Annotated in this window: 56 protein-coding genes and 1 pseudogene (1 of these 57 only partly in view); 31 read left to right on the forward strand and 26 right to left on the reverse strand. The window is 61.1% G+C overall.

The window, feature by feature from the left end; translation table 11 throughout:
• Positions 1-286: 286 nt before the first annotated feature.
• The 10 genes from WMW70_RS08360 to WMW70_RS08395 form a co-directional block, all read right to left on the reverse strand.
• Positions 287-823, reverse strand: coding sequence for a hypothetical protein (locus WMW70_RS08360; protein ID WP_341437054.1), 537 nt, complete (start codon positions 821-823; stop codon positions 287-289).
• A gap of 105 nt (positions 824-928) precedes the next feature.
• Entirely contained in the window at positions 929-1,177 is a 249-nt protein-coding gene (locus WMW70_RS08365; protein ID WP_341437055.1) for a hypothetical protein, read from the reverse strand.
• Positions 1,178-1,299: 122 nt separating this feature from the next.
• Positions 1,300-1,620, reverse strand: coding sequence for a hypothetical protein (locus WMW70_RS08370; RefSeq protein ID WP_341437056.1), 321 nt, complete (start codon positions 1,618-1,620; stop codon positions 1,300-1,302).
• 114 nt (positions 1,621-1,734) lie between these two features.
• Positions 1,735-2,049: a hypothetical protein gene (locus tag WMW70_RS08375; RefSeq protein WP_341437057.1), complete on the reverse strand. Its 315-nt coding sequence runs from the start codon at positions 2,047-2,049 to the stop codon at positions 1,735-1,737.
• 83 nt (positions 2,050-2,132) lie between these two features.
• Positions 2,133-2,507: a DUF6869 domain-containing protein gene (locus WMW70_RS22055; protein WP_409456973.1), complete on the reverse strand. Its 375-nt coding sequence runs from the start codon at positions 2,505-2,507 to the stop codon at positions 2,133-2,135.
• A gap of 87 nt (positions 2,508-2,594) precedes the next feature.
• Complete coding sequence (locus tag WMW70_RS08380; RefSeq protein ID WP_341437058.1) at positions 2,595-2,870, reverse strand: hypothetical protein; 276 nt, start codon at positions 2,868-2,870, stop codon at positions 2,595-2,597.
• Positions 2,871-3,467: 597 nt separating this feature from the next.
• Positions 3,468-3,854, reverse strand: coding sequence for a hypothetical protein (locus tag WMW70_RS08385; RefSeq protein ID WP_341437059.1), 387 nt, complete (start codon positions 3,852-3,854; stop codon positions 3,468-3,470).
• 144 nt (positions 3,855-3,998) lie between these two features.
• Positions 3,999-4,271 (reverse strand): prepilin-type N-terminal cleavage/methylation domain-containing protein, encoded by a 273-nt coding sequence (locus tag WMW70_RS22060; protein ID WP_445942121.1) that lies wholly within the window; start codon positions 4,269-4,271, stop codon positions 3,999-4,001.
• A gap of 444 nt (positions 4,272-4,715) precedes the next feature.
• Entirely contained in the window at positions 4,716-5,354 is a 639-nt protein-coding gene (narL, locus tag WMW70_RS08390; protein WP_341437060.1) for a two-component system response regulator NarL, read from the reverse strand.
• Positions 5,351-7,150, reverse strand: a complete 1,800-nt coding sequence (locus WMW70_RS08395; protein WP_341437061.1) for a HAMP domain-containing protein — start codon at positions 7,148-7,150, stop codon at positions 5,351-5,353. The genes narL and WMW70_RS08395 overlap by 4 nt, the downstream gene beginning before the upstream one ends.
• Positions 7,151-7,385: 235 nt before the next feature.
• Here WMW70_RS08395 and WMW70_RS08400 point away from each other — a divergent pair.
• The 9 genes and pseudogenes from WMW70_RS08400 to moaA all read left to right on the forward strand — a co-directional run.
• Positions 7,386-8,688: pseudogene (locus WMW70_RS08400) on the forward strand (MFS transporter); the annotation flags it as partial.
• Positions 8,669-10,084, forward strand: coding sequence for a NarK family nitrate/nitrite MFS transporter (locus WMW70_RS08405; protein WP_341437063.1), 1,416 nt, complete (start codon positions 8,669-8,671; stop codon positions 10,082-10,084). The pseudogene WMW70_RS08400 and the gene WMW70_RS08405, both read left to right, overlap by 20 nt.
• 165 nt (positions 10,085-10,249) lie before the next feature.
• Entirely contained in the window at positions 10,250-14,020 is a 3,771-nt protein-coding gene (locus tag WMW70_RS08410; RefSeq protein ID WP_341437064.1) for a nitrate reductase subunit alpha, read from the forward strand.
• An 11-nt stretch (positions 14,021-14,031) separates the two neighbouring features.
• Positions 14,032-15,570, forward strand: a complete 1,539-nt coding sequence (gene narH / locus WMW70_RS08415; RefSeq protein WP_341437065.1) for a nitrate reductase subunit beta — start codon at positions 14,032-14,034, stop codon at positions 15,568-15,570.
• Between the two features lie 2 nt (positions 15,571-15,572).
• Entirely contained in the window at positions 15,573-16,328 is a 756-nt protein-coding gene (narJ, locus tag WMW70_RS08420) for a nitrate reductase molybdenum cofactor assembly chaperone (protein ID WP_341437066.1), read from the forward strand.
• Positions 16,321-17,124, forward strand: coding sequence for a respiratory nitrate reductase subunit gamma (gene narI / locus WMW70_RS08425; RefSeq protein WP_341437067.1), 804 nt, complete (start codon positions 16,321-16,323; stop codon positions 17,122-17,124). The genes narJ and narI overlap by 8 nt, the downstream gene beginning before the upstream one ends.
• A gap of 78 nt (positions 17,125-17,202) precedes the next feature.
• Positions 17,203-17,379 (forward strand): hypothetical protein, encoded by a 177-nt coding sequence (locus tag WMW70_RS08430; protein WP_341437068.1) that lies wholly within the window; start codon positions 17,203-17,205, stop codon positions 17,377-17,379.
• Positions 17,380-17,517: 138 nt separating this feature from the next.
• A complete protein-coding gene (locus WMW70_RS08435; RefSeq protein WP_445942122.1) occupies positions 17,518-18,405 on the forward strand; it encodes a peptidylprolyl isomerase in 888 nt (295 codons plus the stop codon).
• A gap of 275 nt (positions 18,406-18,680) precedes the next feature.
• Entirely contained in the window at positions 18,681-19,673 is a 993-nt protein-coding gene (gene moaA, locus WMW70_RS08440; protein WP_341437070.1) for a GTP 3',8-cyclase MoaA, read from the forward strand.
• Between the two features lie 137 nt (positions 19,674-19,810).
• Here moaA and bglX read toward each other — a convergent pair whose 3' ends face one another.
• Both bglX and WMW70_RS08450 read right to left on the reverse strand, forming a co-directional pair.
• Positions 19,811-22,105 (reverse strand): beta-glucosidase BglX, encoded by a 2,295-nt coding sequence (gene bglX / locus WMW70_RS08445; protein WP_341437071.1) that lies wholly within the window; start codon positions 22,103-22,105, stop codon positions 19,811-19,813.
• 173 nt (positions 22,106-22,278) lie between these two features.
• A complete protein-coding gene (locus WMW70_RS08450; RefSeq protein WP_341437072.1) occupies positions 22,279-22,740 on the reverse strand; it encodes a methyltransferase family protein in 462 nt (153 codons plus the stop codon).
• Between the two features lie 336 nt (positions 22,741-23,076).
• Between WMW70_RS08450 and WMW70_RS08455 the strand changes: the two genes are divergently transcribed.
• The 15 genes from WMW70_RS08455 to WMW70_RS08520 all read left to right on the forward strand — a co-directional run bounded on the left by WMW70_RS08455 (position 23,077) and on the right by WMW70_RS08520 (position 40,292).
• Positions 23,077-25,101: a ribonucleoside triphosphate reductase gene (locus tag WMW70_RS08455; RefSeq protein WP_445942123.1), complete on the forward strand. Its 2,025-nt coding sequence runs from the start codon at positions 23,077-23,079 to the stop codon at positions 25,099-25,101.
• A 42-nt stretch (positions 25,102-25,143) separates the two neighbouring features.
• Positions 25,144-25,311 (forward strand): anaerobic ribonucleoside-triphosphate reductase, encoded by a 168-nt coding sequence (gene nrdD / locus WMW70_RS22065; RefSeq protein ID WP_445942124.1) that lies wholly within the window; start codon positions 25,144-25,146, stop codon positions 25,309-25,311.
• A complete protein-coding gene (locus tag WMW70_RS08460) occupies positions 25,308-26,006 on the forward strand; it encodes an anaerobic ribonucleoside-triphosphate reductase activating protein (protein ID WP_341437073.1) in 699 nt (232 codons plus the stop codon). Before nrdD ends, WMW70_RS08460 begins: the two co-directional genes overlap by 4 nt.
• Before the next feature lie 195 nt (positions 26,007-26,201).
• Complete coding sequence (hemN, locus tag WMW70_RS08465; protein WP_341437074.1) at positions 26,202-27,590, forward strand: oxygen-independent coproporphyrinogen III oxidase; 1,389 nt, start codon at positions 26,202-26,204, stop codon at positions 27,588-27,590.
• 7 nt (positions 27,591-27,597) lie between these two features.
• Complete coding sequence (locus WMW70_RS08470) at positions 27,598-28,038, forward strand: CopD family copper resistance protein (protein ID WP_341437075.1); 441 nt, start codon at positions 27,598-27,600, stop codon at positions 28,036-28,038.
• 256 nt (positions 28,039-28,294) lie between these two features.
• A complete protein-coding gene (locus WMW70_RS08475) occupies positions 28,295-29,542 on the forward strand; it encodes an acyl-CoA dehydrogenase family protein (protein WP_341437076.1) in 1,248 nt (415 codons plus the stop codon).
• Between the two features lie 404 nt (positions 29,543-29,946).
• Positions 29,947-32,076 carry a transcriptional regulator NosR gene (nosR, locus tag WMW70_RS08480; protein ID WP_445942125.1) on the forward strand — a complete coding sequence of 710 codons (2,130 nt, stop codon included), beginning with the start codon at positions 29,947-29,949 and terminating at the stop codon, positions 32,074-32,076.
• Between the two features lie 67 nt (positions 32,077-32,143).
• Entirely contained in the window at positions 32,144-34,063 is a 1,920-nt protein-coding gene (nosZ, locus tag WMW70_RS08485) for a TAT-dependent nitrous-oxide reductase (protein ID WP_341437077.1), read from the forward strand.
• A gap of 118 nt (positions 34,064-34,181) precedes the next feature.
• Positions 34,182-35,456 carry a nitrous oxide reductase family maturation protein NosD gene (locus WMW70_RS08490; protein WP_445942132.1) on the forward strand — a complete coding sequence of 425 codons (1,275 nt, stop codon included), beginning with the start codon at positions 34,182-34,184 and terminating at the stop codon, positions 35,454-35,456.
• On the forward strand, positions 35,453-36,379 hold the full coding sequence (locus tag WMW70_RS08495; protein ID WP_341437079.1) for an ABC transporter ATP-binding protein: 927 nt from the start codon (positions 35,453-35,455) through the stop codon (positions 36,377-36,379). Before WMW70_RS08490 ends, WMW70_RS08495 begins: the two co-directional genes overlap by 4 nt.
• The gene (locus WMW70_RS08500) at positions 36,376-37,206 is read left to right on the forward strand and encodes an ABC transporter permease (protein ID WP_341437080.1); all 831 of its coding nucleotides are present in this window, start codon (positions 36,376-36,378) and stop codon (positions 37,204-37,206) included. The genes WMW70_RS08495 and WMW70_RS08500 overlap by 4 nt, the downstream gene beginning before the upstream one ends.
• A gap of 95 nt (positions 37,207-37,301) precedes the next feature.
• The gene (locus WMW70_RS08505; protein ID WP_341437081.1) at positions 37,302-37,829 is read left to right on the forward strand and encodes a nitrous oxide reductase accessory protein NosL; all 528 of its coding nucleotides are present in this window, start codon (positions 37,302-37,304) and stop codon (positions 37,827-37,829) included.
• Positions 37,830-37,864: 35 nt separating this feature from the next.
• Positions 37,865-38,035 carry a twin-arginine translocase TatA/TatE family subunit gene (gene tatA, locus WMW70_RS08510; protein WP_341437082.1) on the forward strand — a complete coding sequence of 57 codons (171 nt, stop codon included), beginning with the start codon at positions 37,865-37,867 and terminating at the stop codon, positions 38,033-38,035.
• A gap of 178 nt (positions 38,036-38,213) precedes the next feature.
• The gene (locus WMW70_RS08515) at positions 38,214-39,404 is read left to right on the forward strand and encodes an NnrS family protein (RefSeq protein WP_341437083.1); all 1,191 of its coding nucleotides are present in this window, start codon (positions 38,214-38,216) and stop codon (positions 39,402-39,404) included.
• A 144-nt stretch (positions 39,405-39,548) separates the two neighbouring features.
• Positions 39,549-40,292 carry an SDR family NAD(P)-dependent oxidoreductase gene (locus tag WMW70_RS08520; protein WP_341437084.1) on the forward strand — a complete coding sequence of 248 codons (744 nt, stop codon included), beginning with the start codon at positions 39,549-39,551 and terminating at the stop codon, positions 40,290-40,292.
• Positions 40,293-40,360: 68 nt separating this feature from the next.
• Here WMW70_RS08520 and WMW70_RS08525 read toward each other — a convergent pair whose 3' ends face one another.
• Positions 40,361-40,675: a c-type cytochrome gene (locus tag WMW70_RS08525; RefSeq protein ID WP_341437085.1), complete on the reverse strand. Its 315-nt coding sequence runs from the start codon at positions 40,673-40,675 to the stop codon at positions 40,361-40,363.
• A gap of 404 nt (positions 40,676-41,079) precedes the next feature.
• On the opposite strand from WMW70_RS08525, the gene WMW70_RS08530 reads away from it, so the two are divergent.
• From WMW70_RS08530 to WMW70_RS08555, 6 genes are all read left to right on the forward strand, one after another.
• Positions 41,080-41,859: a CbbQ/NirQ/NorQ/GpvN family protein gene (locus tag WMW70_RS08530; protein ID WP_325506228.1), complete on the forward strand. Its 780-nt coding sequence runs from the start codon at positions 41,080-41,082 to the stop codon at positions 41,857-41,859.
• A complete protein-coding gene (locus tag WMW70_RS08535; protein WP_341437086.1) occupies positions 41,843-42,433 on the forward strand; it encodes a cytochrome c oxidase subunit 3 in 591 nt (196 codons plus the stop codon). Before WMW70_RS08530 ends, WMW70_RS08535 begins: the two co-directional genes overlap by 17 nt.
• A 14-nt stretch (positions 42,434-42,447) precedes the next feature.
• Entirely contained in the window at positions 42,448-42,705 is a 258-nt protein-coding gene (locus tag WMW70_RS08540; RefSeq protein WP_341437087.1) for a cytochrome C oxidase subunit IV family protein, read from the forward strand.
• A 332-nt stretch (positions 42,706-43,037) separates the two neighbouring features.
• The gene (locus WMW70_RS08545) at positions 43,038-43,478 is read left to right on the forward strand and encodes a c-type cytochrome (RefSeq protein WP_341437088.1); all 441 of its coding nucleotides are present in this window, start codon (positions 43,038-43,040) and stop codon (positions 43,476-43,478) included.
• 3 nt (positions 43,479-43,481) lie between these two features.
• Positions 43,482-44,912 carry a cbb3-type cytochrome c oxidase subunit I gene (locus tag WMW70_RS08550; RefSeq protein ID WP_341437089.1) on the forward strand — a complete coding sequence of 477 codons (1,431 nt, stop codon included), beginning with the start codon at positions 43,482-43,484 and terminating at the stop codon, positions 44,910-44,912.
• A 194-nt stretch (positions 44,913-45,106) separates the two neighbouring features.
• The gene (locus tag WMW70_RS08555) at positions 45,107-46,948 is read left to right on the forward strand and encodes a nitric oxide reductase activation protein NorD (RefSeq protein WP_341437090.1); all 1,842 of its coding nucleotides are present in this window, start codon (positions 45,107-45,109) and stop codon (positions 46,946-46,948) included.
• Positions 46,949-47,091: 143 nt separating this feature from the next.
• Here the strand turns inward: WMW70_RS08555 and WMW70_RS08560 are convergent, their stop codons facing one another.
• The 13 genes from WMW70_RS08560 to WMW70_RS08620 all read right to left on the reverse strand — a co-directional run bounded on the left by WMW70_RS08560 (position 47,092) and on the right by WMW70_RS08620 (position 56,729).
• A complete protein-coding gene (locus tag WMW70_RS08560; protein WP_341437091.1) occupies positions 47,092-47,283 on the reverse strand; it encodes a DnrP protein in 192 nt (63 codons plus the stop codon).
• Positions 47,284-47,313: 30 nt separating this feature from the next.
• Positions 47,314-47,997: a Crp/Fnr family transcriptional regulator gene (locus WMW70_RS08565; protein ID WP_341437092.1), complete on the reverse strand. Its 684-nt coding sequence runs from the start codon at positions 47,995-47,997 to the stop codon at positions 47,314-47,316.
• Positions 47,998-48,097: 100 nt separating this feature from the next.
• Positions 48,098-48,280, reverse strand: a complete 183-nt coding sequence (locus WMW70_RS08570) for a hypothetical protein (protein WP_341437093.1) — start codon at positions 48,278-48,280, stop codon at positions 48,098-48,100.
• 200 nt (positions 48,281-48,480) lie between these two features.
• A complete protein-coding gene (locus tag WMW70_RS08575) occupies positions 48,481-48,912 on the reverse strand; it encodes a putative zinc-binding protein (RefSeq protein WP_341437094.1) in 432 nt (143 codons plus the stop codon).
• Between the two features lie 91 nt (positions 48,913-49,003).
• Entirely contained in the window at positions 49,004-49,678 is a 675-nt protein-coding gene (locus WMW70_RS08580) for a Crp/Fnr family transcriptional regulator (RefSeq protein ID WP_341437095.1), read from the reverse strand.
• Positions 49,679-49,823: 145 nt separating this feature from the next.
• Positions 49,824-51,197 carry a 4Fe-4S binding protein gene (locus WMW70_RS08585; RefSeq protein ID WP_341437096.1) on the reverse strand — a complete coding sequence of 458 codons (1,374 nt, stop codon included), beginning with the start codon at positions 51,195-51,197 and terminating at the stop codon, positions 49,824-49,826.
• A gap of 105 nt (positions 51,198-51,302) precedes the next feature.
• The gene (locus WMW70_RS08590) at positions 51,303-51,836 is read right to left on the reverse strand and encodes an iron transporter (RefSeq protein WP_341437097.1); all 534 of its coding nucleotides are present in this window, start codon (positions 51,834-51,836) and stop codon (positions 51,303-51,305) included.
• 150 nt (positions 51,837-51,986) lie between these two features.
• Positions 51,987-52,553 carry a phosphoribosyltransferase family protein gene (locus WMW70_RS08595; RefSeq protein ID WP_341437098.1) on the reverse strand — a complete coding sequence of 189 codons (567 nt, stop codon included), beginning with the start codon at positions 52,551-52,553 and terminating at the stop codon, positions 51,987-51,989.
• A gap of 4 nt (positions 52,554-52,557) precedes the next feature.
• A complete protein-coding gene (gene ftsH / locus WMW70_RS08600; RefSeq protein WP_341437099.1) occupies positions 52,558-54,384 on the reverse strand; it encodes an ATP-dependent zinc metalloprotease FtsH in 1,827 nt (608 codons plus the stop codon).
• Positions 54,385-54,484: 100 nt separating this feature from the next.
• Positions 54,485-55,381, reverse strand: a complete 897-nt coding sequence (locus WMW70_RS08605; protein ID WP_341437100.1) for a vitamin K epoxide reductase family protein — start codon at positions 55,379-55,381, stop codon at positions 54,485-54,487.
• 213 nt (positions 55,382-55,594) lie between these two features.
• On the reverse strand, positions 55,595-55,801 hold the full coding sequence (locus WMW70_RS08610) for a hypothetical protein (protein WP_341437101.1): 207 nt from the start codon (positions 55,799-55,801) through the stop codon (positions 55,595-55,597).
• Positions 55,802-55,845: 44 nt separating this feature from the next.
• Positions 55,846-56,268, reverse strand: a complete 423-nt coding sequence (locus WMW70_RS08615) for an MAPEG family protein (RefSeq protein ID WP_341437102.1) — start codon at positions 56,266-56,268, stop codon at positions 55,846-55,848.
• The gene (locus WMW70_RS08620; RefSeq protein ID WP_341437103.1) at positions 56,265-56,729 is read right to left on the reverse strand and encodes a hypothetical protein; all 465 of its coding nucleotides are present in this window, start codon (positions 56,727-56,729) and stop codon (positions 56,265-56,267) included. Before WMW70_RS08620 ends, WMW70_RS08615 begins: the two co-directional genes overlap by 4 nt.
• Positions 56,730-56,822: 93 nt before the next feature.
• Between WMW70_RS08620 and WMW70_RS08625 the strand changes: the two genes are divergently transcribed.
• Positions 56,823-56,880, forward strand: partial view of a TetR/AcrR family transcriptional regulator gene (locus WMW70_RS08625; protein ID WP_341437104.1) — the start only. The gene runs 572 nt beyond the window's last position; the window shows 58 of its 630 coding nt (coding positions 1-58); the start codon lies at positions 56,823-56,825; the stop codon falls past the right edge of the window.

Here is a 56,880-nt window from a genome sequence, read left to right on the forward strand (position 1 = left end):
CAAAGCCCGCCTGACGGCGGGGGTAATCAGGAAGGCGTGATGGTTTTCTTGTGGTTGTGGTGAGCAGCAGCACTGTCGAAACAGGCGAGTCCTGCAGCGGAATAAGGCCGATAACAATGATGATCTGTGTGATCGATTGAACGCTTGGCCCCCGCTGCGCGAACTACAGAATGGCCAGGGCGGTAGCGCCCACTACAGGCCGGATATACGAATGCAACCGCGCTGACGACAGATGCAAAAGCAAGGCTTTGCTCACTACTTGTGGGGAGAGTCCATATACCACTTGTTAGGCAACAATGCCGCAGACTGTATTTATAGATGCTCTAATATTCGCGCTTTCTACAGATAGTTTTGACGCTTCGGTCATGATGTGCCCGCGGAGAAATTCTCTCACTTTGTCTGCACCGCTCAATGAAGACTCAAGCCCCAAGTAATTGTTGCACAATTTCGAGTTGATAACTGTGAGGTTGGAAATTCGTTCATGGTAAGAAATGAGTTGTTTATTCAGTTCTATGTTGCTGTTCAGTCGGGCGAGCTGAGCGTTGTACGCTTGCCATGATGCGGTGTCAAAACCTGTATCGATTAGGAAGTGCCCACTGCCCACGGCTTGAAGCAAAGTTGTTAATTTTTCAGTGTTGTGGTCGATTGACCCACCGACTGCATTAAGCGTTCTATGAAGATCAGCTTTGTCGGACTCCTGCTGCTTTTTTACTGTATGGGATAGCGCAAGCTTGTTAAGCCAAACAGCGACAGGGAAGCCAATAATAATGCCAATTACAGTTGATGCTAGGTTTGGCCAAAAACTGATCCAAAATTCTTCCATGTGCACCTCTTATATTGCTCTGTTGCCTAACGTTTGGTTAAGGGGCCGGCTTTAGCCGGTCCCAGCGAGCGAAGCGAGTGATTTGAACCAATTGTTATACTTAACTCACTCTACCAGAACGCTATTTTGCTTTTTTGCTCTTATAAGATTTACTAGGGCTCGTATTGCAGAGTCAATTACACCGATGGCGCCGATAAAAATCACTGACAGGCCGAGAAGGCCTGAACCGGATTTGAAGATAAGCAAGCCAACTAGCGAGGCTGCGACCCAAATTGCGATACCTATGAGGTTTCTTTTGAATTTCTCTGATGGTGGCAATGCTTTGTATTTTGCTTTTAGGTGTTGTTTAAGCATGAGGAACTCCTTTTCTAGGTTTGTGTGCTTGATGGTTTATTTAGGTATAACGTTTGGTTAAGGGGCGGGCTTTAGCCCGTCCCAGTGAGCGAAGCGAACGATTTGAACCATTTGTTAGAGGCCTACTCCGTAGCCGGATCAAAGAATAGGCCGAAGCCTTGCTCTAGGAATGCTGTGACCTCAGTAACGCTTGTTTTATTTGGAAGGACTACGTCTTGTAGCTCCAGTGTGGCCTCTTGGCTATTTACGTGATGAATTACATTTTCGACTTTCAACAGCGGATTAAAGCCTGAAGCTGCCGGAAACTTATGTTCATTCGGTGAGGCAAGAAACGAAACGATTTCTCCGGTTCGAGGCAGTATGCTGAGCTCGATTTTTCCTGATATCACGCCCTCGGCAGATGGAGTGGAAGTGAATATGGAAAAATCTATGTGAATACGCATGAACCAGATAAGCCTCTAACGTTTGGTTAAGGGGCGGGCTTTAGCCCGTCCCAGTGAGCGCAGCGAGCGGTTTGAACCAATTGTTATATGCATGCTCGCCATGCTTATGGTCGATTATGAATTTATATTAAATGATCTCAATGCAATAAATATTGCGCTAGTAGCGCTAAACGCACCTATGAAAAATGCGCTTAGCTGGGCAAAGTAGAAGGCACTGTCTGAATTTGATTTTTTAATTAAGACTTTGATTGTTATTTCTTCGCTGCTAAAGCTTTTTATTGCTTTGTATTCGAATGTGATAGCTATAAGCAACAAGATGGAAATTGCATAACCGTAAAGCTCTAACGACTTATGATGCATGGTGCTGAAAAAGAACAGCATGCAGCTTGTAATGATACCAATGCTATTTCCTAGGAGCAGCTGCGTCATTTTTGCCTCATGGATATAACGTTTGGTTAAGGGGCGGTCTTTAGCCCGTCCCAGTGAGCGAAGCGAACGGTTTGAACCACTAGTTAGAGGCCAACACGAGGACCCTGATTGGAGTATTGCTGAACCAAGGAATGCCACTTTTGATAGGCCGCCGCTTCTGGACTTAACCATACGTAGGATAATGCTAGCCGAGCTTTGATAGAGCAGCGAACTGGAATTTCTAGGGCATTCGCAGCTGGAACCCCAACTCGCTTTAGTAAGTCCTCCAAAGGCCCAGCCGCGACATATGCTAACTCAGCATCGCTTTCGGTAGCCTCAATGAGCTCTAAACAAATTGGAAGACCAAGCTCCAATTCATGCATAGCATCATCAACGGCCTCCCACGCCCAAGAGAGCGAGTCATCCTGGGTTCGGTAGTGCGCAAGGTAAGCAAAAGCTAGTTCAGTTTGCGAGGTCATTGCCTTGGGCTCTAACGTTTGGTTAAGGGGCGGGCTTTAGCCCGTCCCAGTGAGCGCAGCGAACGGTTTGAACCAATTGTTATGCGTTTAACCGAACAGGCCAGAGATTGCACTGGTTATGCCTTCGACTATAGCTAGGGTGCCGTCGACTAACGCTTCGAGAGTACCTATTAGTATTTCTATTGGGCCGTCATCGCTGAGAACAACAGGTGTTGCTACACCTGCGATAGAAAGCGCTACAGCAGCCATAGCAACAGAATGGAAGCCCGCCACTAGAATGTAAACCGCGGATGACAGAAGTAGCGTTACGCCAAGGGCATTAAAAACTCTGAGGCCAAGTGGTCTTTTGGTTTTCTTCTTCATTTACCCTCCATGTATAGCTGAATTCCAAATTGCCGTAGGCGCATAACGTTTGGTTAAGGGGCGGGCTTTAGCCCGTCCCAGTGAGCGCAGCGAACGGTTTGAACCAGTTGTTAGATAACTTGCTATTTTTCCGTGATTTAGACAAGCCCTAGTAACAAAGCAGTAACGCCCGCGGCCAGTACAAAAACATATAATGTTTGAAGAAAGTAATAAGCATATGGAGAGGTTTTTCTTTCAAACCGCATTCCAACAGAGAACGTCTCACCATAAATTGAGGAGAATAATACCTCAGTCATGACGGCTAATAGAAGGGCACAGATACCGATTTCTGTATCGTAGTATTCAACTAGAACACCAGCAGTAAGAACTAAAGTTACAAATAATAAATGCCTTAAATTTATAATTTTCAATACCTTCTGCTCCAAGCGATGACAATTGAAATTTTGCCAAAGCAGTACGTAGAAAACGTGCCTCTGTTCAGTGGTTCTCGGTTGCGACACAAGGGCTTCCGTTATATATCTAACGTATGGTTAAGGGGCGGGCTTTAGCCCGTCCCAGTGAGCGAAGCGAGCGATTTGAACCATTTGTTATGAGTGGTTAAAAGGCATCACTTTCATAGGTCACATTCTCGCCATCAAATGTTAAGTTCAATTGTTGCTCCTCTTCGTCTCTGATCTCAAGAAGACTACCAGGTTCAACGAATGGAGCAATTGCCTCAAAGAGATTGAATAGGTCGCCGGTAATTGTATCTATGTCTCCATCGACAATGACAATTGAGTCGTCGAGCTTATTTACATTGTAAAATTCCGATTCAAGAAAGCTGACTAAATTGTCATGGTTCTTTACTTTCTCTAAAGTGGCAGAATTTATGCTCTGACTTGTTTTGCCATTTTCATAGTTTGACTTTAAGGCCGAGTACGCACCTTGCAAATTGTTGTTTTTTATTACTACGTTTGCGTTGTAAATCCATGCGGCGATGCTCATATTTACTCCTTGCTTACGGGGGGGGTACTCATAACGTTTGGTTAAGGGGCGGGCTTTAGCCCGTCCCAGTGAGCGAAGCGAGCGATTTGAACCATTTGTTATGCTGGTAGGTATTTTCATTGCTCATCAATCATGGTTATTTGGTTAGGTGATGTTAAATTTCCATATTAGGAGGCCGGTAGTCATAAATATAAAAATAAACGCAGCATATCCGTGCTGTTTCCTTTTTATTTTGTCAATTGTAATCCACCCATATAATGCGGCGAACATGATGGCTCCAAGATAAGGCTGATTCGTATCTAGATCTATGATCCACTGCGGTTTTGTTACTCTCAGATACTGCATGTAAATCATTGCAGCTATTAAAATGATGATCAGTAGTTCTATAAGGGTGAAACCGTTTTTCTTCATATGCATAACGTTAAATAGACACCAAATGGTGTGATAACGCTTTTACGGGCGTGGTGGATAACATTCCGTGTCCTATCTGGCGTCCGCTCTAGAATGGGCTGTACAGCGGATGGGGCGTCACAATGGGGTGTTATACACCATGAACGATAAAAGCCTAACTTGCTCGGCCAGACTCACTTGAATCGTGGCTGCATTGACGCCCGTTATATCGGTTTTTACCGCTACCGTCACCAGCCAGGATGGCAAAAGGATGGCATTTTTTGAGGCTCGGCTCGCCGTGGTGGAAAACGCTTTGCGGTTTTCCACCGGTCGAGTCAGCAAGTTTGTTGGCGGGCTCCGGGATCGGCTATGTGCCGCTTACCTATTGCAGCAACTGGCTGCTGGTACGTGATTGCTCAGGAGGGGCAGACCTTCTCGTGGTAACGAGAGGGGACGGCGACGTCGCAACCCCTAGCGCAAATGCTCCATCGCCCAAACCGCCGCTTCCACCCGCGAGCGCAGGCCGAGTTTGTGCAGCAGGTTTTTTACATGGACCTTGACCGTGCCTTCGGTGATGCCGAGTTTATGGCCGATAACCTTGTTGCTGTGGCCGGCGGCGATGGTTTTCAGGACCTGGCGTTCGCGGTCGGTGAGGTCGACCTGTGAGCTGGTGTGGGGTGAGCGTAGCGCCTGGGCGAGGATGCGGGTGAGGGTAGGGCTGACCACCAGGTTGCCTTGCAGGGCGTCGCGAATCGACTGGATCAGCAGTTCCGGCTCCATGTCCTTGAGCAGGTAGCCATCGGCATCCAGGCGCATGGCGTCGCGGATGTCGTCTTCGGAGTCGGACACGGTAAAGATCAGGATCTTGCCGGCAAAATTCAGCTCGCGCAGGCGCTTCAACGTTTGCAGGCCGTTCATGGTCGGCATGTTGTTGTCCAGCAGGATCAGTTCGGGCTGGAGCTGGTCGATCAGATCCAGGGCCTCCTGGCCATGTCCGGCTTCGCCGATAACCTCCAGGTCATCTTCGAGTTCGAGCAGCTGGCGTATGCCGCGGCGCATCATCGGGTGGTCATCGACAAGCAGGATGCTGTGGCGAATCGGCGAGTTCATGCAACGCTACCTTCTTCTTGCCGCCCGAGAAATTCGGGGCGGAATTGCAAATGGATACGGGTGCCCGTGGGCATCCGGGGTTCGATATCGAGCTGGCCGTGCAGGCTGCGCGCACGCTCCTGCATGATGGTCAGGCCGTGGTGCTGACGCGGGTCGAAGCCGGGGACCAGGCCGCACCCATCGTCTTCGACCGACAGTTCTATCTGTTCGCCGACCTGGCGCAGGTGCAGCCAGGCGTGTTTGGCCTGGGCATGGCGGGCGCAATTGGACAGCGCCTCGCGGGCGATCTGCAACAGGTGGATCTGCTCGCTGGCCGAGAGCTGGAAGGCCAGGCGGTCGATCTGCAATTCGGCGCTGAAGTCGCCGCGTTTGGCGAACTCTTCCAGGGTGTCCTTGAGCTCCTGGTCGAGGCCGCCATCCTGGATCTGCAGGCGGAAGGTGGTCAGCAGTTCGCGCAATTGCCGGTAGGCGCTGTTCAGGCCGTCGCGCAGCTCATCGCTGACGCCACCCAGGGTTTCGGCGTTTTCGCCGCGACGGATCAGGGTCTGCAGGCGGCTGACCTGCAGCTTCATATAGGACAGGGCCTGGGCCAGGGAGTCATGCAGCTCGCGGGCGATGATGGTGCGCTCGTCGAGCAGCAGCAGGCGGTTTTCCTGTTCGCGCTGGCGTTTGAGCGACAGCGCCGTGCCGATCACATTGGCCAGGGCCTGGATCAGCGCGGTTTCCCAGGGTTGCGGCTTGTGGCCGTCGCGGAAGTAGGCTTTCAGTTCGCCCAGGTTAATGCCCTGGTTGCTGATGACGAAGGTGGCCTGGTCGGGGTTGTTTTTGCGTTCGCAGGTGTCGCAATCGCTGCGTGCGCAGACTTCGCGGGTTTTGCTGCCATGCAGGGCTAGCAGCTGTTCGCTGGGAGCCTGCACGTTGTCTTGCAGGCACAGGGTCAGGCGCAGGCCGGGCAGGCGCTGCTGGAAGCGGTTGATCAGCTCGTCAAGGCGCTCGGCGTTGGCCTGGCGGGTGGCCAGGCTGCGGCTGCTCTGGTAGAGCAGTTCCAGGGCGGCATTGGTTTGTGCCAGGGTCTGGGTCTTCTGCGCCACCCGGCTTTCCAGGGTGCGGTGCGACTCCTCGATGGCCTCGGCCATGGCGTTGAAACTCTCGGCCATCTGCCCCAGTTCGTCATCCGAGCGGAATTCGACCCGCGCGCCATGATCGCCGTTGCGGAAGCGTTCGGCGGCCCGCACCAGTTCCTGCAGCGGGCTGATCACATTGAGCTGCAGTTCGTACATGCCCACCAGCAGGATGATCACGGTAATCAGCAGGGCCGCGCCCTGGATACTCTGTTGCCAGCCCTGACGGCGTTCGCTCTGTTTCTGCAGGAGCATGACGAAATGCTCCAGCTGGGCGACGAAGCTTTCGCTGTGCTGCTGGAAGGCCAGCTTGTCGCCGCGATCCAGGGCCGGGCGCAGCTGCTCCTGCCATAGCTGGTGAATATCGCGGTAGGCGCTGGGTATTGGGGCGTTCGGGTTGCCGCTGATGTGCTGCAGCAGGCTGCCGTCCAGGCGCTGCTGCAGGTCGTCACGCAGCGCGGCGATGCTCTCCGCGGGCGCACCGGCCTCCAGTTTCCAGTTCAGGCGGTAGGTGGCCATGCGCAGGGAACCGGCGGTATTGATCGCCGCCGCATCGTCCTCGCTGAACCAGGCGATCAGCCCGGCGCTGAGCGAGCTGCCCAGGGCCAGTATGGCGATCAGGGTCACTGCCAAACCGGCTCTGACCGGCAGTGAACTGCGCATCCATCTCAACATGGCACTGACTACCTCTAAAGAACTCGAGCGGCCTGCGGGGCTGCGGGCACGGATTTATATAATTTATAACTATCTGTTTTTAAAGGATTTTTAGTCTATTTGCCGGGCTACCACTTAAGAGGTAGACGGGGTTGGGGCTGGCCAAAACCGCTCGGAGTTAATTGACTCAGATCAAGTGAATCGACCCTTTGCCTATCTAGTGTGCCGCCCATGGTTCGGGAATTAGGGGGTCGCGATGGCAAGTCTGAGAACACAACAGGGTCTGGTTCTGGGCATGAGTACCCTGGCGTTCACCATCTGTTTTATGGTCTGGATGATGTTCGCCGTACTCGGCGTTCCGATCAAGGAGTTACTGCAGCTCAACGACACTCAGTTCGGTTTGCTGGCCGCCACGCCGGTGCTCACCGGGTCCTTGGTGCGCCTGCCGCTGGGCATGCTCACCGACAGGTTCGGCGGGCGCATCGTGTTCTTTTTACTGATGCTGGTCTGCGTGCTGCCGATCTACATGATCAGCCTGGCCACCGAGTACTGGCACTTCCTGGTCCTGGGGCTGTTCGTCGGCCTGGCGGGCGGCTCCTTCTCGGTGGGCATCGCCTACGTCGCCAAGTGGTTCGAAAAGCAGAACCAGGGTTTTGCCATGGGCACCTTCGGTGCCGGTAACGCCGGGGCGGCGCTGACCAAGTTCGTCGCGCCGGCGATCATCGCCGCGGCCAGCTGGCAGATGGTGCCCAAGGTCTACTCCTTGATCATGTTTATCACCGCGCTGCTGTTCTGGTTCTGCACCTACGAGAACAAGGGCCATCGGGTGCACAGCAACGTGTCCCTGGCCGATCAGCTGCGCACCCTGAAAGACCCCAAGGTGATGCGCTACTGCCAGTACTACTCGATCGTCTTCGGCGGTTATGTGGCCCTGGCCCTGTGGATGACCAAGTACTACGTCGAGGAATACGGCTTCAACCTGCAGAGCGCCGCCTTGCTGGCGGCCTGCTTCTCCCTGCCGGGCGGCATCCTGCGCGCCATGGGCGGCTGGATGTCGGACAAGTGGGGCGCGCAGAGCGTGACCTGGTGGGTGATGTGGGTGAGCTGGGTGTGCCTGTTCCTGCTCTCTTACCCGCAGACCGAGTTGGTCGTACAGACCGTCAATGGCCCGCAGGCCTACAGCGTCGGACTCAACGCCTGGGTCTTCACCGTGCTGCTGTTTATCGTCGGCATTGCCTTCGCCTTCGGCAAGGCCTCGGTGTTCAAGTACATCTCCGACGACTACCCGCACAACATGGGGGCCATCTCCGGCATCGTCGGCCTGGCCGGCGGCCTCGGCGGTTTCATTCTGCCAATCATGTTCGGTGCCCTGGTCGACCTCACCGGCGTGCGCTCCTCCAGTTTTATGCTGATGTACGGCGTGGTCTGGGTCTCCCTGATCTGGATGTACTTCAGCGAAGTTCGCAAAACTCCCGTTATGGGCCTGGTCTCCGAAAAGGCCACGGCTCCTGCTTTCCTGCCGCTTGAAGGAGAATGAGCATGTCCGCAACCAAGAATCCCCCGGTAACCGGGCTGCCCAGTCAGGGGCCGGTTATTCACGACTGGCGGCCGGAAGATCCGCACTTCTGGGGCAGCGTCGGCAAGCAGATCGCCACCCGCAACCTGTGGATCTCGATCCCCGCGCTGCTCCTGGCCTTTGCCGTATGGATGGTCTGGAGCGCGGTGACCGTGCGCCTGAACAGCATCGGCTTCACCTTCAGCAACGATCAGTTGTTCTGGTTGGCGGCCCTGCCGGGCTTGTCCGGCGCAACGCTGCGGATCTTCTACTCCTTTATGGTGCCGATCTTCGGCGGTCGCAGATGGACCGCCCTGAGCACCGCCTCGCTGCTGCTGCCGGCAATCTGGATGGGCTTCGCCGTGCAGGACACCAACACCACCTACAGCGTGTTCGTGATCATCGCGCTGCTGTGCGGCTTCGGCGGCGGCAACTTCGCCTCCAGCATGGCCAATATCAGCTTCTTCTATCCCAAGTCGCAGCAGGGTACGGCCCTGGGCCTGAATGCCGGCCTGGGCAACCTCGGCGTCTCGGTGATGCAGTTCGGCGTGCCGCTGGTGATTGGCGTCGGCCTGTTTGGCGCGGTCGGCGGGCAAGCCCAGGAACTCGGCGAAGATAGCCAGCTGTGGCTGCAGAACGCCGGCTTTATCTGGGTGCCCTTTATCGTTGCGGTGGCTATCGCGGCCTGGTTCGGCATGAACGACCTGAGCAGCGCCAAGGCGTCCTTCAGCGAGCAGGCGGTGATCTTCAAGCGCAAGCACAACTGGTTGATGTGCTGGCTGTACCTGGCCACGTTCGGCTCCTTTATCGGCTTCGCCGCCGGCTTCCCGATGCTGATCAAGACCCAGTTCCCCGGCGTCGATCCGCTCAAGTTCGCCTTCCTCGGCCCTCTGGTTGGTGCCCTGGTGCGCCCGCTCGGCGGCTGGCTGGCGGACAAGCTGGGCGGTGCGCGGGTCACCCTGTGGAACTTCGTGCTGATGATCGCGGCGGTGTTCGGCGTGCTGGCCTTTATTCCGGTGGCCGGTACCGAAGGCAACTTCTACGGCTTCCTGGCCATGTTCATGTTGCTGTTCGTCACCACCGGCATCGGCAACGGCTCAACCTTCCGCATGATTCCGGTGATCTTCCGCACCCTGAGCGAGCGCAGCAGCGCCGGCCAGCCGGCGGCGATCAAGGAGCAGGCGAGCAAGAACGCCGGCAAGGAAGCGGCCGCGGTGCTCGGCTTCAGTTCGGCGGTGGCGGCCTACGGTGCCTTCTTTATTCCCAAGTCGTTCGGCACCTCGATGGCGCTGACCGGCGGCCCGCAAATGGCCCTGTATGTGTTCATCGGCTTCTACGTCAGCTGCATCGGGGTGACCTGGTGGTGGTACTCGCGCAAGGGTGCGGAAACGCCTTGCTAACGGAGTGCGTGGCGGTGCTAGCAGCCCTCATCCGGCGCTTCGCGCCACCTTCTCCCAGTGGGAGAAGGGAATAAGGAAGTCGCCGCTACGCGGCTCATTAGTCGGTATCGAATTATTGCCTGTGTGGGGCGCAGATCCCGCAGCAAGCCTGAGAGGAAAAAAGAAATGAGTCATCTACTCGACCAATTGCGCTTCTTCAATCGCAAGCAAGGTGAGTTCGCCGATGGTCATGGCGAAACCCGCATCGAGTCCCGCGATTGGGAGAACGTCTACCGTTCGCGCTGGCAGTACGACAAGATCGTGCGCTCCACCCACGGGGTGAACTGCACTGGCTCCTGCTCGTGGAAGATCTACGTGAAGAACGGCCTGATCACCTGGGAAACCCAGCAGACCGACTACCCGCGTACCCGCAACGACCTGCCCAACCACGAGCCGCGCGGCTGCCCCCGTGGTGCCAGCTACAGCTGGTACATCTACAGCGCCAACCGCCTGAAGTATCCGAAGGTACGCAAGCCGCTGCTGAAACTCTGGCGCGAAGCGCGGGCCACCATGGCTCCGGTGCAGGCCTGGGCGAGCATCGTCGAAGACCCGGTCAAGGCCACCAGCTATAAAAGCAAGCGCGGCATGGGCGGCTTTATCCGTTCCAGCTGGAACGAGGTCAACGAGATCATTGCCGCCGCCAACGTCTACACCGTCAAGGAGCACGGCCCGGACCGCGTGGTCGGCTTCTCGCCGATCCCGGCGATGTCGATGGTCAGCTACGCCGCAGGTAGCCGTTACCTGTCGCTGATCGGCGGCGTGTGCCTGAGCTTCTACGACTGGTACTGCGACCTGCCGCCGTCCTCGCCGCAGGTGTGGGGCGAGCAGACCGACGTGCCGGAATCGGCCGACTGGTACAACTCCAACTACATCATCGCCTGGGGCTCCAACGTGCCGCAGACGCGCACGCCGGACGCGCACTTCTTCACCGAAGTCCGCTACAAGGGCACCAAGACCGTCTCCATCACCCCCGATTACTCCGAGGTGGCCAAGCTTACCGACCTCTGGCTGAACCCCAAGCAGGGCACCGATGCGGCGCTGGCCCAGGCGTTCAACCACGTCATTTTCAAGGAATTCCACCTCGACAAGCCGAGCGCCTACTTCACCGACTACGTGCGCCGCTACACCGACTTCCCGGTGTTGGTGTTGCTCAAGGATCACGTCGGTGCCACCCCGGAACTCAATGGCTACCAGCCGGACCGATTCCTGCGCGCTGCGGATCTGGCCGACAACCTCGGCCAGGACAACAACCCCGAGTGGAAAACCATCGCCCTGGACAGCGAAACAAATCAGCTGGTCTCGCCGCAGGGCTCGATCGGCTACCGCTGGGGCGAGAAGGGCAAGTGGAACATCGAAGCCCGCGAGGGCGGTGACGGTCGCGAGGTCAAGCTGCAACTGAGCCTGATCGGCGAGGAAGTGGCCGAAGTGGCCTTCCCGTATTTCGGCGGCCAGACCCACGAGCACTTCCAGCACGTGGCCGGCGAAGCCGTGCAACTGCGCCGCGTACCGGTACGCAGCATCACCCTGGCCGACGGCACGCAGGCCAAGGTCGCCACCGTGTTCGACCTGTCGGCCGCCAATCTGGCGATCGACCGCGGCCTGGGTGGCGGCAACGTCGCCAAGGACTATGACGACGCCAGCGTGCCGGGCACTCCGGCCTGGCAGGAGCTGATCACTGGTGTGAGCCGTGAGAAGGCGATCCAGATCGCCCGCGAGTTCGCCGACAACGCCGACAAGACCAAGGGGCGTTCCATGATCATCGTCGGTGCGGCGATGAACCACTGGTACCACATGGACATGAACTACCGTGGCCTCATCAACATGTTGATGATGTGCGGTTGCGTCGGCCAAACCGGTGGCGGTTGGGCCCACTACGTCGGCCAGGAAAAACTGCGCCCGCAGTGCGGCTGGCTGCCCCTGGCCTTCGGCCTGGACTGGAGCCGTCCGCCACGGCAGATGAACGGCACCAGCTTCTTCTACGCCCACTCATCCCAGTGGCGTCATGAAAAGATGAGCATGCACGAAGTGCTCTCGCCGCTGGCCGACAAGTCGCAGTTCCCCGAGCATGCGCTGGACTACAACATCCGCGCCGAACGCGCCGGCTGGTTGCCGAGCGCCCCGCAGATGAACCGCAACCCGCTGCAGATCACCCGTGACGCCAAGGCCGCCGGCATGTCACCAGTGGATTACGTGCTCAAGTCGCTGCAGGACGATTCCCTGCGTTTCGCCTGCGAGCAGCCGGACAACCCGGCCAACTTCCCGCGCAACATGTTCATCTGGCGTTCCAACCTGCTGGGCAGCTCGGGCAAGGGTCACGAGTACATGCTCAAGTACCTGCTCGGCACCAAGAACGGCGTGATGAACGAAGACCTCGGCAAGCGCGGCGGCTTCAAGCCCAACGACGTCGAGTGGCAGGACGAAGGCGCGATCGGCAAGCTCGATCTGGTCACCACCCTGGACTTCCGCATGTCCTCTACCTGCGTCTACTCGGACATCGTTCTGCCGACGGCGACCTGGTACGAGAAGGACGACATGAACACCTCGGACATGCACCCCTTTATCCACCCGCTGTCCGCGGCCATCGACCCGGCCTGGGAATCGCGTTCCGACTGGGAGATCTACAAGGGCATCGCCAAGGCCTTCTCCGAGATGTCGGTCGGCCAACTGGGGGTCGAGCAGGACCTGGTCACCGTGCCGATGATGCACGACAGCCCCGGCGAACTGGCCCAGCCATTCGGCGGCATCGACTGGAAGACCGCCGGCGAAGCGCCAGTGCCGGGCAAGAACTGCCCGAACATGACCGTGGTCGAGCGCGATTACCCCAACGTCTACAAGAAGTTCAGCTCCCTCGGCCCCTTGCTCGACAAGCTGGGCAACGGCGGCAAGGGCATCAACTGGAACACCGAGCATGAGGTCGAGTTCCTCGGCGAGCTGAACCACAAGGTCAAGGCCGAAGGCGTCAGCCAGGGCCGGCCACAGATCGAATCGGCCATCGATGCCTGCGAGGTGATTCTCACCCTGGCCCCGGAAACCAACGGCCATGTGGCGCTCAAGGCCTGGGCGGCGCTGTCCGAGTTCACCGGGCTGGATCACAGCCACCTGGCGATCAGCAAGGCGCACGAGGCGATTCGCTTCCGCGATATCCAGGCGCAGCCGCGCAAGATCATCTCCAGTCCGACCTGGTCGGGTCTCGAAGACGAGAAGGTCAGCTACAACGCCGGCTACACCAACGTTCACGAGTTCATCCCATGGCGCACCATCACCGGCCGCCAGCAGTTCTATCAGGACCACCCGTGGATGCAGGCCTTCGGCGAACAGATGATGAGCTACCGGCCGCCGATCAACACCCGCACCATTGACTATGTCAAAGGCAAGCGGCCCAACGGCAACACCGAGATCGTCCTCAACTGGATCACTCCGCACCAGAAGTGGGGCATCCACAGCACCTACTCGGACAACCTGATCATGCTCACCCTGAGCCGTGGCGGGCCGATCATCTGGCTCTCGGAAACCGACGCCAAGCGCGCCGGCATCGAGGACAACGACTGGGTCGAGTGCTTCAACGCCAACGGTGCCCTGACGGCCCGTGCGGTGGTCAGCCAGCGGGTCAAGGACGGCATGGTGATGATGTACCACGCCCAGGAACGCATCGTGAACGTGCCCGGCAGCGAGACCACCAAGACCCGCGGCGGCCACCACAACTCGGTGACCCGCGTGGTGCTAAAGCCCACCCACATGATCGGTGGCTACGCCCAGCAGGCTTACGGTTTCAACTATTACGGCACGGTCGGTTGCAACCGCGACGAGTTCGTTGTGGTGCGCAAGATGGACAGGGTCGACTGGCTTGACGGCACAGACGATGAAGCCCTGCCACAACCCCTGCCACAAGACATTTGAGGATTGATGCCATGAAAATTCGTTCACAAGTCGGCATGGTCCTCAACCTGGACAAGTGCATCGGTTGCCACACCTGTTCGATCACCTGCAAGAACGTCTGGACCAGCCGCGAAGGCATGGAATACGCCTGGTTCAACAACGTCGAAACCAAGCCGGGGATCGGCTACCCCAAGGAATGGGAAAACCAGGACAAGTGGAAGGGCGGCTGGATTCGCAACAAGGACGGCTCCATCAACCCGAAGATCGGCGGCAAGTTCCGCGTGTTGGCGAACATCTTCGCCAACCCGGACCTGCCGAGCATCGACGACTACTACGAGCCGTTCGATTTCGACTATCAGCACCTGCACACCGCGCCGCTCGGCGAGCACCAGCCGACCGCACGGCCGCGCTCGGTACTCACCGGCAAGCGCATGCAGAAGATCGAGTGGGGCCCGAACTGGGAAGAGATTCTCGGCACCGAGTTCGCCAAGCGGCGCAAGGACCAGAACTTCGACCAGATCCAGGCCGACATTTATGGCGAGTATGAAAATACCTTCATGATGTACCTGCCGCGTCTGTGCGAGCACTGCCTCAACCCGACCTGCGCGGCCTCCTGCCCGAGCGGGGCGATCTACAAGCGCGAAGAGGACGGCATCGTCCTCATCGACCAGGAAAAGTGCCGCGGCTGGCGCATGTGCATCAGCGGCTGCCCGTACAAGAAGATCTACTTCAACTGGAAGAGCGGCAAATCCGAGAAGTGCATCTTCTGCTACCCGCGCATCGAGGCCGGCATGCCGACCGTGTGCTCGGAGACCTGCGTGGGGCGCATCCGCTACCTCGGCGTACTGCTGTACGACGCCGACCGCATCCACGAAGTGGCCAGCACGCCGAACGAGCAGGACCTCTACCACAAGCAACTGGAGATCTTCCTCGACCCGAATGATCCGCGCGTTATCGCCCAGGCCCTGGCCGACGGCGTGCCGATGTCGGTGATCGACGCCGCGCAGAAATCCCCGGTGTACAAGCTGGCGGTGGACTGGAAGCTGGCCCTGCCGCTGCACCCGGAGTACCGCACGCTGCCGATGGTCTGGTACGTGCCGCCGCTGTCGCCGATCCAGAACGCCGCCACTGCTGGCACCGTGGGCATGAACGGGGTGATCCCGGATGTCGACAGCCTGCGTATCCCGCTGCGTTACCTGGCCAACCTGCTTACCGCCGGCGATGTGCGCCCGGTCAAGCTGGCGCTCAAGCGTCTGCTGGCGATGCGTGCCTACAAGCGCTCCGAGCAGGTCGACGGCGTGCAGGACCTGCAAGTGCTGGCCGATGTCGGCCTGAGCGTGGCCCAGGTCGAAGACATGTACCGCTACCTGGCCATCGCCAACTACGAAGACCGTTTCGTGATTCCGTCGGCGCACCGTGAAGACGCCATGACCGATGCCTTCGCCGAGCGTTCCGGCTGTGGCTTCAGCTTTGGCAGCGGTTGCAGCGGCAGCTCGGACACCAACATGTTCGGGGCGAAGAAGGCCAACCAGCGCGACATCCTTAAAACCGTGCAGTTGTGGGAGGAGTGAGCATGCAAATTCTCAAGGTGATTTCCCTGTTGCTGGATTACCCGACCGAGCAACTGCTGGAAGCCCGGGCCGAACTGGCCCGGGCCATCGACGCCGCGCGCGAGATCAGCCCGCAGCAACGCAGCGCGCTGCAGGAGTTGCTGGCACTGATCTGCGACAACGACCTGATGGACGGCCAGGAGCACTACGGCGCGCTGTTCGGCCGCGGTCGCTCGCTGTCGCTGCTGCTGTTCGAACATGTGCATGGCGAGTCCCGCGACCGTGGCCAGGCCATGGTCGACATGATGGCGCAGTACGAGGCAGCCGGTTTCGCCATCGACATCAAGGAACTGCCGGACTATATCCCGCTGTACCTGGAGTTCCTCTCCACCCGTGAGGACCTGGAAGCCCGCGAGGGCCTGGCCGATGTCGGTCATCTGCTGGCGTTGTTGGCAACCCGTCTGGACGAGCGCGAAAGCGCCTATGCCAGCTGCTTCCGCGCGCTGTTGCAGATTGCCGGGGTGGAACCGCAGCAGGCCATGGCCGAGATCCGCGAACAGGTCGCCGCCGAGGTGCGTGACGACTCCCTCGAAGCCCTGGACAAGATCTGGGAAGAGGAGGCCGTGGACTTCCTCCAGGCCGAGCAGCAGGACCGCTGCCCGAGCCAGACAACCCTACCGGGCAAGGCCCGCGAAGAAGTGCCGGTGCCGCTGCACTGGGTGGATTTCAAGCAAGCAGGGCCGGCCGCCGAGCCGGTTCAGGAGGTGGGTAATGTCTAACATCAATCTGCTGGCGTTCGGGGTCTATCCCTATATCGCCCTGGCCATCTGCATCATCGGCAGCTGGGCGCGTTTCGACCTGTCGCAGTACAGCTGGAAGGCCGGTTCGAGCCAGATCTTCGCCCGCTCGGCGGCCGAGCAGCGCTATATGCGCATCGCCAGCAACCTGTTCCACGTCGGTGTGCTGTTTATCCTCGCCGGCCACTTCGTCGGCCTGCTGACCCCCGAGGCGGTGTACCACTCGGTGATCAGCACCGCCAACAAGCAACTGGTGGCCATGGTTTCCGGCGGCTTCTTCGGTGTGCTGTGCCTGATCGGCCTGCTGATGCTGCTCAAGCGTCGCCTTAGCGACCCACGGGTACGGGCCAGTTCCAGCACCTCGGACATGTTGGTGCTGGTGGTGCTGCTGGCACAGCTGGTCCTGGGCCTGCTGACCATCGTCGCCTCGTCCGACCATATGGACGGTTCGGTGATGGTGATGCTGGGCAACTGGGCGCAATACACAGTAACCCTGCAACCGGTGGCTGCCGCCGCCTCCATCGCACCGGTGGCGCTGGTCTACAAGCTGCACGTGTTCCTCGGCCTGACCCTGTTCGTGCTGTTTCCCTTTACCCGTCTGGTGCACATCGTCAGCGCGCCGGTGTGGTACCTGGGCCGGCGTTACCAGATCGTTCGGCAGAAGGGCACGCGCCCGGTTGCACAGCGGCCTGCGCAGCCACGCCAGTTCGAAGAGCCGGCTCGCCAGGCTCCCGGGCAAGCGGCACCCGCGTACGCCTTGAAGGCCAAGGATGCCTGAGTCGTTGCCCCGGCTGGCGCAGACGCGCCGGTCAGGGCACGTCGGGTATTTGATCAACCAATTGATGAGGTAAGGATCATGGGATGTGGATGCGGTGGTGGTAATGCGGGGCAGGGCGGTTGTGGTGGGCAAAAGCAGCCCGTCGAACAGCCGGTGAATACCCCCGTGGTGCAGCAACAGGCACCCCAATCGCGCACCTCGGCCGACGAGCAGGAAGCCGAGCTGGACAGTGTAGAAACCGAGCAAGCGAAATAGTCGCAAACAGATGCATACGAGCGGCTGCCGCAACACGGCAGCCCTCCACGAATCGAGGAACAGGTCATGGCATGTGGATGTGGTGGTAGCAATGCGGGACAGGGCGGTCGTGGCGATGTCAAAACGCCGCCCACCGCCATGCCCGAAACTGAACTGGCCCATGAACTGGCAGCCCCGGCCGTCAGCACTGTGGTCGAACAGCAGGCGGTGGACGCCGAACCGCTGCTGATCGCCAGCAGCGAACAGGAATGGCCGCGCATCCGGGTCAACGGCGTGACCATCGCCCCCGAGGCCATGGCCCAGGAGCTGCAATACCACCCGGCAGCAAGCCGCGAGGAGGCGCTGTTTCTCGCCAGCCAGGCGCTGGTGATCCGTGAGCTGTTGCAGCAACGCATCGGCGAACTGGGCTTGCTCGTGGTGCCACAACCCGGGCAGAGCGAAGAGGAAGCCGCCACGGCGTTGCTGATCGAGCGCGAAGTGCTGCTGCCCGAGTGCGACGAGGCAAGCTGCCAGCGTTATTACCAGAGCAACAGCGAGCGCTATGCCACCGCACCCTTGCTGGCCGCGCGGCATATCCTCCTTGAATGTGCCCCCGAGGACGCCGAGGCACGCAGCCTGGCGAAAGAAAAGGCCGAAGGCCTGCTGGCCTTGCTGCAGGAAGATGGCGGGCGTTTTGCCGAACTGGCGCACGCCCATTCGGCCTGCCCATCCAAGGCCCAGGCCGGCTCCCTGGGGCAGATCAGCAAAGGCCAGACCGTGCCCGAATTCGAACGTCAGCTGTTCAAGTTGCCGGCCGGGCTGGCCAGCCAACCCATCGAAAGCCGCTATGGCTGGCATGTGGTCAGCGTCGACCAGCGCCTGGAAGGCAAATTGTTGCCCTACGAAATAGTCGCCGATTCCATCCGCGGGCTGTTGCAGCAGGGCGTTTGGCAAAAGGCCGTGTCCCAGTACCTGCAAACCCTGATCGGCGCGGCGGATATCGTCGGCATTCGCCTGCAGGGGGCCGATTCGCCGTTGCTGCAATAGCAACAGTCGCGAATGGGTAGGGTGGATGAGGCCTTTTTCATCCACCATCGCCAGGGGTGGATCGCAGTTCCGTAGCATGGATGCAATCCGGGGCGATCTGGTCGGCGCACAATTTCCCGGATTACATCCGGGCTACGGGAAGTGGGTAGGGTGGATGACGCTTTTTTCATCCACCACCGCAATTGGTGGATGGATAAAGCGTCATCCACCCTACGAGATCGCAGGCCTTACGCTGGATGCTAACAGCAATAGGTAGCCCTGCTATCGGAGGAAGGATGGACACACCACTGCAGGATGGCTTCGGCCGCACTATCGATTACCTGCGCATGTCGGTCACCGACCGCTGTGATTTCCGCTGTGTCTATTGCATGGCCGAAGACATGACCTTCCTGCCGCGCCAGCAGGTGCTGGGCCTGGAAGAGCTCTATCGCCTGGCCGCGTTGTTCGTCGGCCTGGGCACAAAGAAGATCCGCCTGACCGGCGGCGAACCCCTGGTACGCAGCGGCATCGTCGAGCTGTGCCAGCGCATCGCCGCCTTGCCCGGCCTGCGCGAACTGGTGATGACCAGCAACGGCTCGCAACTGGTGAAACTGGCCAAGCCGCTGGCCGACGCCGGGGTCAAGCGCCTGAATATCAGCCTCGATAGCCTCGACCCGGGAAAATTTCGCGGCATTACCCGTACCGGCAGCCTGCGTCAGGTACTGGACGGCATCGAAGCGGCGCGCGATGCCGGCTTCGAGCGGATCAAACTCAACGCTGTGATCATGAAAGGACGCAACTTCGACGAAGTGCTGCGCCTGGTCGACTACGCCATCGCCCGGCAGCTGGATATCAGCTTTATCGAAGAAATGCCCCTGGGCGATGTCGGCCGTTCGCGCGGCGAGTCCTACTGCTCCAGCGAAGAGGTGCGCAATCTGATCGCCAGCCGCCATGCCGTACTCGACAGCGCCGAACACAGCGGCGGCCCAGCCCGTTATATCCGCCTGAAAGAACATGCCGGCACGCGCATCGGTTTTATCTCGCCGAATTCGCACAACTTCTGCAGCACCTGCAACCGCGTGCGCCTGACCGTCGAAGGCCGCCTGCTGTTGTGCCTGGGCCATGAGAACTCCATCGACCTGCGGGCCCTGGTGCGCCGCTACCCGCTGGATGATCAGCCGATCATCGACGCGGTGCAGCAGGCCCTGCAACGCAAACCGCTGCGCCACGAATTCAGCGCCGATGGCGAGGTGAAGATACTGCGCTTTATGAACGCCAGCGGCGGCTAACGCTTTACCCTCCCTTTTGGCCGCCACTGAGCGGCCTTTTTTTGCTTATGCCGCCGAAACCGTAGGGTGCGCTGTGCGCACCAGCACCCTGTGGTTTGAACTGTTACACACGACTCAGCGATGGGGCGGCTTCCCCACTACAGCAGCTCGAAGCGCTGGCTCTGCACGGCTTGCGAGTCCAGGCCGATCTGCACCTCGAATTCACCCGGCTCGGCCAGGTGTTGCAACTGGGCGTTGAAAAACTTCAGGTCCTCTTTATTGATGCTGAAACGCACCTGGGTCTGTTCGCCGGCCTTGAGCGTGACCTTGCGAAAGCGCTTCAACTCCTTGACCGGACGCACCACGGAAGCCGCAATGTCGCGGATATACAGCTGCACGACTGTCGCGCCGTCACGCGCGCCGGTGTTTTTCAGGGTCAGGCTGACGTCGAGGCTGCCATCGCGCGCCAGGTGGCGGCTGGACAGCTGCATCGCGGAAAGGCTGAAATCGGTGTAGCTCAAGCCATAGCCGAACGGATACAGCGGCCCGTTGGGCTCCTCGAAGTACTGCGAGGTGTAGTTGCCCGGGTGACCTTCGACAAAGGGACGACCGAGACGCAGGTGGTTGTAGTAGGTCGGAATCTGCCCGACCGTGCGCGGGAAGGTGATGGGCAGCTTGCCGGACGGGTTGTAGTCGCCGAACAGGACGTCCGCAATCGCATGACCGCCCTCGGTGCCGCTGAACCAGGTTTCCAGTATCGCGTCGGCGTTGGCCTGCTCCCAGTTGAGCGCCAGCGGCCGGCCATTCATCAACACCAGCACCAGTGGTTTGCCGGTCTTCTTCAGCGCACGCAGCAACGCCTGCTGGCTGGGGGGGATGTCCAGGCGCGTGCGGCTCGAGGATTCGTGTGACATGCCGCGCGCCTCGCCAACCGCTGCGACTATCACATCGGCCTGTTCGGCGGCTCGCAGCGCTTCGGCGATCAGCTCGGCGGGCGGGCGCGGGTCCTGCACCACCACAGGTTTGTTCTCCTTGAGGAAGTTCAGGTAGTCGATGATGCGCCGGTCATCGGTCACGTTCGCCCCCAGGGCGTAGGTCACTTGCGCCTGCTCGCCCAGCGCCGCGCGCAGGCCCTGGCGCAGGGTGACCGACTGCGCGGCGTTACCGGCGGCCGACCAGCTACCCAGCATGTCGATGGGCGAATCCGCCAGGGGCCCCACCAGGGCAATGCGGGCGGTTTTTTTCAGCGGCAGGGTCTGCTGACGGTTTTTCAGCAAGACCATCGACTGGCGCGCTACGGCCCTGGCCTGGGCGCGGTGCAGGCGGCTTTCGGCCTGGACGTCGGCCGGGTCTTCGGCGGCAATGCCAATGCGCCGGTATGGGTCATGGAACAAGCCCATGTCGTATTTGGCCCCGAGCACTTCACGCACGGCATTGTCGACTTCCGCCACCTTGACCTCGCCCGAGCGCACCAGTGCGGGCAGCTCCTGGCGATACAGCGAGTCGGCCATGCTCATGTCGATTCCGGCCTTGATCGCCAGTTTGGCGGCCTCGCGACCATCGCGGGCGATCCCGTGGCTGATCAGTTCGCTGATTGCGCCGTGGTCGCTGATCGTAACCCCGCGAAAACCCCAGTCGCGGCGCAGCAGATCCTGCATGAGCCAGGTGTTGGCGCTGGCCGGCACGCCGTTGATGGTATTCAGGGCGACCATCAAGCCACCCGCACCGGCATCGACGGCAGCGCGGTAGGGCGGCAGATAGTCCTGATGCATGCGCATCGGGCTCATATCCACCACGTTGTAATCGCGGCCGCCCTCGACCGCGCCATACAGGGCGAAGTGCTTGACGCTGGCCATCACACTGTCGGCGGCGCTGGGCGTTGCCCCTTGCAAGGCCTTGACCATGGTTCGGGCAATCTGCGAGACCAGATAGGGGTCTTCGCCAAAGCCTTCCGAGGTGCGCCCCCAGCGCGGATCGCGGGTGATATCGACCATGGGCGCGAAGACCATATCGAGGCCATCGGCGCTGGCCTCGACGGCGGCGATGCGGCCGCTCAGGGCAATCGCCGGCAAATCCCAGCTCGACGCCAGCGCCAGGCTGATGGGAAAAATGGTGCGATGGCCATGGATCACGTCGTAGGCGAAGAACAGTGGAATCTTCAGCCGGCTGCGCTGCATCGCGGCGTCCTGCATGGGGCGATTGTCGCGGCGCGTTACGGTATTGAAGGTGCCACCGATATTGCCGGCGGCGATCTCCTCGAGGATGCGCGGGCGCGGCATGTCCCCGCCGATGCTGATCAGACGCAACTGGCCGACTTTTTCCTCCAGGGTCATCTGCGTCATCAAATCGGTGATAAAGGCCTGCTTGTTATCCAGCAGAGCGGGAGAGACCCCGGCCAGCGCCGAGTGACCGGTAAAGCAGGCTATAAAGCCAAGCAAGTACAGCCTGTTCATCTGATGGTAGTCCTGAGTGATGCAATGCTTGGGGTTGGGCTGTGCGATTGATGCGTAACCGCGCCAGAGGCTGGTACCGCTCAGGCACCGGGCATGATCCGCGTAAGGTGCGCCGTGCGCACCAGCCAATCACGCCGGCACGGCATGCTTTGGCTGCAGCCCGGCATTATGGTTCACAACCAGCGGCGAACTGCGGATTTATAGCGGGAAAATTCAGCACCAAACAGCGCCTCAAGCGCACGTTCCTCCGCGGCGATCTGCAGGCGGTTCATATAGAGGATGAACCCCAACACCCCGAGCAGCGCCCAGGGTGATGCCAGAAACACCGCCCAGGCAGCGAGAAACAGGGCAAAACCGAGGTACATCGGGTTGCGCGACAGCCTATAGATCCCCGAGCTCACCAGCGCCGATGCCGTCTGCGGTTTCAGCGGATTGACCGTGGTTCTGGCCCGGCGGAACGACAGTACGCCAGCCAGGCAGAAGAACGCACCCAGCGCCACCAGGGCCGCCGTGGCGATCAGGCGCAGCGTGTCGCTCACTGCAACCTTCGGCAGCACAGCGGCAAGTGCCCACATACAAAGGGCGAAAAGCGTCGCGACCAGTGGCGGTGGAATCCTGTTTTCTAGTGTTGGCATGGAGGCTGTCCTTGGGTTGTGGTGCAGGGTAGGGCGGGCCGACAGGTTCAGTAAAGCGTCGATCAGTGCCTTACGACCCCCCCACAAAATTCCTGGCTCGACGGCATGGCTTCATAGGCTGTGCCGTGCACAGCGATCTTGGTGCGCGCGGCGCACCCTAGAGGTTAGGTGTCCGGCTGAGCTACGGGGGGTGCTGTCGGTGCTGCCATTGGCAGGTTTCAAGCCTTCCGTGGATCTTGATCGAGATCAAGCTCGGCTGGAGGTTTCTCGGGTAACTTTTACTGCATATTGTGTTTTCAGATAAACAAACATCTATATGTAGTGCCAGGAGGCGACATGCTCAGCTCGGTTAAAGCCTTTCATCCCCAGCAGTTGTGCAAGCGCGATGGCAGTATCGCCGCGTTCGATCTCGGCAAGATCCGTCAGGCGATCAGCGCGGCGGGCGCGGCCAGTGGCGAGTTCGACCAGGCACTGGCGGGGGAGTTGGCCCAAGCGGTACTGGCGCGCCTGCTGGACTTGCCCAGTATCGATGTCGAGCAGGTGCAGGATCGCGTTGAACGGGTGCTGATGGAAGCCGGTTTCTACCAGACCGCACGCGCCTATATCGTCTACCGCGAGCGCCATGGCCGTTTGCGTCGTGATCGCAAGGCGCTGGTGGATGTGGCGGCGTCGATGAACGAATACCTGTCGCGCGAGGACTGGCGGGTGCGCGCCAACGCCAACCAGGGCTATTCCCTCGGTGGTCTGATTCTCAATGTCTCGGGCAAGGTCACCGCCAACTACTGGCTGGACGAGGTTTACAGCGAGGCCATCGGCCAGGCGCACCGCGAGGCCGATCTGCATGTTCACGATCTGGATATGCTCGCCGGCTACTGCGCCGGCTGGTCGCTGCGCAGCCTGCTCAACGAAGGTTTCAACGGCATTCCCGGGCGGGTCGAGGCGGGGCCGCCCAAGCACCTGTCCAGTGCCCTGGGGCAGATGGTCAATTTCCTCGGCACGCTGCAGAACGAGTGGGCCGGTGCCCAGGCCTTCAGTTCCTTCGACACCTACCTGGCCCCCTATGTGCGCAAGGACAACCTGGGCTTTGCCGAGGTGCGCCAGGCGATTCAGGAATTTATCTACAACCTCAATGTGCCGTCGCGCTGGGGCACCCAGACGCCATTCACCAACCTGACGTTCGACTGGGTGTGCCCGGAAGACCTGCGCGAGCAAATCCCCTATATCGGCGGGATCGAAATGCCCTTCGCCTATGGCGACCTGCAGGCCGAGATGGAGCTGATCAATCGCGCCTATATCGAGGTGATGCAGGCCGGCGACGCCATGGGCCGGGTGTTCACTTTCCCGATCCCGACCTACAACATCACCCATGACTTCCCCTGGGACAGCGAGAATGCCGACCGTCTGTTCGAGATGACCGCGCGTTACGGCCTGCCGTACTTCCAGAACTTCCTCAACTCGGACATGCAGCCCAATCAGGTGCGCTCGATGTGTTGCCGCCTGCAACTGGATGTGCGCGAACTGCTCAAACGCGGTGGCGGCCTGTTCGGCTCGGCCGAGCAGACCGGTTCCCTGGGCGTGGTGACGATCAACTGCGCGCGCCTGGGTTACCTGTACAAGGGTGACACCCAGGGCCTGCTCAAGCGTCTCGACCAGTTGATGGAGCTGGCGATGGAGAGCCTGGAGGTCAAGCGCAAGGTGATCCAGCACCATATGGATGCTGGTCTCTACCCCTATACCAAGCGTTACCTGGGCACCCTGCGCAATCATTTTTCCACCATTGGCCTGAATGGCATGCACGAGATGCTGCGCAATTTCAGCGGCGACGAGGAGGGCATGCATACGCCGAAGGGCCGCCAGTTCGCCCTGCTTCTGCTCGACCATGTGCGGGCCACCCTGGTGCGTTTCCAGGAAGAAACCGGGCAGATGTACAACCTCGAAGCCACCCCGGCCGAGGGCACCACCTACCGCTTCGCCAAGGAAGACCGCAAGCGCTACCCGGACATTCTCCAGGCCGGCAGTGCCGAGGCTCCGTACTACACCAACTCCTCGCAATTGCCGGTGGGTTTCACCGACGACCCCTTCGAGGCGCTGGAACTGCAGGACGAACTGCAGTGCAAGTACACCGGCGGCACCGTGCTGCACCTGTATATGGCCGAGCGGATTTCCTCGATCCAGGCCTGCAAGCAACTGGTGCGCAACGCCCTGGGGCGTTTCCGCCTGCCGTACCTGACGATCACCCCGACCTTCTCGATCTGCCCGGTACATGGCTACCTGGATGGCGAGCACGAGTTCTGCCCGAAATGCGATGAAGCGCTGCTGCGTAAGCAGCAAGGCTGCGGCACCACAAACTGCTCCTCTTGAATGTGTAGGAGCCCCCCTTTACCCACAGCAAGGAGCTACACCATGCAAAACACTCAGCAACTCCCAGAAGCACAACGCCAACGCTGCGAAGTCTGGACCCGGGTGATGGGCTATCACCGCCCGGTTGCGGCCTTCAACCCGGGCAAGCAGTCCGAGCACTTCGAGCGTCAGCACTTCACCGAAGCGGCGGCGCGAGTCCGCGCTGCGTGAGTAGAGCGCTACGGGTCGGGGGCATGGTGCCCCTGACCACCCTCGACTACCCCGGGCTGCTGGCCTGTGTGCTGTTTTGCCAGGGGTGCGCCTGGCGTTGTCGTTACTGCCACAACCCGGACCTGATCCCAGCCCGTGGCGAACAGGAAATTCCCTGGCCACAGGTGCTGGAATTTCTCCGCCGACGTCAGGGCTTGTTGCAGGCCGTGGTGTTCAGCGGCGGCGAGGCGACCCTGCAAGGTGGTCTGGTGCCGGCGATGAATGAGGCGCGTGCGCTGGGGTATCGCATCGGCCTGCACAGCGCCGGGATCAAACCCTGGGCCTTTGCCTGGGCGCTGCAGGCGGTGGACTGGGTCGGTTTCGATATCAAGGCCCTGGCCGAGGATGCCGAGCTGATCACCGGCGTCAGCGGCAGCGGCAAGGCCAACTGGCGCAGCCTGGAACATCTGCTGGCCAGCGGCGTGGACTACGAATGCCGCACCACCGTGCACTGGCACCTGCTGGATGTGGACAAGCTCTGGCGCATCGGCCAGCGCTTGCATGCCTTCGGCGTCAAACACTTTGCCGTACAGCTGGTGCGCAGCGCGCGCATGCTCGACGCGGAGCTGCCCATCAGCGCAACACCGAACGAGGCGGACGAGCTCTGGTTGCGCCTGGAACAGCTGTTTACGCATTTCGAGTTGCGTGGCCACTGATCACAACGCCGGTATCTCTTCTCGCTCCGCCGCCGAACGGGGCCGGCCTGTGCGCGAGAATTGACTCTCGTCAGGTGTGACACCGGCGCGGGCCCGTACAATCGCAGCATTAGTGCCAGCTATAGCGGCTGGCAGAGCGGGCGTTCCGCTAGCCGCAATTGCGCTCATCCTGTTTATGTTGCGAGGTGGTCGAACATGGCCCAATCACTGAGTTTTGATCGTGCCCTGGTCGAGAAATACGACCGCCCGGGGCCGCGTTATACCTCCTATCCGACCGCGCCGCAGTTCCATCAGGCCTTCGCTATGGACGACTACCAGAGCGCCGTGGCGGCCAGCAACCACGCCGTGGCACCCAAGCCGCTGTCGCTGTATATCCATATCCCGTTCTGCAAGAGCCTCTGTTACTACTGCGCCTGCAACAAGATCATCACCCAGAAGACCCACCGCGCGGTCGAGTACCTGGATTACCTCAAGCGCGAGATCGCCATGCAGGCGGCGCTGTTCGACAGCACGCGCAGGCTGACCCAGTTGCACTTCGGCGGCGGTACGCCGACCTACCTGACCCGCGAGCAGTTGGCCGACCTGATGGACTGCCTGCACCAGGCGTTCGACATGGACGACAGCGACGAGCACGAGTTTTCCATCGAGGTCGACCCGCGCACCATCAGCGCCGAACAGATCCAGCACCTGCGCGGGCTGGGCTTCAACCGCCTGAGCTTCGGCGTGCAGGATTTCGACCCGCAGGTGCAGGCGGCGGTCAACCGGGTGCAGAGCGAGGAGCAGATCTACGCACTGGTGGCAGCGGCGCGCGAAGCGCATTTCAAGTCGGTCAGCGTCGATCTGATCTACGGCCTGCCACTGCAGACCGTGGCCAGCTTCGACGTGACCCTGAGCAAGATCATCGCCCTGCGCCCGGACCGCATCGCCGCCTACAGCTACGCCCATCTGCCGGAACTGGTGCGCGCGCAACGGTTGATCCGGCGCGAGGACATGCCGCCGCCAGAGCGCAAGCTGGAATTGCTGGAGCTGACCATCAAGCGCCTGACCGCCGCCGGCTATGTGTATATCGGCATGGATCACTTCGCTCTGCCGGACGATGAGCTGGCCCTGGCCCGCGTCAACGGCACCTTGCAGCGCAACTTCCAGGGTTATTCCACCCATGCCGATTGCGACCTGATCGGCCTCGGTGTGTCCTCGATTGGCAACGTCGGCGATAGCTACAGCCAGAGCGTCAAGGAGCTCTCGCAGTACTACGCGCGCCTCGACCAGGGCCTGCTGCCGGTACATCGCGGCTACCGCCTGAACGCCGACGACCTGCTGCGCCGCGAGGTGATCAGCGACCTGATGTGCCACGGCCGTATCGACTTCGGCAGGATCGAGGCGCGTCATGGCATCGACTTCAAGGACTACTTCGCCGATGCCCTGGGCGCGCTCGACGAGCACGTGGCGGATCGTCTGGTGGAAATCCATGACGACCAGCTGCTGCTGTTGCCCCAGGGCCATTTGCTGATGCGCAGCGTGGCCATGGCCTTTGATGCCTATCTTGGCAAGGCGCAGAAGGGCAACTTCTCGCGCACGGTGTGAGGCGCTTATGAGTTACTCGCTGTTGCATGTATTGCACCTGCTCGGTGCTATCGCCTTTATCGGCACGCTGTTCTTCGAGGTGATCATCCTCGCCAAGGTCAAACCGCAGCTGGCTCCGGGTGCGGTGCTCGAGCTGGAGCAGGCCCTCGGCAAACGTTCGCGCACCGTGCTGCACTGGGTGGTGCTGCTGGTCTACGGCGCAGGCTTGGGTCTGGCCTGGTATCACCGCCAGGCCCTGAACGACCCATTTGCCAGCAGCTTCGCCACGCTGCTGAGCCTGAAGATAGTGCTGGCCGTCAGCGTATTTCTCAGCTTCGGTCTGGTCGCCATGCTGCTGCGCTCCGGGCGCATGACCCCGAACCTCTACCGCAAGCTGCACTGGACCGTGCTGGCGCAGATGCTCGGCATCGTGCTGCTGGCCAAGGGCATGTTCTATATCCAGTGGTAACCTCGCGGCCAAGGCCACGATCCCGTAGCCCGGATGAAATCCGGGGCGCTTTGGTGCTTGCAACACCGCTCCCGGATTGCCTCCGGGCTACAAAAGCCTTAACAGCTTTACCACCCGGGATCATGATCTCGATCAAGCTTCCTGGGCTGCTGAGCGGTGGTGATTGGTACCGATTCAGGCAGTCGAAGATCCTGGGTTTTGCCTGGATGGCGGCCTAAGGTAATGCCTCAATTCCATGATTGATACGAGGCCCGCCATGCACTTTGCCTATAGCCCCCGCACCGAAGCGCTGCGTTTGCAGCTGCGCAATTTTATCGACGCCCATATAGTGCCGCGCATCGGTGCCTGGCATGCGGCAGTGGCGGCCGGGCAGTTTCCGGTGCCCTTTATGGCCGACCTCAAGGCCCTGGCGCGGGCCGAAGGGTTGTGGAACCTGTTCCTGCCGTCGCTGCATGCGGACGAACCGGGCACGGCCCTGAGCAATCTGGAATACGCGCCCCTGGCGGAGATCATGGGCCGCGTGCACTGGGCCTCGGAGGTGTTCAATTGCAACGCGCCGGACACCGGCAATATGGAATTGCTGCATATGTTCGCCACACCCGAGCAGCGTACGCGCTGGCTGCTGCCGCTACTTGAAGGTGAGATCCGTTCGGCTTTCGCCATGACCGAGCCGGACGTGCCCTCATCGGATGCCAGCAATATCCAGACCCTGATCCGCCGCGACGGCGACGACTACGTGATCAACGGCCGCAAGTGGTTTATTACCAACGCCTCGCACCCCGATTGCAAACTGCTGATCGTCATGGGCAAGACCGACCCGAATGCCGACGCCCATCGCCAGCAGAGCATGATCCTGGTGCCGTTCGACACGCCCGGCGTGCAGCTGCTGCGCAATATTCCAGTGATGAACCATATCGCCCCGGAAGGCCACAGCGAGCTGCTGCTACGCGATGTGCGGGTGCCGGCCAGCAATCTGCTGGGCGAGGAGGGTGCGGGTTTCATGATGGCCCAGGCGCGCCTTGGCCCCGGACGCGTCCACCATTGCATGCGCTCCATCGGCATGGCCGAGCTGGCCCTGGAGCTGATGGTCGAGCGCGCCCAGGAGCGCAAGGCCTTCGGCAAGTACCTGCACCAGTACGCCAATATCGGCGACTGGATCGCCGAGTCGCGTATCGAGATCGAACAGGCGCGTTTGTTGGTGCTCAAGACCGCCTGGATGATCGACGAAGTCGGCACCAAGGCCGCGCGCAAGGAAATCGCCATGATCAAGGCCCTGGTGCCGGGCATGCACACCCGCGTGGTCGACCGCGCCATGCAGGTGTATGGCGCAATGGGCCTCACCCCGGACACGCCCTTGGCCGATATGTGGACCACCGGCCGCGCCCTGCGCTTCGCCGACGGCCCGGATCAGGTACACCTGCGCAGCATCGCCCGCATGGAGCTCAAAGCCAGCGAAGCAAGCCGTGGAGCGACCGCTGCGTATCTGACCCCGCACAGTAGCTAAGCGGCCACACCGTAGGGCGGGTGAAACCCGCGAGGGAGCCAGCCGTATAGGGCTTGGCGGGTTGCACCTGCCCTACGAGGCTGAGGGGCTCCGTCAGATCTTTTGCGGGGGGGCTATGGGTGTGGCAGCGCAACTGGGTGCGCACGGCGCACCCGACGGCTGAGCAGCCTGGGCACCCGCGGCTGGATGTCGCAACTTGATTTTGGTCAAGGGGAGAGAAGCCAGGCATCCCTACCATGGCTGCACGTTCTAACCGCCTGAGGCGGAAAATGCACATGCAGTCTGTCAGCCCTCAAATGGAATGCCCTGGCGTTTCTCTGCCGTTGCTACGGTGGTTAGCCAAAGCGCTTCAAGCAAACCTTTTCCTTTCCCTGTCTGGTTCCTGGCGCTTGGCTGTCGCGGTTTTGTTCGCGTGCATATTGGCAACCACCCAGACAGTGCAAGCCAAGCCATACGGCGAGATAGAACAACAACGCATCGATTCGGTATTTCCCCAAGCCGATGCGCCGTCCGAGCCACAAGGCGAATTCAACGTACGCACCCTGTCCAGCGGCGACAAGGTGCTCGGCTATGTGTTCCAGAGCCTGGATGTGATCGATATCCCGGCCTACTCCGGCAAGCCGATCAATATGCAGGTGATCCTCGACACGGCCGGTGTGATCCAGGACGCCTATGTACTCGAACACCACGAGCCGATCCTGCTGATTGGCATTCCCGAAGCCAAGCTGCACGCCTTCAACGCCAAGTACAAAGGTATCAAGGTCAACCAGCGGGTGGTGGTGGGGCGCTCCAGTGACCCGAATGCGGTGACCGTCGATGCGGTGACCGGTGCCACCGTGACGGTGATGGTGGTCAATGAAGTGGTGATGCGTGCTGCCCATACCGTGGCGGTTTCGCTGGGGCTGGTGGCGGATGATGCCGGCCTGACGCAGAAGCCGGCCACGCTGCGCGAGGACATTTATCAACCTGCCGACTGGACCCAACTGACGGGGAACGGAGCCATTCGCCGCCTGCACCTGACCCGTGGTCAGGTCGACGAGGCGTTCAAGGGCAGCGAAGCCGAAGGGGTCGAGGTAGCTGCGCCTGAGCAGGTCGATGACACCTTTATCGACCTTTACACCACGCACCTGAATGCGCCGACCATCGGCCGCAATCTGCTCGGCGACAACCAGTACCGTTTTCTGATGGAGTCGCTCAAGCCCGGCGAGCAGGCGATTGCCGTTCTGGGCAGCGGCAGCTATTCGTTCAAGGGCTCGGGTTACGTGCGTGGCGGCATCTTCGACCGGGTGCAGCTGCGCCAGTTTGGCACCACCATCAGTTTTCACGACCGCGATTTCGAGCGTCTGAGCGACGTCTATGCCGAGGGCATGCCGGACTTCAGCGAGATGGCGATCTTTATCGTGCGCGAGCCCTATGGCTTCGATCCTGGCTCGCCCTGGACCCTTGAGTTGCTGGTAAAGCGCCAGACCGGCCCGATCAGCGGCATTTTCAGCAGTTTCGAACTGGCCTATCAGATGCCCGAGGAGTACCTCGAGCGGCCGCAACCGAGCGCCGCCGAGCTGGCCGCCAGCGAGGAAGCCAACCGGCCGTTATGGCTGAACATCTGGTACCAGAAGAGCTTTCAGATCGGCGTGATACTGGTCGCATTGCTGCTGCTTACGGTGATTCTGTTCCTCCAGGACAAGTTCACCCAGCGCCCGCACTTTCTGCATTGGCTGCGTCGCGGTTACCTGATCTTTACCGTGGTGTTTATCGGCTGGTACGCCCTGGGCCAGTTGTCGGTGGTCAACGTGCTGACTTTCGTCCATGCCCTGGTGCAGGATTTCAGGTGGGAGCTGTTTCTCACCGATCCGATCATCTTCATTATCTGGACCTTCACCGCCGCCAGCATTCTGCTCTGGGGCCGTGGTGTGTTCTGCGGTTGGCTGTGCCCCTTCGGCGCGCTGCAGGAGCTGATCAACGAGGCCGCGCGCAAACTGAAAATCCCTCAGTACGAGCTGCCCTTCGCCCTGCATGAGCGGCTGTGGGCGATCAAGTACATCATCCTTCTGCTGCTGTTCGGCCTGTCCCTGGAGTCGCTATCCAGCGCCGAGCGCTTCGCCGAAGTGGAACCGTTCAAGACCGCCATCACCCTCAAGTTCGACCGCCAGTGGTGGTTCGTGCTCTACGCGGTGATGCTCCTGGTGATCAACATCTTCACCCGCAAGGTCTACTGCCGCTATGTCTGCCCGCTGGGCGCAGCGCTGGCCATTCCGAGCAAGTTCCGCCTGTTCGACTGGCTCAAGCGCCGTAAGGAATGCGGCAACCCCTGCCAGCTGTGCGCCAAGGAATGCGAGATCCAGGCGATCCACCCCGACGGCCATATCAATCACAACGAGTGCCACTACTGCCTCGATTGCCAGATGACCTACCACAACGACGACAAGTGCCCGCCGCTGATTCTGAAGAAAAAGAAGCGCGGCAAGCAGGCCCCCGTGCAGACAGATCTGACCCACCCGACTTTGATACCCGTAGTGCACGTGGTTGAGCCCTGAACCAGCCCTGTGAGGCTTGCGTAGTCCGGTCGATACCGCGCTTTTATTCAGCCAAGGAGCAGAACCGATGAGCGATAAAGAATCGAAGAACAGCAACCCGAAAAACGCAGCCGAACAGCAGGAAAAACTCGGCCTTAGCCGCCGCGGTTTCCTCGGTGCTTCGGCCATCACTGGCGCGGCAGTGGCTGCGACCGCCCTGGGCGGTACGGTGATGACGCGCGAATCCTGGGCGGCGGCGGTCAGCGAGTCGAAGGCAAAGATTCACGTCGGCCCGGGCGAACTGGACGATTACTACGGTTTCTGGAGCGGTGGCCACCAGGGCGAAGTGCGGGTGGTGGGGGTGCCTTCGATGCGCGAGTTGATGCGTATCCCGGTATTCAACGTCGACTCCGCCACCGGCTGGGGCCTGACCAACGAAAGCAAGCACATCATGGGTGACAGCGCCAAGTTCCAGAACGGCGACTGCCACCACCCGCACATCTCCATGACCGACGGCAAATACGACGGCAAGTACCTGTTCATCAACGACAAGGCCAACAGCCGGGTCGCACGTATCCGTCTGGATATCATGAAGTGCGACAAGATGATCACCGTGCCCAACGTGCAGGCCATCCATGGTCTGCGTCTGCAGAAGGTGCCCTACACCAAGTACGTGTTCGCCAACGCCGAGTTCGTCATCCCGCACCCCAACGATGGCAGCACCTACGATCTGCAGGACAAGAACAGCTACACCATGTTCAACGCCATCGATGCCGAGACCATGGAAATGGCCTTCCAGGTCATAGTCGACGGTAACCTGGACAACACCGACGCCGACTACACCGGCAAGTACGCCGCGTCCACCTGCTACAACTCGGAGAAGGCATACGACCTCGGTGGCATGATGCGCAACGAGCGCGATTGGGTGGTGGTGTTCAACATCGAGCGCATCGAAGCGGCGATCAAGGCCGGCAAATTCACCACCCTCGGCGACTCCAAGACGCCGGTGGTCGATGGCCGCGAAGGCTCGCAGCTGACCCGCTACATCCCGGTGCCGAAGAACCCGCACGGCTGCAACACCTCGTCCGACGGCAAATATTTCATCGCCAACGGCAAGCTGTCGCCGACCGTGTCGATGATCGAAATCGCCAAGCTCGACGACCTGTTCGACGACAAACTCAAGGACCCGCGCGACGCCATCGCCGCCGAACCCGAACTGGGCCTGGGCCCGCTGCACACCACCTTCGACGGTCGCGGCAATGCCTACACCACGCTGTTCATCGACAGTCAGGTGGTCAAGTGGAACATGGCCGAGGCGGTGCGCGCCTACAAGGGCGAGAAGGTCAACTACATCAAGCAAAAGCTCGACGTGCACTACAACCCGGGGCACATCCACGCCTCGCTGTGCGAAACCAGCGAAGCGGACGGCAAGTGGCTGGTGGCGCTGAGCAAGTTTTCCAAGGATCGCTTCCTGCCGACCGGCCCGTTGCACCCGGAAAACGATCAGTTGATCGACATCTCCGGCGACGAAATGAAGCTGGTGCATGACGGCCCGACTTTCGCCGAACCGCACGACTGCACCATGGCGCGTCGCGATCAGATCAAGACCCGCAAGATCTGGGACCGCAACGACCCGTTCTTCGCCCCCACCGTCGAGCGGGCGAAGAAGGACGGCATCAACCTGGAGGCCGACAACAAGGTTATCCGTGAAGGCAACAAAGTCCGCGTGTACATGACCTCGATGGCACCGTCCTACGGCCTGACCGAGTTCAACGTCAACCAGGGTGATGAAGTCACCGTGACCATCACCAACATCGACCAGATCGAGGACGTGTCCCACGGTTTCGTAATGGTCAACCACGGTGCGAGCATGGAGATCAGTCCGCAGCAGACCGCCTCCATCACCTTTATCGCCGACAAGCCCGGCCTGCATTGGTACTACTGCAGCTGGTTCTGCCACGCCCTGCATATGGAAATGGTCGGCCGCATGATGGTTAAGCCGGCGTAAGGCTAAAGCTCCGTAGCCCGGATCAGCCTTGGTGCAATCCGGGCTACGGCCCCCATTTATTTCGCCAGCCCTGTGCGGCTCGCGAATCAAGGTAAGCGCAGTGCTCAGACCTCAGGCAATCGTTTCGCTTTACGCCGCTGCGCTGTCGCTGCTTATCTTCTGCGGCGCTGCCCAGGCGACGCCGCAATCCATCACCGCGCTGCCGCTACAGGCGCAGGGCGACAATCGCTGGCGGCTACCCGTCGGCGAGTATCAGGGCTCGTTCAGTATTGATCAGCCGATGCATATCCTTTGCGAAGCCGGTGCCGTGTTGCAGGGCGAGGGGCAGGGCAACGGTCTGCTTATCAGCGCACCGGACGTAACAGTCGAAGGCTGCACGCTGCTCGACTGGGGCCGCGATATGACTGCCATGAACGCCGCCATATTTATCCAGCCCAAGGCCCGCGGCGCAGTGATCAAAAACAATCGCATGCAAGGGCCGGGCTTCGGCATCTGGGTCGATGGCACTGCGGATGTCAGCCTGATCGGCAACAGCATCCAGGGCGATGCCAGCATTCGCTCGCAGGATCGCGGCAACGGCATTCACCTGTACGGGGTGCATGGTGCCAAGGTCGTCGGCAACCAGGTGCGCGATACCCGCGACGGTATCTATATCGACACCTCCAACGGCAACCTGCTCGAAGGCAACACCCTGGAGGACCTGCGCTACGGCGTGCATTACATGTTCTCCAACGACAACCAGGTGCTTGGCAACACCACTCGCCGCACCCGTACCGGCTACGCGCTGATGCAGAGCCGCAAGCTGACGGTGATCGGCAATCGCTCCGAGCAGGACGAGAACTACGGCATCCTGATGAACTACATCACCTATTCGACCATCCGCGACAACGTCGTCAGTGATGTGCGCAGCGGCTCGACCGGCGACAGCATGATTGCCGGTGCCGAAGGTAAGGCACTGTTTATCTACAACTCACTGTTCAACAGCATCGAGCACAATCACTTCGAACGCAGCGCCCTGGGTATTCACCTGACCGCCGGCTCAGAGGACAACCGCATCGCCGGCAACGCCTTCGTCGCCAATCAGCAACAGGTCAAATACGTCGCGGTGCGCACCCAGGAGTGGTCCCGCAACTACTGGAGCGATTATCTGGGCTGGGACCGCAACGACGACGGTCTGGGCGATGTCGCCTACGAGCCCAACGACAACGTCGACCGCCTGCTGTGGCTTTACCCGCAGGTGCGTCTGCTGATGAACAGCCCGAGCATCGAACTGCTGCGCTGGGTACAACGCGCTTTTCCGGTGATGAAATCGCCTGGCGTGCAGGACAGCCATCCGCTGATGCAATTGCCCACCGCCGATCTGCTGCAAAACCGCCAGGAGCCAACGCCATGAATGCCGTCGAAATCGAAGGCGTCAGCCAGCAGTACGGCAGCATGACCGTGCTGCACGACTTGAATCTGAGCCTGGGTGAAGGCGAAGTGCTGGGCCTGTTCGGCCATAACGGTGCGGGCAAAACCACCACCATGAAGCTGATTCTCGGTCTGCTGCAGGCCAGCAGCGGCACGGTGCAGGTGCTTGGGCGCAGCCCGAACGATGCGCTGGTGCGGCGTCAGCTCGGCTATCTGCCGGAGAACGTGACCTTTTATGCGCAACTCAGCGGCCGCGAAACCCTGCGCCATTTCGCCCGGCTCAAGGGCGCGCCGCTCAGTCAGGTGGACGAGCTGCTGGAGCAGGTCGGCCTGGCCACAGCCATGGAGCGCCGGGTCAAGACCTATTCCAAAGGCATGCGCCAGCGTCTCGGCCTGGCTCAGGCATTGCTCGGCGCGCCGCGCCTACTGCTACTCGACGAACCCACGGTGGGCCTCGACCCCATCGCCACCCAGGATCTCTACCAACTGGTTGACCGTCTGCGCCAGCAGGGCACCAGCATTATTCTCTGCTCCCATGTGTTGCCGGGGGTCGAGGCGCATATCAACCGCGCGGCGATCCTCGCCCATGGTCGTTTGCAGGCGATCGGCAGCCTGGCCAGCCTGCGCGCGGATGCCGGCCTGCCGGCGCTGATTCGCGCCAGTGGGTTGCAGCACAGCGAAAAACTGCTGCGGCGCTGGCACAGCGACGGTCATCAAGCCCGCTCGCTCGGCGTCGATGGCGTCGAAGTGGTGGCGATCAACGGCCACAAGCTCGGCCTGCTGCGCGAACTGCTCGGCGAAGGCGGAGCCCAGGACATCGATATTCACCAGCCGTCGCTGGAAGACCTGTACCGCCACTATATGGATCAGGCCCAGAGCACGCAGGCCGAGGAGGGCGCGGTATGAGCCAGGTATGGAATATCGCCCGCAAGGAACTCAGCGACGGCCTGCGCAACCGTTGGCTGCTCGCCATCAGCCTGCTGTTCGCGGTGTTGGCGGTGGGCATCGCCTGGCTCGGCGCGGCGGCGTCCGGGCAACTGGGCTTTACCTCGATCCCGGCGACCATCGCCAGCCTGGCCAGCCTGGCGACCTTCCTGGTGCCGCTGATCGCGTTGCTGCTGGCCTACGACGCCATTGTCGGCGAGGACGAGGGCGGCACCCTGATGCTGTTGCTGACCTACCCCCTGGGCCGCGGTCAGTTGCTGCTGGGCAAGTTCGTCGGCCACGGCCTGATCCTGGCCCTGGCGACCCTGATCGGTTTTGGCTGCGCGGCCCTGGCCATCGCCGTGCTGGTCGAGGATGTCGAACTGGGCCTGCTGGCCTGGGCCTTCGGCCGCTTCATGTTGTCCTCGACCTTGTTTGGCTGGGTGTTTCTGGCCATGGCCTATGTGCTGAGCAGCAAGGTCAGCGAGAAATCCAGCGCCGCCGGGCTGGCCCTGGGGCTGTGGTTTCTCTTCGTTCTGGTGTTCGATCTGGCGCTGCTGGCGCTGTTGGTACTGAGCGAGGGCAAGTTCAACCCCGATCTGCTGCCCTGGCTGCTGCTGCTCAACCCGGCGGATGTCTACCGGCTGATCAACCTGTCCGGCTTCGAAGGCAGCGGCAATGCCGTGGGTGTAATGGCCCTGGGCGGCGACCTGCCGGTCGACGGTCTGCTGCTGTGGCTATGCCTGTTGCTGTGGGTAGGGCTGCCGTTGTTGCTGGCCCATTGGGTATTCCTGCGTCGGCCGACCTGATGGTTGCCTGCGCCCTGTTTGCCGCGCGCACCGCTATTTGCCCCGGTGCGCGCAGCGCACCCTACACGTTGTGTTTCAGATATGGAGAAGCAAGCATGAAAACCGCGTCCATACGCGCGTCGCGAACCCTGCTGGTGCTGCTGCTCGGCCTGCTGCTGGTGGCCTGCAACGAGCCTGAGGTCGAGCAGAAAAGCCTGGATCCGGTGGCCTTTCACGGCAGCGATGAATGCCATGTGTGCGGCATGATCATCACCGACTTTCCTGGACCCAAGGGCCAGGCGGTGGATAAATCCGCGGTGAAGAAATTCTGCTCCGCCGCCGAAATGCTCGGCTGGTGGTTGCAACCGGAGAACCGGATTGGCACTGCCAAACTCTATGTGCACGACATGGGCCGTAGCGAATGGCTCAAGCCTGACGACAGCCACCTGATTGATGCCAGCAGCGCCTTCTACGTGGTCGGCCTCGGCGAGACCGGTTTGCAGGGGGCCATGGGCGCGGTGCTGGCCTCGTTTGCCGATGAGCAGGCTGCCCGTAAGCTGGCCGCTATCCACGGTGCCCGGGTGTTACGCTTCGAGGAGATCGACCAGGCCGTGCTGCAACAGGCTGCGGCATCACAGCACTGAGCATTTTTCACCACTCATAAAAAGAGGGAATCCCCATGGGTATCAGTATCTGGCAACTTTTGATCGTGCTGCTGATCGTGGTCATGCTGTTTGGCAGCAAGCGTCTGCGCGGCCTGGGCTCCGATATTGGCGGTGCCATCGGCGGTTTTCGTAAATCGATGGCCCGCGACGACGCACCGCAGCAGGCGGAGTCGAAGCAGCCGTAACTCGCTACGCCCCCAGACCTGACGCTTTGCGCTGGCCTGGGGCGCAAAGCTGATCGCGGTCAAGTCGTCCAGGCCTTGGCATCCTGTAAAAAGAGCCTAACGGCTGCCAATACCCTCGTAGCTGCAATGCCCCGGTTGTTGCTGCCGGGCGCTTGACGATCTTTTCAGGAGGCTTGCAGTGAACATTATCGACCGGCGTACCGCCCTGAGTATCCCGCCCATCTGGCGGCTGGCCTTTCGCCCGTTTTTCCTCGCTGGCAGCCTGTTCGCGTTGTTTGCCATTGTCCTCTGGGTGCTGGCCTGGAGCGGCAATGGGCCGGACTGGCAACCCGTCGGCGGCTGGCTCGCCTGGCACCGTCACGAAATGCTGTTCGGATTCGCCGCCGCCATCGTGGCCGGCTTTCTGCTGACCGCGGTGCAGACCTGGACCGGCCAGCCCGGCCTGAGCGGCACGCGTCTGATGCTGCTCGCAGGTCTCTGGCTGGCAGCGCGGCTGGGCTGGTTGTTCGGTTTGCCGCTGGTGCTGCTGATTCCGCTCGACCTGGGCTTTCTGCTCGCGGTGGCCGGTCTGATGGCGCGCATGCTCTGGGTGGTGCGGCAGAAGCGCAACTACCCGATCGTTGCGGTGCTGTGCTTGCTGGCCGCGGCCAATGCCTTGCTCCTGTCCGGCCTGGCCCAGGGCAACGATGAACTGCAGCGGCGCGGCGTATTGGCCGGGTTGTGGCTGGTCGCGGCCTTGATGGGTCTGATTGGCGGGCGAGTGATTCCCTTCTTTACCCAGCGCGGGCTGGGTCGCATTGACGCGGTCAAGCCCTGGCTCTGGCTGGATATTGCTCTGCTGCTCGGCACCGCTCTGATCGCCGCACTCTATGCCAGTGGTCTGGCCCTGCAGGCTCACGCCCCGCTGGCCGGGTTGTTTCTGGCGGTGGCGGCGGGGCATCTGCTGCGCCTGGCGCGCTGGTACGACAAGGGCATCTGGGCGGTGCCGCTGTTGTGGTCGCTGCACCTGGCAATGCTCTGGCTGGTGCTGGCCTGTATCGGCCTGGCGCTGTGGCATCTCGGCTTGCTGACTACGCCGAGCCCGGCCCTGCACGGTTTGACCATGGGGGCCATGAGTGGGCTGATTCTGGCCATGATCGCCCGCGTGACCCTGGGGCATACCGGGCGGCCACTGGAACTGCCGGGCGGGATGGCGGCGGCCCTGGTGTTGTTCAACCTGGGCTGCGTGGCGCGGGTCTTCGTGTATCCGCTCTGGCCGCTGGAAGGTCTGTGGCTGTCGGCAACCGGCTGGTCACTGGCGCTGGCCATCTATGCCTGGCGCTATGCGCCGATGCTGGTCGCGCCACGGGTGGATGGTCACCCGGGCTGACTGCCCCGGCCACGAGCCGAATCTCAAAATGCGCAAAACCCTTGCTGATGCAGCGCCACGCTGCCTGTCCATTGATGTCCGCTTGCCTGTGCTTTGTGCATGGGTGGCCTTACCGCTCGCTATTGCCGAGCACCGGAGAAGCTGATGAAAACCGAATTTCAGGATCGTCTGGCCGTCGTTACCGGAGCCAGTTCAGGTATTGGCCTGGCGTTATGCGCGGCTTTGCTGCAGCGCGGTGCCAGAGTGTTGGCCATGTCGCGCACGCTGGGCGGTTTGCAGGGCCTGCAGGACATCTACCCGCAGCGCCTGGTCTGGCATGCCGGCGATGTGACCTCGAGCGAGGATCTGGCCAGCCTCGGCCTGCGCGCAGCACAACTGGGCCAGGTGGACTACCTGGTGCCCAACGCCGGTATTGCCGAGCTGGCCGAAAGCCTCGATCTATCAGCCTTCGACCGGCAGTGGGCGGTCAATGGTGCCGGCGCATTGAACACCCTGGCGGCGCTACGCGACGCGCTGGCGGCCCCCAGTTCGGTGGTGTTTATCAGCAGTTTTCTTACCCGCTCGACCTTTCCCGGCCTGGCCGCCTATATCGCCAGCAAGGCGGCCCTTAGCGCCCAGGCGCGCACCCTCGCGGTTGAGTTCGCGCCACGCGGTGTGCGTATCAATCTGGTTTCACCCGGCCCCACGGCAACCGCTATCTGGGGCACCCTGGGGTTGAGCGACGAGCAATTGGATGAGGTCGCCGACAGCGTCAGCAAACGTCTGCTGCCGGGCCACTTTCTCGATGCCGCGGCTGTCGCCAGCGTCATCCTGTTCCAGCTGTCGGCAGGCGCGCGCGGTGTCTATGGCCAGGACTGGGTGGTCGATAACGGCTATGGCTTGAGCTAGGAGCCCGAGGGCTCCTATTGAGAAGGAAGGGTGGGGTGGACGCCAGGAGTCTGGCGTCCTTCAGCCGGTTATTTGAGGCTCAGTACCCATTCGGCAAGGATCTTGGCTTCTTCATCGGTGACCGGGTTAGCTGGCATCGGCATCGGGCCCCAGTTGCCCTGGGTGCCGTTCTTGATGCGACCGGCCAGCAATTCGACGGCACCTTCGGTGCCTGCGTATTTGGCGGCGACTTCTTTCAGCGCCGGGCCAACCATTTTCATGTCGACGTTGTGGCAGGCGGCACAGGGCTTGCTCTTGAACAGCGCTTCGGCGTCAGTGGCGAAGGCAGGCTGCACACTCAGCGCAGCCCCCAAAACGAGCAAGGGGAGCAGAATTTTCTTCATGGTGATTATTTCCTCAAGGCTATTGAGAGCAGGGTATAAGCCCTGCCAATTTCGCTGCAGTTACTGTTGAGCGTCTTCTTCTGGGCGCTGCCTGAGCCTCTCTGCGTGAGTACGGATTTCTACGGTTATAGGTATGGACCCGTGCTGCGCGTAAAGGGTTCGGATACGAGGGCTGACAGTAGTCATTGCATGGCTGAGAGGTGAGCCGGCTATATCCGACCATTTCAGTCAACGCTAGGGGCAGCATACTCAGGCCGATTGCCGATGGGCTTGACCAGAATCAAGAGTTGCCGGCACGCGGCTTGAGGGTCGGAGTAGGTCGCAGGTAGCGTGCAGGCATGATTAATCACCGCGGTGAGGTACTGACTGTGAATGCGCCTGTGAAACTCGTCGAAACGGCTGCTGTGTTGGATGCGCCGTTCTACCAACCCCTGGGCAATGAGCAGGTGTTGTTCGAACAGGCCTGGCAGCACGGCATGCCGGTGCTGATCAAGGGGCCGACCGGTTGCGGCAAAACCCGCTTCGTTCAATACATGGCGCACCGCCTGAACCTACCGCTGTACACCGTGGCTTGCCATGACGACCTGAGCGCCGCCGACCTGGTCGGACGTCACCTGATCGGTGCTCAGGGCACCTGGTGGCAGGACGGTCCCTTGACCCGCGCGGTGCGTGAGGGCGGCATCTGCTATCTGGATGAGGTGGTCGAGGCGCGCCAGGACACCGCTGTGGTGCTGCACCCGCTGGCCGATGATCGCCGTGAACTGTATCTGGAACGCACCGGCGAAGTGCTGCGCGCGCCACCGGGTTTTATGCTGGTGGTGTCCTATAACCCTGGTTACCAGAACCTGCTCAAAGGCATGAAGCCGAGCACTCGCCAGCGTTTCGTCGCCCTGCGTTTCGGCTATCCGCCGGTGGCCGAGGAAGAGCGTATCGTCGCCAACGAGGCGCGGGTCGGGGCCGAGCTGGCCGCCCAGGTGGTCAAGCTCGGGCAGGCTCTGCGCCGGCTGGAGCAGCATGATCTGGAGGAGGTGGCCTCGACCCGCCTGCTGATCTTTACCGCACGGATGATCGGCTCCGGCATGAGCCCGCGCGATGCCTGCCTGGCCTGCCTGGCCGAGCCGCTGTCGGACGATCCGCAGACCGTCGCTGCACTGATGGACGTGGTTGATGTCCACTTCGCTTGAACTGCCCGATGCCAGTCCGGCACGCCATCTGCCGGGCGACCTGGCAATGTGGTTGTTTATCCTCGCCGAACTGACGGTTTTTGCCCTGCTGATCCTCACCTTCGCGGTGGCCCAGGCCCTGCAGCCACAGCTTTTTCACGACGGCCGTCAGTTGCTCGACAGCTCCACCGGCCTGGCCTTGACCCTGAGCCTGCTCACGTCCGGCCTGCTTGCTGCACTGGCCCAGGAGCAGGTGCGCCAGGCGCAAGCGCGACGCGCTGCCTGGCTGTTGCTGGCGGCGCTGCTGTCGGCCAGCGTCTATGTGGGGTTGAAGCTCGGCGAGTACAGCCATCTGGTTGCTGGCGGGCTGGGCATGGAGCACAACACCTTCTTTACCCTGTACTGGATCCTCACCGGTTTTCATTTCGTCCATGTACTGCTGGGTATGTTGATCCTCGCCTGGCTGGCCGAGCGTTGCCGACAGCGTGTCTATGGCCCGGGCAATTGCAGCGTCCTGGAATCCGGCGTGCTCTATTGGCATATGGTCGATCTGGTCTGGGTGCTGCTGTTTCCGCTGGTGTACGTGCTGAACTGATCGAGGAATTCACTATGTCCGCTTCGCGCACCCTGATTCTCTGCTGGCTGGGCCTGGCCCTGCTGTCGGTTGCCAGCGTGCAGCTGGGCAATGCCGGGGCGACCCTGCTAATGGCCAGCGCGGTATTGCTCGCGGTCCTGGGCAAGGCCTGGCTGATTACCGACGGCTTTATGGAAATGCGCCACGCCCCGCGTTTATGGCGCGGGCTGCTGCTTGCCTGGCCGCTGGCGATGGCGGCGGGGGTGCTGCTGGCGTTGCAGTTTTCCTCATAGCCCGGATTGCATCCGGGCTATGAAACCTGTGTAGGGTGGATCGGGGCGCGTAGCTGAGGCCTTTTTCATCCACCGTCGCGATTTGGTGGATGGACAAAGCGTCATCCACCCTACGATGCCGCACGCCTTGCACATGAACATAGGGCCTGGGATTCGCCCGCCAGCCTTGTCCACCGAAGCCGGCAACCGGCGCTTTCCAGCTTTCTCTTCCCCCGTTCCCCGCCCTTCATCGCTATACCCGAGCGTAACCATCGGGCTTTCTTGATTCTTATCAAGCAGGTTTCGTTAGCAGGCTTTCTAGAATGGTCACGCCAAGCAAAGAGGAAGCGACCATGTCAGAGACCTTCACCAAGAGCATGGCCAGGAATATCTACTTTGGGGGGAGCGTGTTTTTCTTCCTGGTGTTCCTGGCCCTGACCTATCACACAGAGCAGACCTTTCCAGAACGCAGCAACGCCTCGGAGATGACCGAGTCGGTGGTGCGCGGTAAAGCCGTCTGGGAAAACAACAACTGCATCGGCTGCCACAGCCTGCTGGGTGAGGGGGCCTACTTCGCGCCTGAACTGGGCAATGTGTTCACCCGGCGTGGCGAGGACGCGGCCTTCAAGCCCTTCCTGCACGCCTGGATGAAGGCGCAACCCCTGGGTATTCCAGGGCGTCGGGCGATGCCGCAATTCAATCTGACCGAGCGGGAAGTGGACGATATGGCGGAGTTCCTCAAGTGGACTTCGAAGATCGATACCAACGACTGGCCACCAAACAAGGAGGGCTGATAGATGAACATTGCCAACCCCCATCTGAAATTCGCCTCGCAAGCCGTGGCCAAGCCGTACTTCGTGTTTGCCCTGATGCTGTTCCTCGGGCAGATCCTGTTCGGCTTGATCATGGGCCTGCAGTACGTGGTCGGCGACTTCCTGTTCCCGCTGATCCCCTTCAACGTGGCGCGCATGGTGCACACCAACCTGCTGATCGTCTGGCTGCTGTTCGGCTTTATGGGCGCGGCCTACTACCTGATACCCGAGGAAGCCGACCGCGAGCTGCACAGCCCGTTGCTGGCGATGATCCTGTTCTGGGTGTTCGCCGCCGCCGGCGTGCTGACCATTCTCGGCTACCTGTTCGTGCCCTATGCGGGCCTGGCCAAGATGACCGGCAATGATCTGCTGCCGACCATGGGCCGGGAGTTCCTCGAACAGCCGACCATCACCAAGATGGGCATAGTAGTGGTCGCCCTGGGCTTTCTCTACAACATCGGCATGACCCTGCTTAAAGGGCGCAAGACCACCATCAGCATGGTCATGATGACCGGTTTGATCGGGCTGGCGGTGTTCTTCCTGTTCTCCTTCTACAACCCGGAAAACCTGGCGCGCGACAAGTACTACTGGTGGTTTGTGGTGCACCTGTGGGTGGAAGGCGTGTGGGAACTGATCATGGGCGCGATGCTCGCCTTCGTCCTGATCAAGGTCACCGGGGTGGACCGTGAAGTGGTCGAGAAGTGGCTGTATGTGATCATCGCCATGGCCCTGATCACCGGCATCCTCGGTACAGGTCACCACTTCTTCTGGATAGGTGCACCCGAGGTCTGGTTGTGGGTCGGCTCGATCTTCTCGGCGATGGAACCGATACCCTTCTTCGCCATGGTGCTGTTCGCCTTCACCATGGTCGGCAATCGGCGTCGGCAGCACCCCAACCGCGCCGCCACCCTGTGGGCCAAGGGCACGACCGTGACCGCGTTCTTTGGCGCTGGCGTGTGGGGCTTCCTGCATACCCTGGCCCCGGTGAATTTCTACACCCACGGTTCGCAGCTCACCGCGGCCCATGGCCACCTGGCGTTCTACGGGGCCTACGCGATGATCGTGATGACCATGATCAGCTATGCCATGCCACGCTTGCGCGGCCTTGGTGAAGCACCGGATGAGCGCGCGCAGACCGTCGAGATCTGGGGCTTCTGGCTGATGACCCTGTCGATGGTGGCGATCACCCTGTTCCTCACCGCCGCCGGTGTGGTGCAGGTACAGCTGCAACGCTGGCCCACGGATGGCACCGCGCTGTCGTTTATGAACACCGTCGACCAGATGGCCGTGTTCTTCTGGTTGCGCCTGGCTGCCGGGGTGGTCTTCCTGATCGGCCTGATCTGCTACCTGTACAGCTTCAAGCAGCGTGGCCGGGCCACGGCCCGCGACGAAGCCGCCCTGGCCATTGCGGCCTAAGCGGGGACATCCGTTAACTTTCGGCCCGGCTGGTAGAGCGGGCCGTTTTTGCATTGGTGGGGATGAGTGGTCGCAATACCTAGGGTGCGCCGTGCGCACCCAGGATGATGCAACCAGCGCTGGTGCGCACGGCGCGCTCTACGAAGCAGGCTTCAACAACCCATTGGGATATACGCATAAAAGAGGTGAAGCAGATGGCTTTTACCGTCGAAGTGGAAGAATGGGTGGGCAGCGTCTGGCACCGCTTTATCACCCGCCGCGCCAGCCCGGACTTTCCCGAGGCGCGGGTCGAACTGGCCAGCATGCAGCGGCCCCTGGCGTTGTTGTTCCGCGCCATGGGTGGTGCCAGCGGGGTCGGCGTGGAGGCCGCCAGCGCGCGCGATCTGCTGTTGCGGCGCAACCTGCTGCAACAGGTGGCCGGCACCTGCAAACAGATGCCGGTGGCCTGGTGCGATGCCAGCAACCTGCGCCTGCCGCCGAGCCTGGCGGTGTACCCCGAGGTCGCGCTGAATCAGGACCTCTACCGCTGGCTGGCGCTGCTCGCCGCACAAGCGGGGCCGATGCGCCACTGGGCGCGGGATAACCAGCGCTGGACCCAGCAACTGCTGCAAACCTATCCGGCCCTGCGCCCGCGCTACCAGCGCCTGGTCGAGGCTCATCTGCAGGTGCGCCCGGACCCCGGCTCGCTGGCCAAGGGCGAGGCCGAACTGGAGATCGCGCTCTGTCAGGCCCTGCGCGAACCAGGCAGCGTCGAGCATTTCCCCCGCAGCGAACGGGCACCCTGGCCGCTGCCGCTGTGGCTGTACCCGGCGCAAAACCTCGGCCAGCCCCAGGCCTGTGAGTTGGGCGAGGAGAGCGAAGGTAACCTGCTGACCCCGCCGGGCGAAAGCAAGGGTGGGCCCAAGCGCGCCAAGCGGGTCGAGGAAAGCACCAGCAAGGGCGGCCTGCTGATCTTCCGCCTGGAGAACCTGTTCAGCTGGTCCGAGCATGTCGAACTGGATCGCTGCACGGACGACAGCGAAGACCTGGACGCCGCGCGGGTCGCCGAGGACCTCGACGAACTGGCCCTGTCCAAGCAACGCCTGCGCAAGGGCGGCGGGCTCAAGTTGCACCTCGACCTGCCGCCGGCGGATGTCGACGATATTCCGCTGGGCGAAGGCATCAAGCTGCCAGAGTGGGATTATCGCAAGCAGAGCCTGCGCGAGGATTTCGTCAACCTGCAGATGATGCTGCCGCGCGGCAGCGAGGCGCAGCCGCTGCCCTTGCGTCTGGCTCCATTGGCCAAACGCCTGCGCCGGCAGTTCGAGCACCTGCGCAACGATCGCCAGTGGCTGCGTCAGCAGCCCCAGGGCTCGGAACTGGATATGCAGGCCTGGCTGGATTTTCATGTCGAGCGTCAGCATGGCCAGTGCGCCGAACGTGGCCTGTTTATGGAGCAGCGGCAAACCCGCCGCGACCTGGCCTGCCTGCTGCTGGCGGATGTGTCGATGTCCACCGACGCCCACCTGGACGACCAGCACCGGGTCATCGAGGTGATCAACGACAGCCTGCTGCTGTTCGGTGAAACCCTGTCGGCCCTGGGGGACGAGTTCGCCCTCTACGGCTTTTCCTCCCTGCGTCGCCAGCAGGTGCGCATGCTCGAACTGAAATCCTTCAAGCAGCGTTACGACGACAACACCCGTGGGCGCATTCAGGCGCTCAAGCCCGGCTACTACACCCGTATGGGCGCGGCCATTCGCCAGGCCACCGCGCTGCTCGGGGCCTGCAAACAGCGGCGCAAGCTGCTGCTGTTGGTGACCGATGGCAAACCCAACGACCTGGACCTCTACGAAGGCCGCTATGGCGTCGAGGACACCCGCGAAGCGGTGCTGCAGGCGCGGCGTCATGGGCTGTTGCCGTTCTGCATCACCATCGACAGCCAGGCGGGGGATTACCTGCCCTATATGTTCGGTGCCAATGGCTACACCCAGATCCGCCAGCCCCAGCAATTACCCCTGCGCCTGCCGCAGTTATATCGGCAGTTGACCCAGGTGTAGCCAGCCATCGCGACTGAGAGCGGGTGCGCGCGGCCTAGGCGGCCCCGCGCACCCTACGGCGGGGAGGGCCTTGGTGCGCACGTGGAGGATGGGTAGGGTGCGCCGTGCGCACCGATTGTCAGCAGAGGCACTTGGGGGGCTGCTCAGGCAATACTGCGCGGCAACCACACAATCATCACCGCACAAAACACCGTCAGGCCGATGCAGAACCACATAAAGCGCCGTTGCCGGCGCTCGCCCGCGCCGTCGCTCAGGGCTGGTAGAGGCATGCCGCAGTTATCGCACTCGGCTTCCCCGGGGGGATTGTCTTGCTGGCAATACAGGCATTTAGGCATGGCAAGCGCTCACGGGCGAAGACCGGCGTATCACTCGAACTGCTCCAGGCGCAGGCGATCGACAATAACGATCTGGCGGCCTTCCTGAGTGATGATTTCCTCATCGATCAGGCGGCGCATGATCCGCGAAAAGGTCTCCGGCTGGATCGACAGATGCCCCGCGATCAGCTGCTTGGCCATCGGCAGTTCGAAGTTGTTGCCCGCATCCGGCTGGCGCGCGAGCTGGGTGATCAGGTAGCGCACCACGCGGTGGGTGGCGTTTTTCAGCGACAGGGTTTCAATCTCGTTGACCCGCTGGTGCAAGCGCACGCAGAGCTTGCCGAGGAGGGCGAAGGTCAGTGACCTATTGCTCTGCAGCAGGCGCATATAGGTGCTGTTGGCGATGCGGTAGAGCTGGGTAGGACACACCGCCTCGGCCGAGGCGACGTAATTGGGTGTATCCATCAGCATCATGGCTTCGGCGAAGGTCTGCCGATTGCCGATGACCTCGAATACCTTCTCCTGCCCGTCCGGGGTCAGGCGGTAGATCTTCACCGCCCCGGCGATAACGAAATAGAACGAATGGGCCGGCTCGCCCTGACGGAACAAGGGCTCACCCTTGTCGATGCTGAGCAGCTGGCTGGTGCTCATCAGCTCATCCATCTGCTCTTCGTTCAACGGCTCGAACAAGTGGTGATTGCGGAGAATCTGGTGATGAACGCGGTGAAGCACCATAAAACACATCCTGATTGTTTGGCTTGAAGCCTAGAACGGCCTGGAACCCGGCCTGTGCGCGACAGACTGAAGGCGGGGGTCTGTTGTGGGCAACGCAGTACTAGCCGGCGGTTGCAATCCAATGCTGTACGGGCAGCGCCAGGGGCGCGCTGGCAGCGTGCGGATAATCGCCGCTGGCGGCCGGCAGCGTGGTGGACGCCAGACTCAGGGCAACACCACTGGCCAAAGCCAGTCCCGAGGCGAGGACCAGGTAGCAGGCGATCAGTTGCAGAACGTTTTTCATGGAGACTCCCGGCATGGCGCTCATGGGCTGGTATGGGGTTATGGATAGCTATCCCTGCTTACCCAGAGCAAGCCGCATGCCACATGCAACTCATTGAATTTAAAGGTTTTAATGGGTTGCTATGGTAATTATGACCATGGCCAATCAGGGTTATAAATACCTTTATGGTCGTTATGACCACAAAGCAGCTGGCGCACTGCTCACTCCGCCGCTTGGGAGGGCAGCGGTTCGCGGGCCATAGGCTGGGCTTGGGTGTTGCGCGGCTGGGAAAAATCGCTGGCGATAATGCGGCTCATGTCCGCGAACAGCGCATCGGCTTCCTCCGCGCTGCAGTCTTCCCGGTAGCGTTTGCGCAGGCCATAGCTGCTGAGGGTGATATGCACTCCGGCACTGATGCCATGCTGAGCCAGACAGGCGCTGACGCAGTGCAGGGGGCAGCCGTCGATGGCCAGGATCGGGCGGCTGGAGCAGGCCTTGCTGACCAGCGCCTGGACATTGCCGCCGACGCCGGCAATGCAGGACATTTCCGCCAGGCCGGCACGATCCAGACGCACGGCCAGGGTATTGGCCAGTTGCGCCACGTTGGAGCAGCCAGAGCAGGAGTAGACCAGGGGGAGAGTTGTCTTGGACATTACGCGTGTCCTCCGGCGTCAAGAGTCTGCCCAGTTTGACCAGGGTGCGGCAGCTGACGTTGACCAAAGTCAATTCTGCCCATGCAGGCTCCTAGTCGTAGTTAATCAGCTCTTGCAGGTCGATGATTTCGATGTTGCGGCGCTGTACGGCAATCACCCCCGAGTCGATCAGGCGGTGAAGAATGCGCGAGAACGTCTCCGGCTGGATGCCCAGCCTTGAAGCGATCAGGCGTTTCGGCACATCGAGCATGATCACCCCGTTGCCTTCCTCGTGGGCCTGGGCGAGAAAACGCCTGACCCGGTGACAGGCGTTGGCCAGGGTCAGGGTGTCGATCTCGTTCAGGCGCTGGTGCAGGCGAATGCTCAGGGTGGCGAGAATGTCCAGGCAGATGCTCGGGTGTTCTTCCAGCAGGCGGCGGTATTGCGTGCCGTGCAGGCTGGCCACCTGAGAGGTTTTCAGGGCAGTGGCGCTGACCGGGTACTGCGCCACACCGGTGAACAGCAGCGCTTCGGCAAAGGATTCGCCGGCGCGGATGATCTCCACCAGTTTTTCCTGGCCGTCGCAGACCACACGATGCAGCTTCACCTGGCCGCTGAAGACGAAAAAGAAGCGCTCGGCCTTGTCGCCCTGGTGGAACAGCGAAGCGCCCGTCGCCAGGCGCTTGAGGTTGGCCGAGGCGCACACCTCCTGCAACGCCGCCTCCGGTAGCCGGCTGAACAGGTGGTGACGGCGCAACTGTGCGACAAGTGACGGTTCGGTCAGCATGGTGTCTCCCAGGATGCCGCTCGGGATTGCTCGGGACTGCATGCTAGGAGGCCTAAGGGCGTCACTTCCTTGATTTCAAACAAGTCCGGGCGCGACGGCCCGTATGGCCAGCTAGAAGGGCACATCCGCCCTCTGTCGGCGCGGCTCAACTCCAGCCCCAGAACTGCAACCACCAGCCATAGCCGACCCCGGCCGAACCCAGCGCCAGACAACCGAACGCGGCGAGGCGACTGAGCCCACGCGCGCCATGGCGGCCCAGCACCTGCCAACCCAGCCACAGACTCCAGGTAATCGCACCGGCGAGCAGGCCCGCGCGGGCCGGCTGCACCCAGGCCAGGGCCAGGCCTTCGTAGCGCAGCAGCTTGACGGTGGTGGCGCTTAGACCGAGAAACAGGCCACTGGCACCGAGCGGAATCAGGCTCAAGGCCAGGTGCTCGAACACATTGCCAGTGCGCGACACCAGCGAGGCCGCGGCCCGTAGCAGCAGCCACAAACCGCCACCGAGCAGCAGCGCGCTGGCCGCCAGGTAAAACAGGATCAGCAGGCCATCGAGCCAGCTGAACAGGTCGTTGGCCTGCGGGTAGTGGGTCAGCAGCCACCAGGGCGCATCGGCCTGCAGCAGCCAGTAGCTATCGTGCTCGACCAGCCAGGTCGCCGCCATCTGCTTCAGGCTGACGAACCAGGGGCTGACCGTCCATCGAAAGGCCCCCATGGCCAGGCCGATTACGCCGAACAGCAACAGGCTGCTGTCCCAATGGCTGGCGTGCTGCGGTCCGACGATCAGCACTTCAGCGTTCGGCGAGCGCGCGCTCAGCCTCACCGCGCCGCGCTGTCCGCTGCAACGCCCGCAGGCGTGACAGTCGGCTGCGCCCCGCATGCGGCGGATATCCAGCAGCGGCGCGCAGTTGGGCGGCGGCTGGCGCGGCGGCGGATTGTCCAGCCAGCGCTGCTCATCGACCCGGTAATACAGGGGTGCCAGGCGGGCGAGGAGGGCGAACACGCCGCTGACCGGGCACAGATAACGGCACCAGACGCGCTTGCCGCGACCATAGAGAAAGCCCACCAGCATCGCCGCCAGGGTCGAGCCGCCGAGAATCAGCAAGGCCGCCTGGGCGTAGTCGTAGACGCTGATCAACTGGCCATAAACAGTGGTGAGGATAAACGCCAGGGTCGGCCAGCCGCCCCAGCGAATCCAGCGCGGGGTGCCGCGGCCCAGCCCGCGCCAGCTGATCCATTCGCTCAGCGCGCCTTCGGGGCACAGCACCCCGCACCAGAGTCGGCCGAACAGCACGATGGACAGCAGCACGAACGGCCACCAGACGCCCCAGAAAATAAACTGGGCGAGCAGCGTCAGGTTGTCGAGTATCCGCGCCTGGCTGGACGGCAACGGTAGCAGCGCCGGCAGCACCAGCAACAGACCATAGAAGGCCACCACCGCCCACTGCACGCCACGAATCAGCCGCCCGTGACGACGCAGGGCATCGCCCAGGTCGCCGAGCAGGGCATTCAACTGGCGCATGGCGACACGGCGGGCGAACTGCGCCACTCGCAGACCCGGTAACCGCTCAGGATGGAACCCAAGCAAGCTGACATGGCGAACTCCGCTGCGCCGCGGCCTGAGGGATCAGTAACCGCCTTTCTTGCCGATGCCGGCGTAGGTGAATTCGTAGCTGAGTTCGCAGCGCTCGAACCAGGGGGCGACGCCGGTTTCCTTGTCGATGTGGCGACCGAACATGGCGTGGCCGCCAGTGGGCGGCAGGAGGCTGTAGGTCAGGTGGTACTTGCCCGGGCCGAACAGCTTGAGGTTGTCGCCATAGTGCGGGCCATCGTTGGCCACCATGGCGTGGAAATCGCCCTTGAGTGCCTGCTCGCTGCCTTCCTTGCGCAACACGAAAGCGACGTGCAGATAGGGCACAAAGCTGCCTTCCGGAAAGCCGTTGGGGTTGCTTTTCAGTGCGCTGATATCGGCTTCCAGGTGCACATCGGAGTCGGCGGCGGGGCGCATCATGCCCGGTGGGTCCATCTCGATCGGTTGCAGATACAGCGCCCCGACCTCCAGACCACCGCATTGCTGGGGCTCACCAATCGGGTATTCCTTGGCCTGGGCACATGCAGCGACCAGCACTAGGGCGAGCGAGAAAGGCAGTTGTGCGCGCATCGACGATTTCCTCTGAGCATTGGCTTGGATGGGGCCTAGCTTAGGGATACGCGATTTAAACAATAATGATTTTCATCAAGATTGATCTTTGCCGGCAAGATAATTGGCCAGATCAGCATCCGTGCATGTATTTCGTGCCGGGGCAGGGCATCAATGACTCTGCCGCACCACCTCGATACGAAACTGCGGCTCATAGGGCGGCACATTGCATTCGATGATATCGCCCGGTGCCACCTGCAGGTGCACGCCGACTATATCGGCGCGGATCGGCTGCTGGCTGACGCAGCGATCGACCAGCACCGCCGTGCGCACCTGCTGGGCACCCAGGCTGGACAGATAGGCGCAGGTGCGCAGCAGCGAATGACCCTGGTAGAGCACATCATCAATCACCAGCAGCTGGGTATTGGCCAGGTCCAGGGCTGCCAGTTCGGCGCTTTCGGTCAGCGCCGTATGGGCATGCAGCACGCTGAGATCGTCGGCGTAACGCTTGACCTTGAGGGCAAACAACGGCAGTTCGGGCTGCCCGCTCAGCAGCGCCAGCTGTTGCTGCAGCATGCGCGCCAGGGGCTCGCCGCGGCGCAGTATGCCGACCAGGGCGCAGGGCCCAGGCGGCAGCAGAGCCAGGGCCTGACGTGCCATATCGCGGATAACCTGTTCGAGTTCTGTGCTGTCGTACAGACACAAGCGCTGCACCTTGCTGGGGCTTGAACTGGGCATGGACTTAGTTCCCTTGGGCAATTTCTTGGCGGGTGACGGGGAGTAGGGCGGGGAACTCTTCTGGGGTCAGGGTTTCCTTTTCCAGCAACAGCCGGGCACCTTGTTCCAGCTCGTCGCGGCGGCTCTGCAGTAGGCTCTTGGCCCGCGCGTAGGCCTCTTCAATCAGGGCCTTGACGCACAGATCGACCTCGCGAGCGGTCTGCTCGGAATAATCCTTTTCGCGCAGGCTGATCGCCTGTTCCCCCAGATAACTGGCGCTCTGACGCTCCAGCACGGCCTGGCCGAGTTCGCTGCTCATGCCGAAACGGGTGACGATCTGCCGGGCGATATCGGTGACCTTGGCCAGGTCGTCGGCCGCACCGGTGGACACTTCATCGAACACCAGATGTTCGGCCGCACGCCCGGCCAGCAACACCAGCATGCGGTCCTTGAGCTCGCGCAGGGTGATCAGGAAGCGGTCTTCGGTGGGGCGCTGCAGGGTATAACCGAGCGCACCGACTGAACGCGGAATGATCGACACCTTGTGCACCGGGTCCATGCCCACCAGGCTGGCCGCCGCCAGGGCGTGCCCCATTTCGTGATAGGCCACCACCTCACGCTCATGGGGCTGCAGCAGGCGGCCGCGGCGTTCGCTGCCGATCACGATGCGTTCAACCGCTGCAGTGAAATCGGCCATGTCCACCGCCTGTGCGCCGCGCCGGGTGGCGACTATGGTGGCTTCATTGACCAGGTTGGCCAGGTCCGCCCCGGAAAAACCGGTGGTCATCCCGGCGATGCCTTCGATGTCGAGGTCCGCGCCGGCCTGGATGCGCTTCAGATGCACCTTGAGAATGGCGACGCGGCCGCGCCTGTCCGGGCGGTCGATAACGATCTGCCGGTCGAAGCGGCCAGCGCGGAGCAGGGCGGGGTCGAGCACCTCCGGGCGGTTGGTGGCCGCCAGAAGCACCACGCCTTCGCGGGTATCGAAGCCGTCCAGTTCGGCCAGCAACTGGTTGAGGGTTTGCTCCTTCTCGTCGTTGCCGCCAAAGGAGCCGGCCCCGCGCATCTTGCCCAGGGCGTCCAGCTCGTCGATAAAGATGATGCACGGCGCGGCCTTGCGCGCCTGCTCGAACAGATCGCGAACCCGCGCGGCACCGACGCCGACAAACATCTCGACGAATTCGGAACCGGAAATCGAGAAGAAAGGCACCCCAGCCTCACCGGCCACTGCCTTGGCCACCAGGGTCTTGCCGGTGCCGGGCGGGCCAACCAACAGGATGCCCTTGGGAATCCGCGCGCCCAGACGGCTGTACTTGGGCTGATCCTTGAGAAAGGACACCACTTCGAGCAGCTCGGCCTTGGCCTCGTCGATGCCCGCCACGTCGTCGAAAGTCACCCCGGTATCGCGCTGGACAAACACCTTGGCCTTGGATTTGCCGACATTGACCATGCCGCCAAAACCCTGCTTGGCGGCCAGGCCACGAAACAGAAAGGACCAGAAGGCGAAAATCAGGATAAAGGGCAGCAGCCAGCTGAGCAGATTACTGAGCACGCCGTCTGCGCGGGTACCGCTAAAACTCACCTCAGACTGCGCCAGGGCTTCAGCCAGATCGGGCTCGACGCGAATGGTGCTGAACAGCTGACGGTTGTTGATCGGTTCCTTGAGCTTGCCGCTGATCTGCTGCTGTTCGATGCGCAAGTCGCTCAGTTTCTCTTCCTTGAGCAGGCGCATAAATTCGCTGTAGGCAATCGGCTCAACCGCGCTGCGGGCACTCCACCAGTTCTGAAATACCAGCAGCAGGCTGAAGGCCACAAGGAAGAACCAGAGGTTCCATTGATGCTGCTTATCCATGCTGCTGGTCCTCGAGAAGATCTCGTCGACTGCCTTTCTAGCGCAATGCGGCCGAGCCTGCATTGATACCCGTCAACCCGCAGGCCAGTCTCGGCTCAGACTAGGGCACTTCGGCAGCGCCCTGAGCCAGTGGTTTGAAGCGCGAGTGACGCATCAGCTCTTCGGTGCTGAGCAGCTGCTGATAGCGTCGCCCGCGGATGATCCAGGTGGGATAACCGGTGATCTTCTCTTCGATACAGGCCCGGGCCAGCACGCCTTTGCGACCGTTCGGCGAGCACTCGACATAGGGCAATTGCTCGGCCGCAGGGCCAAACAGGCTTTTCTGTTCCTGGCAGGCCGGGCACCAGAATGCACCGTAGAATTTTGCCTCGCTGCGCTGCAGGTGGTTGGCCAGGGCCAGCAGTTGCGGATCGGCACGCGGGGAAAACAGATCGCTGTAGTAGAGATGCAACACAACCACAGCCAGCAAGGCCGTCACGCCACTGCGCAGCAACCAGTTTCGCCAGTCGGTCACGGTCGCCGACTTCGGCCAGATCTGGCTGGCCCGCAGGAAAAACGCCGTCAGCAGCGCCAGCGACAGCAGACACCAGGCGCAGAAGGCCGCCAGCTCTATCCAGCCGACCAGCGTCAGGTAGAGGCTGATGACCAGACCGACCAGGGCAATCAGCCATAGCCGCCGCCAGCGCTGCAAACGGTTCGGCTGTCGCCAGGCATGCACCGCCAGCACCGCATAGAGGGCAAAGCCCCAGAGCGCCAGTGGCACGCCCAGCACCCTTGACCAGCGGCTTTGCTGAATCAGCTGACAAGACGAGCCCTGATCACAAAAGGCCGGTGCCGCATCGCTCAGGGCAGCGAACGAGAGGTATCCGCTGAGCAGCATGCCGGACAAGGCCAGCAGCAACAGTATCCAGTCCGGTGCAGCCGCCCGGGTTTTCTCGACACCGACCCGATCCGTTGCTGCGGAGCGGTGAAGTTTCTTGCTGGTATGTTTACGCATGGGCCAGGTCGATATTCAGAGGGTTCAATTAGCAGGCTAGCACTGGGGCTTTCAGCCTGACAATTTTGTTCGGTAGGCTCAAGCAAGGGCTGAATTGAACATAACAGCCATTTACACGCAGCAGGATCCACGGCCCGTAGCCTGACCCGATACTTCGTATAATGTATATTATGTTAAATAGACTGTGTGGTGACCAATACGAGATGCGTTTGCCTAGCCCGCGTCTACCAAAAGGGGAATAACAGCGTGATACAGGTATCCCCATGTCGGAATGCCGTGCATCAACAGAACCGTGCCTTTATGGGCAAGACCGGAATCGACATAACGAACCGTGACCGGTATGTGAGCAGCCGTATATGCCGGAAGCTCGATCTCCTTTTGCAAGTCTCTGAATTCTTCCCAATGGGTCCTATCGGTCATTAGTCGCTCCACTGTGCCTCGAATGAATAGGTCATGCTGATAGGCTAACTACCCGCTGCAAGCGTCCAGACCGCTAATAAGAGCATGGCCAGCAATATCAGGCAGCCGAGCAGAAATAGCCGCAGGCGCATAGGCACGTAGTTCGAGCCTACATGCACATATGCGTGTGCGTACCGACTCAGAACGAACAGCCAGGCCAGCACAATGGCAATCGCACCAGCCGCATTGATATTGAAGAGAAGCAGGCAGAGTACGTAAAACAGAATTGGCGCTTCAAACTGGTTGGCTATGTTGTTGGATACCTTGACGACATCCTCTGGCCAGACCCGATTATCCAAAGCAGCTTGCTGACGGTTTACCTTGCCTGACCTGACAGCGCTGGCCTTTCTGACCCCAAGCACGATGTACATGATCAGGGTCAGCAGAATCTGCGCCAAGACGGGCCATAAAATGTGGTTGGAGTTCATTGAGCCGCCCTCCTCTGCGAGCCTGTTATTGGCGAATCAATGCCTGCTTTGCGCTGTTCTTCTCGACGACGTCTGACCTCAAGAAGAACAGGAGGCACCAGCAAAAGCAGTCCCAATCCGAATCCGGCAACGCCTATATTGATGCCCCCCAGGATAGTAACTTCGCTACCGTCAGTGTGTACCATCGAGCCTCCATAGAATCCTCTCAGTACAAATGCTAGGAGGAACCCACCCGTCACCAGCGCGCTAGCCACGGCTGGTAGCAAAATCTCCTTTCTTATCCAGATGAGCCAGAGACATCCCGCGCCAATCAGCGTGTTGGTAATGAGCTGCCAAACATTGTGCAACCGTGCGTGGGCGGGCCACTGCGTATTCCATATATGGGTTTCATTGACCTCCAGGTAAGGGACTCCGACGGCGTAAAGAAAAATACACAGCGTGATCATTATGCGTGCGGTCATGGCTGCAGCACCCTCTCATAGGTAAATAGGTGATTCCGGTTGGCTAATATGACTAAGCGAGCTAAAATGGACGCTGTCAATATAGGAGCGCAAATGGACGCCGTCAATTTGAAAAACCCAGACAAACGTACTGCAGGACAAAAGCACGGTG

The sequence above is a fragment of the Pseudomonas sp. XK-1 genome (genome assembly GCF_038069885.1).
Lineage (GTDB): Bacteria > Pseudomonadota > Gammaproteobacteria > Pseudomonadales > Pseudomonadaceae > Aquipseudomonas.

Coding starts and splice junctions, on each gene's coding strand:
- WMW70_RS08360 (WP_341437054.1), bottom strand. CDS start 823: ATGGAAGAATTTTGGATCAGTTTTTGGCCAAACCTAGCATCAACTGTA.
- WMW70_RS08365 (WP_341437055.1), bottom strand. CDS start 1,177: ATGCTTAAACAACACCTAAAAGCAAAATACAAAGCATTGCCACCATCA.
- WMW70_RS08370 (WP_341437056.1), bottom strand. CDS start 1,620: ATGCGTATTCACATAGATTTTTCCATATTCACTTCCACTCCATCTGCC.
- WMW70_RS08375 (WP_341437057.1), bottom strand. CDS start 2,049: ATGACGCAGCTGCTCCTAGGAAATAGCATTGGTATCATTACAAGCTGC.
- WMW70_RS22055 (WP_409456973.1), bottom strand. CDS start 2,507: ATGACCTCGCAAACTGAACTAGCTTTTGCTTACCTTGCGCACTACCGA.
- WMW70_RS08380 (WP_341437058.1), bottom strand. CDS start 2,870: ATGAAGAAGAAAACCAAAAGACCACTTGGCCTCAGAGTTTTTAATGCC.
- WMW70_RS08385 (WP_341437059.1), bottom strand. CDS start 3,854: ATGAGCATCGCCGCATGGATTTACAACGCAAACGTAGTAATAAAAAAC.
- WMW70_RS22060 (WP_445942121.1), bottom strand. CDS start 4,271: ATGCATATGAAGAAAAACGGTTTCACCCTTATAGAACTACTGATCATC.
- narL (WP_341437060.1), bottom strand. CDS start 5,354: ATGAACTCGCCGATTCGCCACAGCATCCTGCTTGTCGATGACCACCCG.
- WMW70_RS08395 (WP_341437061.1), bottom strand. CDS start 7,150: ATGTTGAGATGGATGCGCAGTTCACTGCCGGTCAGAGCCGGTTTGGCA.
- WMW70_RS08405 (WP_341437063.1), top strand. CDS start 8,669: ATGTCCGCAACCAAGAATCCCCCGGTAACCGGGCTGCCCAGTCAGGGG.
- WMW70_RS08410 (WP_341437064.1), top strand. CDS start 10,250: ATGAGTCATCTACTCGACCAATTGCGCTTCTTCAATCGCAAGCAAGGT.
- narH (WP_341437065.1), top strand. CDS start 14,032: ATGAAAATTCGTTCACAAGTCGGCATGGTCCTCAACCTGGACAAGTGC.
- narJ (WP_341437066.1), top strand. CDS start 15,573: ATGCAAATTCTCAAGGTGATTTCCCTGTTGCTGGATTACCCGACCGAG.
- narI (WP_341437067.1), top strand. CDS start 16,321: ATGTCTAACATCAATCTGCTGGCGTTCGGGGTCTATCCCTATATCGCC.
- WMW70_RS08430 (WP_341437068.1), top strand. CDS start 17,203: ATGGGATGTGGATGCGGTGGTGGTAATGCGGGGCAGGGCGGTTGTGGT.
- WMW70_RS08435 (WP_445942122.1), top strand. CDS start 17,518: ATGCCCGAAACTGAACTGGCCCATGAACTGGCAGCCCCGGCCGTCAGC.
- moaA (WP_341437070.1), top strand. CDS start 18,681: ATGGACACACCACTGCAGGATGGCTTCGGCCGCACTATCGATTACCTG.
- bglX (WP_341437071.1), bottom strand. CDS start 22,105: ATGAACAGGCTGTACTTGCTTGGCTTTATAGCCTGCTTTACCGGTCAC.
- WMW70_RS08450 (WP_341437072.1), bottom strand. CDS start 22,740: ATGCCAACACTAGAAAACAGGATTCCACCGCCACTGGTCGCGACGCTT.
- WMW70_RS08455 (WP_445942123.1), top strand. CDS start 23,077: ATGCTCAGCTCGGTTAAAGCCTTTCATCCCCAGCAGTTGTGCAAGCGC.
- nrdD (WP_445942124.1), top strand. CDS start 25,144: ATGCAAAACACTCAGCAACTCCCAGAAGCACAACGCCAACGCTGCGAA.
- hemN (WP_341437074.1), top strand. CDS start 26,202: ATGGCCCAATCACTGAGTTTTGATCGTGCCCTGGTCGAGAAATACGAC.
- WMW70_RS08470 (WP_341437075.1), top strand. CDS start 27,598: ATGAGTTACTCGCTGTTGCATGTATTGCACCTGCTCGGTGCTATCGCC.
- WMW70_RS08475 (WP_341437076.1), top strand. CDS start 28,295: ATGCACTTTGCCTATAGCCCCCGCACCGAAGCGCTGCGTTTGCAGCTG.
- nosZ (WP_341437077.1), top strand. CDS start 32,144: ATGAGCGATAAAGAATCGAAGAACAGCAACCCGAAAAACGCAGCCGAA.
- WMW70_RS08495 (WP_341437079.1), top strand. CDS start 35,453: ATGAATGCCGTCGAAATCGAAGGCGTCAGCCAGCAGTACGGCAGCATG.
- WMW70_RS08500 (WP_341437080.1), top strand. CDS start 36,376: ATGAGCCAGGTATGGAATATCGCCCGCAAGGAACTCAGCGACGGCCTG.
- WMW70_RS08505 (WP_341437081.1), top strand. CDS start 37,302: ATGAAAACCGCGTCCATACGCGCGTCGCGAACCCTGCTGGTGCTGCTG.
- tatA (WP_341437082.1), top strand. CDS start 37,865: ATGGGTATCAGTATCTGGCAACTTTTGATCGTGCTGCTGATCGTGGTC.
- WMW70_RS08520 (WP_341437084.1), top strand. CDS start 39,549: ATGAAAACCGAATTTCAGGATCGTCTGGCCGTCGTTACCGGAGCCAGT.
- WMW70_RS08525 (WP_341437085.1), bottom strand. CDS start 40,675: ATGAAGAAAATTCTGCTCCCCTTGCTCGTTTTGGGGGCTGCGCTGAGT.
- WMW70_RS08535 (WP_341437086.1), top strand. CDS start 41,843: ATGTCCACTTCGCTTGAACTGCCCGATGCCAGTCCGGCACGCCATCTG.
- WMW70_RS08540 (WP_341437087.1), top strand. CDS start 42,448: ATGTCCGCTTCGCGCACCCTGATTCTCTGCTGGCTGGGCCTGGCCCTG.
- WMW70_RS08545 (WP_341437088.1), top strand. CDS start 43,038: ATGTCAGAGACCTTCACCAAGAGCATGGCCAGGAATATCTACTTTGGG.
- WMW70_RS08550 (WP_341437089.1), top strand. CDS start 43,482: ATGAACATTGCCAACCCCCATCTGAAATTCGCCTCGCAAGCCGTGGCC.
- WMW70_RS08555 (WP_341437090.1), top strand. CDS start 45,107: ATGGCTTTTACCGTCGAAGTGGAAGAATGGGTGGGCAGCGTCTGGCAC.
- WMW70_RS08560 (WP_341437091.1), bottom strand. CDS start 47,283: ATGCCTAAATGCCTGTATTGCCAGCAAGACAATCCCCCCGGGGAAGCC.
- WMW70_RS08565 (WP_341437092.1), bottom strand. CDS start 47,997: ATGGTGCTTCACCGCGTTCATCACCAGATTCTCCGCAATCACCACTTG.
- WMW70_RS08570 (WP_341437093.1), bottom strand. CDS start 48,280: ATGAAAAACGTTCTGCAACTGATCGCCTGCTACCTGGTCCTCGCCTCG.
- WMW70_RS08575 (WP_341437094.1), bottom strand. CDS start 48,912: ATGTCCAAGACAACTCTCCCCCTGGTCTACTCCTGCTCTGGCTGCTCC.
- WMW70_RS08580 (WP_341437095.1), bottom strand. CDS start 49,678: ATGCTGACCGAACCGTCACTTGTCGCACAGTTGCGCCGTCACCACCTG.
- WMW70_RS08585 (WP_341437096.1), bottom strand. CDS start 51,197: ATGCGCCAGTTGAATGCCCTGCTCGGCGACCTGGGCGATGCCCTGCGT.
- WMW70_RS08590 (WP_341437097.1), bottom strand. CDS start 51,836: ATGCGCGCACAACTGCCTTTCTCGCTCGCCCTAGTGCTGGTCGCTGCA.
- WMW70_RS08595 (WP_341437098.1), bottom strand. CDS start 52,553: ATGCCCAGTTCAAGCCCCAGCAAGGTGCAGCGCTTGTGTCTGTACGAC.
- ftsH (WP_341437099.1), bottom strand. CDS start 54,384: ATGGATAAGCAGCATCAATGGAACCTCTGGTTCTTCCTTGTGGCCTTC.
- WMW70_RS08605 (WP_341437100.1), bottom strand. CDS start 55,381: ATGCGTAAACATACCAGCAAGAAACTTCACCGCTCCGCAGCAACGGAT.
- WMW70_RS08610 (WP_341437101.1), bottom strand. CDS start 55,801: ATGACCGATAGGACCCATTGGGAAGAATTCAGAGACTTGCAAAAGGAG.
- WMW70_RS08615 (WP_341437102.1), bottom strand. CDS start 56,268: ATGAACTCCAACCACATTTTATGGCCCGTCTTGGCGCAGATTCTGCTG.
- WMW70_RS08620 (WP_341437103.1), bottom strand. CDS start 56,729: ATGACCGCACGCATAATGATCACGCTGTGTATTTTTCTTTACGCCGTC.